The organism is Erythrobacter sp. WG, from assembly GCF_026586795.1.
GTDB lineage: Bacteria > Pseudomonadota > Alphaproteobacteria > Sphingomonadales > Sphingomonadaceae > Erythrobacter.
On record NZ_JAPFGY010000030.1, the window covers coordinates 1 to 42817 of the forward strand.

The 42817-nt window shown below is 68.7% G+C and carries 35 protein-coding genes, 1 tRNA gene and 1 pseudogene; 19 read left to right on the forward strand and 18 right to left on the reverse strand.

Annotation, left to right across the window (positions count from 1 at the left end; all coding sequences use genetic code 11):
• A pseudogene (locus tag OPU67_RS13700) lies at positions 1–417 on the reverse strand (RecX family transcriptional regulator); the annotation flags it as partial.
• Between the two features lie 142 nt (positions 418–559).
• On the opposite strand from OPU67_RS13700, the gene OPU67_RS13705 reads away from it, so the two are divergent.
• The 3 genes from OPU67_RS13705 (at position 560) to OPU67_RS13715 (ending at position 3603) form a co-directional block, all read left to right on the forward strand.
• Positions 560–2293: a fatty acyl-AMP ligase gene (locus tag OPU67_RS13705; RefSeq protein WP_267620570.1), complete on the forward strand. Its 1734-nt coding sequence runs from the start codon at positions 560–562 to the stop codon at positions 2291–2293.
• Positions 2294–2643: 350 nt separating this feature from the next.
• Entirely contained in the window at positions 2644–3327 is a 684-nt protein-coding gene (locus tag OPU67_RS13710) for a hypothetical protein (protein WP_267620572.1), read from the forward strand.
• Positions 3328–3465: 138 nt separating this feature from the next.
• Complete coding sequence (locus OPU67_RS13715; RefSeq protein WP_267620575.1) at positions 3466–3603, forward strand: hypothetical protein; 138 nt, start codon at positions 3466–3468, stop codon at positions 3601–3603.
• Positions 3604–3693: 90 nt separating this feature from the next.
• Here OPU67_RS13715 and OPU67_RS13720 read toward each other — a convergent pair whose 3' ends face one another.
• Positions 3694–5190: a TIGR00341 family protein gene (locus tag OPU67_RS13720; protein WP_267620577.1), complete on the reverse strand. Its 1497-nt coding sequence runs from the start codon at positions 5188–5190 to the stop codon at positions 3694–3696.
• A gap of 72 nt (positions 5191–5262) precedes the next feature.
• Positions 5263–5418 (reverse strand): hypothetical protein, encoded by a 156-nt coding sequence (locus tag OPU67_RS13725; protein ID WP_267620580.1) that lies wholly within the window; start codon positions 5416–5418, stop codon positions 5263–5265.
• A gap of 192 nt (positions 5419–5610) precedes the next feature.
• Between OPU67_RS13725 and OPU67_RS13730 the strand changes: the two genes are divergently transcribed.
• The 5 genes from OPU67_RS13730 to OPU67_RS13750 all read left to right on the forward strand — a co-directional run bounded on the left by OPU67_RS13730 (position 5611) and on the right by OPU67_RS13750 (position 11286).
• Entirely contained in the window at positions 5611–6822 is a 1212-nt protein-coding gene (locus OPU67_RS13730) for a toxic anion resistance protein (RefSeq protein WP_267620582.1), read from the forward strand.
• Complete coding sequence (locus OPU67_RS13735; RefSeq protein ID WP_267620584.1) at positions 6822–7640, forward strand: hypothetical protein; 819 nt, start codon at positions 6822–6824, stop codon at positions 7638–7640. Before OPU67_RS13730 ends, OPU67_RS13735 begins: the two co-directional genes overlap by 1 nt.
• Before the next feature lie 3 nt (positions 7641–7643).
• A complete protein-coding gene (locus OPU67_RS13740; protein ID WP_267620586.1) occupies positions 7644–7943 on the forward strand; it encodes a polyhydroxyalkanoic acid system family protein in 300 nt (99 codons plus the stop codon).
• Positions 7944–8098: 155 nt separating this feature from the next.
• Positions 8099–8737 (forward strand): biliverdin-producing heme oxygenase, encoded by a 639-nt coding sequence (locus OPU67_RS13745; protein ID WP_267620588.1) that lies wholly within the window; start codon positions 8099–8101, stop codon positions 8735–8737.
• On the forward strand, positions 8734–11286 hold the full coding sequence (locus OPU67_RS13750; protein WP_267620590.1) for an HWE histidine kinase domain-containing protein: 2553 nt from the start codon (positions 8734–8736) through the stop codon (positions 11284–11286). Before OPU67_RS13745 ends, OPU67_RS13750 begins: the two co-directional genes overlap by 4 nt.
• A gap of 61 nt (positions 11287–11347) precedes the next feature.
• Here the strand turns inward: OPU67_RS13750 and OPU67_RS13755 are convergent, their stop codons facing one another.
• Complete coding sequence (locus tag OPU67_RS13755; protein ID WP_267620592.1) at positions 11348–12019, reverse strand: TonB family protein; 672 nt, start codon at positions 12017–12019, stop codon at positions 11348–11350.
• A gap of 192 nt (positions 12020–12211) precedes the next feature.
• Between OPU67_RS13755 and OPU67_RS13760 the strand changes: the two genes are divergently transcribed.
• Complete coding sequence (locus tag OPU67_RS13760; RefSeq protein WP_267620594.1) at positions 12212–15565, forward strand: ATP-binding protein; 3354 nt, start codon at positions 12212–12214, stop codon at positions 15563–15565.
• Positions 15566–15723: 158 nt separating this feature from the next.
• On the opposite strand, the gene OPU67_RS13765 is transcribed toward OPU67_RS13760, so the two are convergent.
• The 3 genes from OPU67_RS13765 to OPU67_RS13775 all read right to left on the reverse strand — a co-directional run bounded on the left by OPU67_RS13765 (position 15724) and on the right by OPU67_RS13775 (position 21768).
• On the reverse strand, positions 15724–19056 hold the full coding sequence (locus OPU67_RS13765) for a TonB-dependent receptor (protein ID WP_267620596.1): 3333 nt from the start codon (positions 19054–19056) through the stop codon (positions 15724–15726).
• A gap of 266 nt (positions 19057–19322) precedes the next feature.
• Entirely contained in the window at positions 19323–20252 is a 930-nt protein-coding gene (locus OPU67_RS13770; RefSeq protein ID WP_267620598.1) for an isopenicillin N synthase family dioxygenase, read from the reverse strand.
• A 40-nt stretch (positions 20253–20292) separates the two neighbouring features.
• On the reverse strand, positions 20293–21768 hold the full coding sequence (locus tag OPU67_RS13775) for a NupC/NupG family nucleoside CNT transporter (RefSeq protein ID WP_267620600.1): 1476 nt from the start codon (positions 21766–21768) through the stop codon (positions 20293–20295).
• 212 nt (positions 21769–21980) lie between these two features.
• On the opposite strand from OPU67_RS13775, the gene OPU67_RS13780 reads away from it, so the two are divergent.
• Both OPU67_RS13780 and OPU67_RS13785 read left to right on the forward strand, forming a co-directional pair.
• The gene (locus OPU67_RS13780; protein ID WP_267620602.1) at positions 21981–22688 is read left to right on the forward strand and encodes a queuosine precursor transporter; all 708 of its coding nucleotides are present in this window, start codon (positions 21981–21983) and stop codon (positions 22686–22688) included.
• Positions 22689–22790: 102 nt separating this feature from the next.
• Positions 22791–23237 (forward strand): DUF4126 domain-containing protein, encoded by a 447-nt coding sequence (locus tag OPU67_RS13785; RefSeq protein ID WP_267620604.1) that lies wholly within the window; start codon positions 22791–22793, stop codon positions 23235–23237.
• A 41-nt stretch (positions 23238–23278) separates the two neighbouring features.
• Here the strand turns inward: OPU67_RS13785 and OPU67_RS13790 are convergent, their stop codons facing one another.
• Positions 23279–23839, reverse strand: a complete 561-nt coding sequence (locus OPU67_RS13790) for a PepSY-associated TM helix domain-containing protein (protein WP_267620606.1) — start codon at positions 23837–23839, stop codon at positions 23279–23281.
• 122 nt (positions 23840–23961) lie between these two features.
• On the opposite strand from OPU67_RS13790, the gene OPU67_RS13795 reads away from it, so the two are divergent.
• The 3 genes from OPU67_RS13795 to OPU67_RS13805 all read left to right on the forward strand — a co-directional run bounded on the left by OPU67_RS13795 (position 23962) and on the right by OPU67_RS13805 (position 27008).
• Complete coding sequence (locus OPU67_RS13795; RefSeq protein WP_267620608.1) at positions 23962–24159, forward strand: hypothetical protein; 198 nt, start codon at positions 23962–23964, stop codon at positions 24157–24159.
• 200 nt (positions 24160–24359) lie between these two features.
• Positions 24360–25460 carry an AraC family transcriptional regulator gene (locus OPU67_RS13800; RefSeq protein WP_267620610.1) on the forward strand — a complete coding sequence of 367 codons (1101 nt, stop codon included), beginning with the start codon at positions 24360–24362 and terminating at the stop codon, positions 25458–25460.
• Positions 25461–25523: 63 nt separating this feature from the next.
• The gene (locus OPU67_RS13805; protein ID WP_267620612.1) at positions 25524–27008 is read left to right on the forward strand and encodes a S41 family peptidase; all 1485 of its coding nucleotides are present in this window, start codon (positions 25524–25526) and stop codon (positions 27006–27008) included.
• A gap of 494 nt (positions 27009–27502) precedes the next feature.
• On the opposite strand, the gene OPU67_RS13810 is transcribed toward OPU67_RS13805, so the two are convergent.
• The 4 genes from OPU67_RS13810 to OPU67_RS13825 form a co-directional block, all read right to left on the reverse strand.
• Positions 27503–27578 (reverse strand) — tRNA-Lys (locus OPU67_RS13810).
• A gap of 34 nt (positions 27579–27612) precedes the next feature.
• Positions 27613–28101 carry a 2-amino-4-hydroxy-6-hydroxymethyldihydropteridine diphosphokinase gene (folK, locus tag OPU67_RS13815; RefSeq protein ID WP_267620614.1) on the reverse strand — a complete coding sequence of 163 codons (489 nt, stop codon included), beginning with the start codon at positions 28099–28101 and terminating at the stop codon, positions 27613–27615.
• Between the two features lie 20 nt (positions 28102–28121).
• Entirely contained in the window at positions 28122–29000 is an 879-nt protein-coding gene (gene aguB / locus OPU67_RS13820; protein WP_267620616.1) for an N-carbamoylputrescine amidase, read from the reverse strand.
• A gap of 61 nt (positions 29001–29061) precedes the next feature.
• A complete protein-coding gene (locus OPU67_RS13825; RefSeq protein ID WP_267620618.1) occupies positions 29062–29955 on the reverse strand; it encodes a class I SAM-dependent methyltransferase in 894 nt (297 codons plus the stop codon).
• A gap of 97 nt (positions 29956–30052) precedes the next feature.
• Here OPU67_RS13825 and msrA point away from each other — a divergent pair, with 97 nt between their 5' ends.
• Positions 30053–30604, forward strand: a complete 552-nt coding sequence (gene msrA / locus OPU67_RS13830) for a peptide-methionine (S)-S-oxide reductase MsrA (RefSeq protein WP_267620620.1) — start codon at positions 30053–30055, stop codon at positions 30602–30604.
• Between the two features lie 128 nt (positions 30605–30732).
• Here msrA and OPU67_RS13835 read toward each other — a convergent pair whose 3' ends face one another.
• Together OPU67_RS13835 and OPU67_RS13840 are read right to left on the reverse strand one after the other, a co-directional pair.
• Positions 30733–31203: a DM13 domain-containing protein gene (locus tag OPU67_RS13835; RefSeq protein WP_267620622.1), complete on the reverse strand. Its 471-nt coding sequence runs from the start codon at positions 31201–31203 to the stop codon at positions 30733–30735.
• A 92-nt stretch (positions 31204–31295) separates the two neighbouring features.
• A complete protein-coding gene (locus OPU67_RS13840; protein ID WP_267620624.1) occupies positions 31296–32648 on the reverse strand; it encodes an RsmB/NOP family class I SAM-dependent RNA methyltransferase in 1353 nt (450 codons plus the stop codon).
• Between the two features lie 56 nt (positions 32649–32704).
• Between OPU67_RS13840 and OPU67_RS13845 the strand changes: the two genes are divergently transcribed.
• A complete protein-coding gene (locus OPU67_RS13845) occupies positions 32705–32863 on the forward strand; it encodes a DUF1674 domain-containing protein (protein ID WP_267620626.1) in 159 nt (52 codons plus the stop codon).
• A gap of 209 nt (positions 32864–33072) precedes the next feature.
• On the opposite strand, the gene OPU67_RS13850 is transcribed toward OPU67_RS13845, so the two are convergent.
• The 4 genes from OPU67_RS13850 to OPU67_RS13865 form a co-directional block, all read right to left on the reverse strand.
• Positions 33073–34488, reverse strand: a complete 1416-nt coding sequence (locus OPU67_RS13850) for a cytochrome P450 (RefSeq protein ID WP_267620628.1) — start codon at positions 34486–34488, stop codon at positions 33073–33075.
• 83 nt (positions 34489–34571) lie between these two features.
• Positions 34572–35606: a ferrochelatase gene (hemH, locus tag OPU67_RS13855; RefSeq protein WP_267620630.1), complete on the reverse strand. Its 1035-nt coding sequence runs from the start codon at positions 35604–35606 to the stop codon at positions 34572–34574.
• A gap of 79 nt (positions 35607–35685) precedes the next feature.
• On the reverse strand, positions 35686–37971 hold the full coding sequence (locus tag OPU67_RS13860; RefSeq protein WP_267620632.1) for a molybdopterin cofactor-binding domain-containing protein: 2286 nt from the start codon (positions 37969–37971) through the stop codon (positions 35686–35688).
• Positions 37972–37974: 3 nt separating this feature from the next.
• Positions 37975–38982, reverse strand: coding sequence for an Mrp/NBP35 family ATP-binding protein (locus OPU67_RS13865; protein WP_267620634.1), 1008 nt, complete (start codon positions 38980–38982; stop codon positions 37975–37977).
• A 75-nt stretch (positions 38983–39057) separates the two neighbouring features.
• Between OPU67_RS13865 and hflK the strand changes: the two genes are divergently transcribed.
• The 3 genes from hflK (at position 39058) to OPU67_RS13880 (ending at position 42763) form a co-directional block, all read left to right on the forward strand.
• On the forward strand, positions 39058–40215 hold the full coding sequence (gene hflK / locus OPU67_RS13870; protein ID WP_420709019.1) for a protease modulator HflK: 1158 nt from the start codon (positions 39058–39060) through the stop codon (positions 40213–40215).
• A gap of 4 nt (positions 40216–40219) precedes the next feature.
• The gene (hflC, locus tag OPU67_RS13875) at positions 40220–41065 is read left to right on the forward strand and encodes a protease modulator HflC (protein WP_267620636.1); all 846 of its coding nucleotides are present in this window, start codon (positions 40220–40222) and stop codon (positions 41063–41065) included.
• A 231-nt stretch (positions 41066–41296) separates the two neighbouring features.
• Positions 41297–42763 carry a Do family serine endopeptidase gene (locus tag OPU67_RS13880; RefSeq protein ID WP_267620640.1) on the forward strand — a complete coding sequence of 489 codons (1467 nt, stop codon included), beginning with the start codon at positions 41297–41299 and terminating at the stop codon, positions 42761–42763.
• Positions 42764–42817 lie beyond the last annotated feature (54 nt).

The following is a 42817-nucleotide window of genomic DNA, read 5'->3' on the forward strand; positions in this document are numbered from 1 at the left end:
CTCGCCGGGCGCGTGTTCGCGGCGCAGGGCCTCGCCGACCCCGGCGTGGCGCAGCGTCTCCTCGACGCGGCGCGCGCCGTAGCCCCGCCCGCCCAGGTCGCGGGCACGCATCCGGGCATAGGCATCGTCGTCGACATAGCCCAGTTCCACCAGCCGGGCGACGAGCGCGGGAAGATCGGGTGCGATCATCCGCCCATCGGCGTCCTCGGCGAGGCCACGTTCGCGGATCTTGCGGGCCAGATAGGCTTCGAGCCGCGCCCCGGTCGAGGCAAAGCGGGCGGCGTAATGGAGCGCCAGGTCGCGCAAGTTCGCCTCCGTCAGCGGGGGCTTGGCCCGCTTGCCCCCGCGCCCGGCGGCGCGGCGATCCTCGCCGCCACCAAGGCGGGGGAATGACGAATTCGCTTTACCTGAAACCATTTCGCCTTATTCGTGCCACTTTCCTTATCAAATGCGAATTATTCAACTCGCCGGATGATGTCCGGTGACACGGGGTTATGCCAGAGCGCGAGCCGGGAGCCACCATGAAACGCGCCGCAACTGACGGGTATCGCTGACTATCATGACCGACGCCGCCTTGACGCCGACGCCGAACGATTGCGAGCTGCCGCGGGTCCGCGCGCGCTTTGCCACCTTCAACAAAGCGATCGACTATGCCGCGCAGAGCCGCAAGGGCCTCAACTTCCACGATATGCGCGGTGAGCTCGCGGTGGTCTATCCCTATCGCCAGATGCGCGCCGATGCGCTGGTGATGGCCCGCCGGCTGGTTGCGGCGGGGATCGGGCGTGAGGACCGCGTCGCGCTGATCGCCGAGACCGGCCCGGATTTCGCCGCGCTGTTCTGCGCCTGCGTCTATGTCGGCGCCTGGCCCGTGCCGCTGCCGCTGCCGACCACCTTCGGCGGCAAGGACAACTATATCGACCAATTGGCGATCCAGCTGATGAGCTCGGATCCCAAGCTGCTCCTCTACCCTGAGGAAATCGCCGAGATGGCGAGCGCGGCGGCCGCGCGGCAGGGCTGCGCTTCCGCGAGCTGGCAGGATTTCGCCACCCGCGCCGCGCCCGAATGCGACCTGCCCGAGGCGGACCCCGACGATATCTGCTACCTGCAGTATTCCTCCGGCTCGACGCGCTTCCCCACCGGGGTCGCGGTCACCCACCGCGCGCTGCTCCACAATCTGTTCGGCCATGCCGAGACGATGAATCTCGGCTGGGGCGACCGCTGCGTGAGCTGGCTGCCGTGGTATCACGACATGGGCCTCGTCGGGTGCTTCCTGTCGCTGGTCGCCAACCAGGTCTCGGCCGACTACATCAAGCCCGATGCCTTCGCGCGGCGGCCGCTGGCATGGCTCGACATGATCAGCCGCAACAAGGGCAACTCGCTCTCCTATTCGCCGACCTTCGGCTACGACATCTGCGCGCGCCGCATCTCGAGCCAGTCGAACGTCGCCGAACGCTTCGACCTCTCGCGCTGGCGGATCGCGGGGAACGGCGCGGACATGATCCGGCCGGACGTCATGCAGAACTTCGTCAACGCCTTCGCGCCCGCCGGCTTCAAGGCTTCGGCCTTCACTCCGTCCTATGGCCTCGCCGAGGCGGTGCTGGCGGTGACCGTCATGCCGCCGGGCGAGGGCATCCGGGTCGAACTGGTCGAGGAAGAGCGCCTTTCCGGCGCCCCGCGCGATCTCTCCCGCCCGGCGCGCTACCGCGCGATCGTCAATTGCGGCAAGCCGCTGCCCGACATGGAGGTGCAGATCCGGGGCGAGGACGGCGCGGCCAAGGGCGATCACCAGATCGGCAAGGTGTGGTGCCGGGGCCCGAGCGTCATGCACTCCTATTTCCGCAACGAAGACGCCACCAATGACTGCCTGCAGGACGGCTGGCTCGACACCGGGGACATGGGCTACACGGCCAAGGGCTATCTGTTCATCGTCGGCCGGGCGAAGGACATGATCATCATCAACGGCAAGAACCACTGGCCGCAGGATATCGAGTGGGCGGTGGAGCAGCTGCCCGGCTTCAACCACGGCGACATCGCCGCCTTCGCCATCGAGATGGAGAACGGCGAGGAGGCTCCCGCCGTGCTGGTCCACTGCAAGGTCTCCGACCCCGAGGAGCGCCTGCGCCTGCGCGACCAGATCGCCGACAAGGTCCGCTCGGTCACCGGCATGAGCTGCATCGTCGAGCTCGTCCCGCCCCGTACCCTGCCGCGCACAAGCTCGGGCAAATTGAGCCGCGCAAAGGCGAAGAAGCTGTACCTCGCCGGCGAGATCGTCCCGATCGACCTCGCGGCTTAGACCCACACTCCCGCCCCGGGCTCGACCCGGGGCGCAGCGTCTTCCCGAGACCGATCACCGAGCGCAAGGCAGCGGGCTCCGGGCCGAGCCCGGGGCGGGGTACGTCTTCTCTGCGTGCCCCTTTGCGCCGTCATGCGCCTATCCCGACGCGGGGCAGTGTCCGCTTTCGGGCAGTCGGCGGGTTTGCGTTAGTGGCGGATCGTGGGTGGGAACCGGAATGGCGGGTTTTAACAGCCCACTGTTGGCACAAGCATTCGCAATTCTGTGCTTTACCTCCGATCGTCCCGGCCTGTAGGTTGCGGGCAATGCGCTCTCTTTTGTAGTGGTACGCATCTTGAGAAGGTGGGCGAATGATGGCGCGGCGCGGGGTTCTGGGTGTGCTGGCGGGCGGGGCGACTGCCTTGCTTTCAGGGTGCGGCCTATTCGGGGGCAACAGCTATCGCTTCAGGATGACTGTCGAGGTCGACACCCCCCAAGGATTGAATACCGGATCAAGCGTTTATGCGGTCCGGGGTTTCACGACTAGTGACCTTCTGACTGGTGGCACGTCATCGGACACGCAGTTCAAAGGCGAAGCTACGATGGTGGACCTCGGCAATGGCAGGGTGCTGTTCGCCCTGCTGCGGATGGCAAACGGGACAAGTTCTGACGACAATCTTGCGATCATGTCGATGAAGGCGATGGACCCGGCCTATGCCAACAACAAAAAGGACAGCGCGCAGCGGATCGCGTCTGGCAACGGCATCACTTCGCCTGCCGAGGTGGCACCTAAGGACTATCCGCTGCTCGTGACCTTCGGGGACATGCAGAACCCCACCAGTGTCACCCGCGTCGATCCGACAAACCTTGCCGCAAGCTTCGGGCCGGGCGTGCGGCTGAAGCGGATCGTGGTCGAGGTCACCGATGATGATGTGACGACGGGGATTGAGGAGCGGTTGGGGTGGTTGGATGACATGTGGAACCATGACATCAATCGCGATGGACCATTTTACAAAAGATTCCCGTCAGAAACGCAATTTCTGCAGCGAAAGTAGGCGACCATGAACCGAGATCTCTTTCTCGCTATACTTTCGCTAGATCCATATAATCGCGGCTACGGGGTAAATATTCAGGGGCTGGCTGTACCTGAATTCAATCCCGATGGATAGAAAAGAGCGACTGCCCGGCTTGGGATGGCCGATCTATCGTATGACAGCGTCGCTTTGCTTGGTCCAAATGCAGAAGCTGCCGGCTTCTACGCGATCGCCTATAAACTTCCTCCCGGGTATATCGAGAACCTCTCCGGCACGGTGATTTCCTACCGCGGCTGAGGCGCCCAAAATCAGCTGCGCGAATGGCGGAATTGGGGTCGCCAGCCGAACATCCGTTTTTGTTCCAAGGCCGCGCCAGAGAGGACGCGCCTACTCAGCCTCGCTGACCCAGCTCGCACGAAGGGGCGCGGGGCCAGGGCGGGTCTCGGCCGTCACGTCGCTTTCGCGCAGCACGGCGGCGGCGGCCTCGGCCTCCGCGGCCGGACCGGTCAGCACCACGCCGCGTTCCAGCCGCTGCGCGGCCCAGGCGATGGTGGCGAGCGCGGCCTCGCCCTCAGGGCCGCCGGGGATGGTGGCGGACCCCACCAGCGCCGCAGGGGGCGGGACCAGTTCGATGCGCCATTCGGGCTCGCTCGCCGTGATCCGGCCCTCGAGCGCGCGGTAGGTCGCGAGTTCCGCCCCCTCGAGCCGCCGCGCCCGCACCAGTGCGCGGCGGCGACCCTCGTCGATCAGCACCTCGTTCGGGGTCACCCCCGCCGCCAGCGCGAGCCGCAAGGCCAGCGCATCGAGCCGCCGCGCGGCGCTGCGCTCGTCACGCTCGCGCGCCGAGGCGAGCTGCGCGCGCTCGGCATCGGTCGCGCTGGTGCCGACCTGATACTGCACGAGATCGAGCTTGACCGGCTCGCCCAGCCGTTCGCCGAGCACGCGCTCGACCGCGCCGTTGATCTCGGGGCGCAGCACGGGGGTGAACAGCACGGCGTGGACGGTAACGGGCTCGGCGGCGAAATCGATCTCCAGCGCATCGAGCTGCGCGCGTTCGTCGGCCAGCGCGCGGATCTCGGCGCGCACGATGCGCTGCGCGTTGGCTTCCCAGGCGATCCGCTGGAGGGTGAAACCGAGCGGCACCGCCAGCGCCATCAGCACCACCACCACCATGATGCTCTGCCAGCGCGACTGGCGGCGCGACAGCCTTGCGCGGAAGCCGTAGAGGCGGGCCATGCCGAAGGCGGTGAAGGCGATGGTGATGAAGTTGGTGACGAACAGCAGCAGCGCGCCGGAAAACACCGTCCCGTTCCAGGTGGCAAGGCCGTAGCCGACCACCGCCAGCGGCGGCATCAGCGCGGTGGCGATGGCGACGCCGACGATCGCGCCCTCGCGCCCGCGGATCATCGCATAGGCCCCGGCAAGCGCCGAGAACAGCGCCACGAAGAGGTCGAAGAGGTTGGGCCGGGTGCGCGCGGCGATTTCCGGGGTGACGGCCTGGATCGGCGAGACGAACACCAGCGCGGCGCTCAGCAGCACCGCCAGAGCCGCGCCGATGGCCAGCGTGCGCAGCGAATCCCTGACCCACGCCCAGTCCCCGATGGCGAGCGCGAAGCCCAGTCCGATGATCGGCCCCATCAGCGGCGAGATCAGCATCGCGCCGATCACCACGGCGGGGCTGGAGAGCAGCAGGCCGAGGATGGCGATGGCGCCGCTCATCGCGGTCATGAACAGGTAGTGTTCGGACAGGCGGCCGTCCTCGCGGCGGCGCTCGGTCACCTCGGCCTGGTCGACCGCCTCGCCGATATGCGCGCGCCACCACGCCCGCGCCCGGGCGAGCGGGGTGGGCGGCGCGCCGGCGGCGGCGGCGGTGGTGTCGTTCATCGCGGGCCTCGGAAACTGCCGAACATGGCAACCGGGTTAGCCGCCCTCTGCCATGCTGCCAAGCCGGGGGGGTCAGGCCTCGCCCGCCACCGCACGGCGGCGGCCGGCGAGGCGCATCACCGCCATGTCGGCGGTGACGTTGCCGAGCGTGCGGAACACGTCGGGCAGGGTCTCGATGGCGAGGAGCTCGGGCCCGTAGCCCATGCCGTTTGCCCAGGCGCCCGTCACCAGCCCGCCCGCCACCCCCGGGAGCGGGCCGAAGCGATCCGCCGTCCGTCTGCCGCGCGACGGCGGGCATGGACGCGGGGGGCCATTCGCGCCTACCATGGCGGCGCGCGCTTGAAAGGCGTGTCTTAGATCACTAATACAGCACGAAGCGCGCGCGAAAACTGCGGGCGACAGGGAGCACGAGGCACGACAATGAGCACCGAGACCAAGACCGCGACCGCGACCGAGTTCACCCTCACCCCGCCCGATCCGGTGCCCCAGGTCCAGCCCGAACAGGCCGCGGGCCTCGTGCCCGTCACCACCGAACAGAAGTCGAAGCTCGACACCAAGGTCGATGCCTTCGTTGCCGAACTCGTCTCGGCCGATGCCAATTCGCCCCAGTTCGGCGAGAAGGTCGACCAGATCACCCGCATGGGCCAGGAGCAGATCCGCGCGGCGGCCGCCATGTCGAACCGCTTCCTCGACCGCCCGGTGCGCGCGATGGATGCCGACGGCAACGTGGGCAAGGACCTCGCCGAACTGCGCCGCACGGTCGAGGATCTCGATCCCGGCCGGCAGGGCAAGCTTTCAGGCCCGCGCAAGATTTTGGGGATCATCCCCTTCGGCAACAAGATCAAGAACTACTTCGACAGCTACACATCCGCGCAGGGGCACATCGCGGCGATCCTCCAGCGGCTCGAAAGCGGCAAGAAGGAGCTGCACCTCGATAACGCCGCGATCGACACCGAGCGGCAGAAGCTGTGGGCGGCGATGGGCGAGCTTGAGCAGATGATCCACATCGCCAAGCGGCTCGACGAACGGCTCGAGGCGAAGGCGCTGGAACTCGACAGCTCGGACCCGGCCAAGGCCAAGGCGCTGCGGGAAAGCGCGCTGTTCTACGTCCGCCAGCGGACGCAGGACCTGCTGACCCAGATGGCGGTGAGCGTGCAGGGCTACCTTGCGCTCGACCTCGTCAAGAAGAACAATGTCGAACTGGTGAAGGGCGTCGACCGCGCCAGCACCACCACGGTCGGCGCGCTGCGCACCGCGGTGACCGTGGCGCAGGCGATGACCAACCAGCGCCTCGTGCTCGGCCAGATCACCGCGCTCAACAAGACCACCGCCGACATCATCGATTCGACCAGCACGCTGCTGCGCGAACAGACCGCGCAGATCCACGAGCAGGCTGCCTCCAGCACGATCCCGCTCGAGACGCTCCAGCGCGCCTTCCAGAACATCTACGACACGATGGACGAGGTCGACGCCTTCAAGGTGCGCGCGCTGGATTCGATGAAGCAGACGGTCAACGTGCTGACCAGCGAGGTCGAACGTTCCAAGGGCTACATCGCCCGCGCCGAAGGGCAGGCGCAGGCGCAGGCCAAGGTCGCCTCGCAGACGCCCTCGCTGCTGGCGCTGGATAGCTGATGCCCGACAACGCGCACGAATCCGATCGCATCCTGCGCGAGGCGAAACGCAGCCTCGTCACCCAGCGCGAGGGCGGCACCCACCGCCCCGCGCCCCGGGGGCAGAGCATCGGCAAGGCCTCGGCCGAGGTCAAGACGAAGGCGCTGCTCAAGAAGGCGCGCAACATCGTGCTCGCGCTGCTCGCGCTTTATGTCGGGGCCGGGATCACGGGTGCGATCATCGGCGGGATCGGCTTCTGGGGGGTGATGACGGTGGTCGCGCTGACCGCCTTCATCTTCGCCATGTTCGCGGCGACGGGCAAGGTGAAGGTGCCGCAGCGCGCCGAACTGAAGCAGGGCAACCCCGGCCAGATGGTCGCGCGCACCGAAATCTGGCTCGAGGCGCAGCGCCCCACTCTGCCGCCGCCCGCGCAGGCGCTGGTCGACCAGCTCGGCGTGCAGCTCGATGCGCTCGGGCTGCAACTGAAGGGCCTTGGCGACGACGAGCCGGCGATGGCCGAGGTGCGCGAGCTGGTGGGCGAATACATCCCCGAGACGATCGACAACTACCGCAAGATTCCCGCGCATCTTCGCGGCGAGGAATATGCCGGCAAGACCGCCGACGAGCGCCTCGTCGAGAGCCTCACCAAGCTTTCGGGCGAGGTCGACCGGGTGACGCGGCGGCTCGCGGAAGGCGCGCTCGACGACCTCGCCATCAAGAGCCGCTATCTCGAATACCGCTATGGCGGGGCCGAGGTGCTGGAGGATGCCTCAGGGATGCCGGACACCGGCGTGCCGCTGCCCGATTTCTCCGCCCTTCCCACCAAGCAGGAGCGCTAGGCCATGCGCGTCGCCCTTCCCCACAACCTCGGCAAGGACGAGGTGCGCCGCAGGATGCACAAGCACGCGGACGAGATCGGCGGTTTTTTCCCGGCGGGCCTCGCCAGGGTCAGCACCAACTGGACCAGCGAGGACCGCATGGTCATCAACACCGAGGTGATGGGGCAGACCATCCCCGGCGAGGTGCTGGTGGGCGAGACCGAGGTGGTGATCGCGATGGATCTGCCGCTGCTGCTCAGCGTGATGCGCGGCCCGCTGGAGGCCGCGGTCAAGAAGGAAGCCGGCCGTCTGCTCGCGCCCTGAGGCCCGCCGCGGCGCGGCCCGACGGGCTTACCTGCAATTGCTTTAAGATTTGATCCGTGTCATACCGAGGGACACGACGTTTGCCTTATTTGCCTCTCCCGGGATCGTGAGGCGGATCGGCTTGGAAAGCCGTTCGGGCAGGAAGGACGGGTCCCATGACTCGGATCAAGGACAAGGGGGTAGCGGGCGAAAGCCTGCGGCACCACCTGCGCGCGGCGACGATGGCGGCGCACGATCTGCTCGATCACGCGATGCAGGCGGCGAGCGGCTGGCAGACCCGCAGCGACTATGCGCGCTTCCTCGGCTTGCAGCACGCCGCGCGCGTGCCGGTCGAGGCGTGGCTGGCCGAGCACGCGCCGGCCGATCTGCGCCCCCCGCTCCAGACCCCGCTCATCGCCCGGGATTTGTCGGCGCTCGGGACGGGTTTGCCCCCTGCCAGCCCCCCCTTCGACCCCGGTTACACCCCCTCCAGCCCCCCGCTTGCAGGCGTGTTTCACGTGAAACATTCGGCGCTGGGGGTGGCCTGGGTGCTGGCCGGATCGGCGCTCGGCAATGCGGCGATCGGGCGGCAGGTGAAGCGGATCGGCGACGGCGTCTGGCCGATGGCATTCCTCGGCGACGCGGCGATGATGGCCTTCTGGCAGGGCCTGCGCGCGCGGATCGAAGGCGAGCCCGCCAGCCCCGCCGAAGCGGCCGGCGCGACGCAGGCGGCGGAGGCGGTCTTCGCGCATTTCCTGGGGGTGGCAGACGGGGGTCAAGTGCCTGAAAGACAGGCGGAAAGCACGCAGTCATGAACCTCCACCAGCGCACCGACACGCTCACCGAATGCGACCGCGAGGCGATCCACCACATCGCCGCGGTGCAGAGCTTCGGCGGATTGATCGCCGCCGATGAAGAGGGGCGGATCGTCCATGCCTCGGCCAATGTCGGCGATCTGCTCGGCCTTGCCGCGCAGCCCGAGCCGGGCACCCTCTTGGCGGACATCATCGCCCCCGATGCCCTTTCGGTGCTCACCGCCGCGCTCGCCGAAGCCGCCGGTCCGGACCTGATCGAGCGCCGCTTCGGCGTTGATTTGACAGGACAAAATCAGGTCTTCGACTGCGCCCTGCACATCAGCGGCGGGCTGTCGATCATCGAGTTCGAGCGCCATGCGCTCGGCGAGTTCGCCGATCACGTCAGCCTGATCGTGCCGGTGATCGCCAAGCTCGAACAGGCGACCACCGTCGGCGCCCTGTGCGACACCGCGGCGCGGCTGGTGCGGCAGATGACCGGCTACGACCGGGTGATGATCTACCGCTTCCACCCCGACGAAAGCGGCGAGGTGATCGCCGAGGACGCCCATGCGGATCTCGAGCCTTTCAAGGGACTTAGATACCCCGCCGCCGACATCCCCCAGCAGGCGCGCGAGCTGTTCCGGCGCAACCGCTTCCGCATCATCGCCGACATGAATGCCGACGCGGTGCCGATCCTGCCCGCGCTCGGCCCGGGCGACACGCCGCTCGACCTGTCGATGTCGATGCTGCGCTCGCACTCGGCGATGCATCTTGCCTATATGCGCAACATGGGCGTGGGCGCGAGCCTCGCCATCGCCATCGTCCGGCACGAGCGTCTGTGGGGCATGATCTCCTGCCACCACCGCGAGGCGCGCCTGCCGCCCTACTCGCTGCGCACTGTGGCCGAGCTCCTCAGCCAGACCTTCTCGCTGATGCTCGACCGCATCCTGGTGACCCAGGCCGAGGCGGTGCGCGAACGCGCGCGGCAGTTGAACGACCGGCTGCTGCTGCGGATGGCGGGCGGCGTCAGCCTCGCCGAAAGCCTGCCGATGATCGAGGAGCTGCTGCGCGGCACGATCCCGCACGACGGCATCTCGCTGTTTGCTGACGGCGAGTACCAAGCGAGCGGCGAAGCGCCCGACGATGCCGAGTTCCGCGCCATCGCCCCGCTGCTCGCCAGCACGCTCGGCGGGGCGACCCATGCGACCGCGCGGCTTGCCGACCAGATCCCGGAAGCCGGCGCCTTCGCGCACCGCGCGGCGGGCGCGCTGGTGCTGCCGCTGTCGCGCGGCACGCGGGATTCGCTGGTGCTGTGGCGCCGGCCGCTGGAACGGGTGGTGACCTGGGCCGGCGATCCCGCGAAGGCGACCGCCGCGCCGGGCGAATTGCTCCAGCCGCGCGCCAGCTTCGCCGCGTGGACGGAAACCGTGCGCGGCCAAAGCACCGAGTGGAGCCCCGACGAGTGCGAGATCGCTGCCCGCCTGCGCCGCACGCTGATCGAGGTGATCCTGCGCATGAGCGAGGACCTGACGCGCGAGCGTGCCCGCGCCGCCGAACAGCAGGACCTGCTGATTGCCGAGCTCAATCACCGGGTGCGCAACATCCTCGGCCTGATCCGCGCGCTGGTCTCCCAGTCGCAGGCCGAGGCGCTGAGCGTCTCCGGCTTCGCCGCGATCATCGGCGGCCGCATCGCCGCGCTGGCGATGGCGCACGACAACATCACGGAAAAAAACTGGGGCCCGGCGAGCCTCATCCGCCTGATCGACGCGGAGCTTGCCCCCTATAGCGGCGCCGAGCGCGCCCGCTACCGCATCATCGGCGAGGACGTGATGGTCTCCCCCGAGGCCTACACCATCCTCGCGCTGGTGATCCACGAGCTGGCGACCAATGCGGCGAAGTATGGCAGCCTCTCGGCGCGCGCGGGCTCGGTCGAGGTGACCCTCGCCCACACCGCCTTCGGCGACCTGTCGCTGGCCTGGCGCGAGAGCGGCGGCCCGCCGGTGACCGCGCCGACCCGCCACGGGTTCGGCTCGACGATCATCACCCGCACCATCCCCCACGATCTCAAGGGCGAAGCCGATGTGCGCTACAAGCTCGGCGGGGTGGAGGCCGATTTCCTCATCCCCGCGCGCTGGCTCGCCGTCGCCGATCCGGCGCTCCGCCGCGCCGCGCCTCCCCCGCCGCCGTCGATCGCAGCCGCCGAGCCGCGCCCTGCGGCGGCGGCGCAACCGGGGCGGGTGCTGGTGGTCGAGGACAGCATCATCATCGCCCTCGACACCGAGGAGAACCTGAAGCGCCTCGGCGTCGGCGCGGTGCGGCTGGAAAGCTCGGTCCAGGGCGCGCTGGCGGCGATCGCCGACGATCCGCCGGACTTCGCGATCATCGACTTCAACCTCGGCGGCGAATCCTCCGAACCGATCGCCGCCGCCCTGCGCGCGGCGGGAATCCGCTTCGTGCTGGCGACCGGCTATGCCGAGGGTGCAGGGCAGTTCGAGCGGCTCGGGGCCGACGCGGTGCTGAAGAAGCCCTACGGCATGGCCGAGATCGAAAGTCTGCTCGCCGCAGCCTGAAGCGGTTTCCCTGCGCATCGGCAGCGTGGCCGTGCGCTGCCGTCTTGCGCCCGCCGGCGGGTCAGAACCACTGCTGGCGCCAGTAGAAGGGGGCCGGCACCGGGCGGCCCTCGGCATCGGTGGCGGGGCGGAAGCGCAGCCGGGTCTCGACAAGCTGGCAGGTGATGCGATCGGCCTCGGGATCGGGGCTGGCGCGGTAGACCGCGCAATCGCGCGCGCGCCCGTCGGTGCCGACGGTGACGCGGACGATAACCTGGGTGCCGCGCCGCGCGGCCCGGCCGCCGGAGGGCACGGGGAAGTCCCGCGCATTGTCGATCGTGCCGGAAACCAGCACCGGCCTCGTCGCCGCCGCGCCGCTGCCGCGCCCGTCGCCGCCCGTTCCGCTGCCGGTCCCCTCCCCTTCGCCGCCCGCGCCCGTGCCCTCGCCCGCCGCCGCCGCGCCCGAGAGGCTGGCGATCCCGGTCGACGCCGCGCGCGGTGCCGGCGGATCGCGCCTGACCTCGATCTTCGGCGAGGGCACCGCCACGGGCCTCGCGACAGCCTCCCGGCCCGGATCGCCTGCGGCACCCCGGTCGGGTTCGGACGGGATTTCGGGCGGTGGCGGGGGTGGAGGCGGGGGCGGCTCGGACACGCTGAAGGCCGAGACCACCTGCGCCACCGCCGAGGCCGTGACATCGGGCACCAGCGCGCGGGCGAGGCCGTAGAGCGCGGCGGCATGGGCCAGCACGATCACCGCGATCAGCGGCAGGCTCGGCCGACGACGACGCGCGCCATACCCTCTCCCGGTTCCATGATTCTCCGCTGATCCCACAGGCCCTCGCTCCGCAAACGCTCCGAAACGGATGCGCTTCTCCCCGCAATCCCGTCGACCGCTCTATAACAGACGCGCGGCAACTGGCGATGGAGCGCAGCGATCGAGCGCGCGATGGATCATGACCGGCACGGTGCGGACGACCGCGCCGGTGCCGAAGCGGAGCCCGGCGCAGGGGATGCCCTCGCCGATCCCGCTTTTGCGCCTGCGCCCGAGCACGCGCCCGCGCCCGCGACCGAGGGCGAGACTGCGCAGGACCCCGCCGAAGCCCCGGCCAGCACGCCGGACGCGGCGGCCGGATATGCAGAGGCCGATGCCGAAGCGGCCAAAGGGGCAAGGAGCGCTCCGGACGTCGGGCCCGTCAAGGCGGCAAGGGCAAGCCTCGCCTGGAGCACGCGTCCCGAGGGCAGGGCGCAGACTGCGCTGCAAGGCCTTGCCGGAGCCATCCCGCAGGCGGCCGGTTTGCCGGAGATTTGCGCGCCGTTCGCCGCCGCCTTCGTGAGCCCCGCATCCGCCAAACAGCCAGCAGACGGCATCCGGGGGGCGCTCGGCGCAGGCGGCGGCGGCCCCTTGCCCGCGCTCGGCCGAATGATCGGCGCGGTCCGGATCGCTGCCGGTCCGCTAGACAATGCCAGCCTGCTCGCCGCGCTGGTCGGCGGCTTCGGCTACTGGGTTCTCGCCTGCATCAGCCTCTGGCTCGCCCAAGCCGGAGACAGCGTCAGTCCCGTGTGGCTGCCCAATGCCTGCGTCGTCGCGCTCATGCTGCGATCCCGGATCGGCAACGAGCTGCCGCTGCTCCTCGCTTGCTTTGCCGCGAGCCTCGCGGCCAATGTCGTCCAGAACCTGCCGGACCAGATCGCCCTCGTCTTCTCGCTCGCCAACGTGGTCGAGATCGTGATCGTGCTGGCGCTGACGCGCCTGCCCGGGCGCGGGGAGCCGGACATGAACCGCCTGTCCGATCTCGGCCGGCTGGTCTGGGCCGGAGGGCTTGTCGGCCCGCTGGTCTCGGCGTTGATGATCATCCCGGCGATGGGTCCGGGTTTTGCAGCGCTGCGTGACGGGCTCGTGACGTGGTTCCTGACCGACAGCATGGCGATGGTGCTGATCGTGCCCGCCGCGCTGCTGCTGGTGGACCGCTGGCGCGGCACGCTGCCGCCCGCCCCGGCCGCGCCGGCCGAGCGGATCGCGCTGCTTGCGGGCGGGATGCTGTGCGCCTTCCTGGTGTTCCGGCAGGGGCACTCGCCCCTGCTGTTCCTGATCCAGCCGATCACCCTCCTTCACGCCTTCCGCTTGGGCAGTCTCGGCACCGCGCTCCATGTCGCGGCTGTGGCGCTGGTCGCGGCGGTAATGACGGTGGCGGGATTGGGGCCGATCGCGCACGCCGCCGAGGGGGTCGGCCTCACCCAGCTGCATCTCCTGCAGGCCTTCGTCGCGGCGAACTTCCTCACTGGCCTGCCGGTCGCCGCGATCCTGGCGGGGCGCGACCGGATGATGGCGCGGCTCAAGGCCGGCAAGCAGGAGATCGACCTGCTCGCCGACAATGTCACCGATGCGATCCTGCGCTTCGACCTCGACGGCATCTGCACTTACGCCTCGCCCTCGGTGCGCGAGGTGCTGGGCGCGCCGCCCGAGACCTTCCTCGGCCGGCACGCCACCGCGCGGCTCCACCCCGACACGCACGAGCGGGTGGCCGAGGCGCTCGATCGGCTGGTCGGCGGGACGAGCGAGCGCGAGCGCGTCACCTATCGCCGCTTCGCCGACGGGCCGGACGGCACGCCGGTGTTCATCGAGGCGGATTGCGCGGTCTTCCCCAATCCCGAAACCGGCGCGCGCGAAGGCGTGGTGATCGCCGCGCGTGACGTGACCGAAAGGGTGGAGCTGGAGCTCCTCCTCACCCGCGCGCGGCGCAACGCCGAGAATGCGGCGCGCGCCAAATCGGAATTCCTCGCCAACATGAGCCACGAGATCCGCACGCCGATGAACGGCGTGCTCGGTTTCGCCGAGCTGATGCTCCAGGGCGAGCTGGCCGAGGACCAGCGCCGCTTCGCCGAGTTGATCGTCCAGTCCGGCCGGTCGATGATGATGCTGCTCAACGACGTGCTCGATCTCAGCAAGATCGAGAGCGGGCAGTTCGCGATCGACCGCGCGCCGGTCGATCTGGCGGCCTGCCTCGCCGAATGCGCGGCGCTGCATCGCCCGGCTGCGACACGCAAGGGCCTGACGCTCGACATCGTGCTTCTCGAGGGCGGCAGCGCGGCGCCGCACTGGCTGCTGACCGACGGGCTGCGGCTGCGGCAGATCCTGCTCAACCTGATCGGCAACGCGGTCAAGTTCACCGAGCGCGGTGGCATCCGCATCCTCGCCGTGCTCGCCGGGCATGATCTCCGGGTGACGGTCGCCGACACCGGCATCGGGATCAGCCCGCGCCAGCTCGAGACGATCTTCCACCCCTTCACCCAGGGCGAGAGCCAGACCGCGCGCCGCTATGGCGGGACCGGGCTCGGCCTGTCGATCAGCCGCCAGCTCGCGGGGCTCCTCGGCGGACGGATCGAAGTGGAGAGCGAGGCGGGCGAAGGATCGCGCTTCACGCTGGTGCTGCCAGCGACGCTCGTCGCGCCGCGTCCCGATCCGGCGCTGCGCGACCTCGCGGACGAGCCGGCTTCTGGCCGTGGCGGCATGGAGGCGGACGTGGTGCCCGACCTCCCCGGTTCCTCGCGCATCCTGCTGGTCGAGGATCACGACATCAACCGCATCCTCGTCAGCGAGATGCTCGAGCGGTGCGGCCAGGAGGTGGCGCTGGCGCATGACGGCAACGAGGCGATCGCGATGGTGATCGATTCGGTGATGCGCGGGCGTCCCTACGATCTCGTGCTGATGGACGTGCAGATGCCCGACTGCGACGGCCTTGATGCCACCCGCGCGATCCGGGCCGAGGGGATCGGCCCCGGCGAACTGCCGGTGATCGCGCTCACCGCCAATGCCTTCCCCGAGGATGTCGCCGCCGCGCGCGAGGCGGGGATGCAGGGCCATCTGGCCAAGCCGGTCGATTTCGCCAAGCTCGCCCGGACGCTGCAACGCTGGCTGCCGACCCGCATCGTCGAGGATGCGGAGCAGCCCTCCGGCGCGGCGCTTCCGGCGCGCTCGCGCTCGCCGCATCTGGTCGCGCGCTGGCGGAAGCGGCGCACCGAGACGCTGGCGGCGGTGCGCGAGGCTCTCGCCGAGGGTTGGCTCGCCGAGGCCGCCACACCGCCCGATGCGCGCCGAGGGGAGCTCGCGCGGCTGCTCCACAGGCTCGCCGGCAGCGCCGCGCTGTTCGACGAGACGGCGCTGGGCGAGGCGGCAAGCGTGCTCGAACGTGCGCTGACAGCCATCCCCGCGCCGCGCGATCTCACCCCGCTTGCCGAGGCCCTGCTGGCCGCTGCCGCGACGACGGCTGCTGCATCCGGCAGCGGCGCGGACCGGGCCTGAGGCACCGCCGGACGCAGGCGCTTTCCTGCCGCGAACGGTCCTCATGCTCCAGGTGGAAGCCGCTTCGCCCCCCGGTCAGGCAGGAAAGAGCGGACCACCAAAGCAAAAGGGCGGCCCGTTGCCGGGCCGCCCTTTCATGAGTCTCAGCGAGACCGCGATCAGAACTTGACGCGCACCCCGAAGCGGACGCCCCACAGCGAACCGTTGATCTGGGTGGCTTCCACCGGCGCGACGAAGCGGTTGGCGTTCGCCCCCGTGGTGACGCGGTTTTCATAACGATACTGCGTGCAGGGCTGCGCAACGGTCGCCACCGCACCGCCGGTGGTGAGGCAAGCGACGTTCACGATCGGCGCGGTGTAGGGGAAGCCGACCTGACGGATGGTGCCCCAGTCCTTGTCGATGAAGTTGAGGACGTTCTCCATTTCCATCGACAGTTCGATCTTGCCGCCGAAGGCGAACGGCACTTCCTGACGCACCGCAAGGTCGAGCTTGTGGACCCACGGCGTCTCGCCGATGTTCTTCGGCGCGATCTGGCCCTGATACCTGTTCAGTTCAGAGTTGCGCACGAAGTTCTGGAAGCCCGCGAAGTCGAAGTTCGGCGCGTAGGTCACGCGCGGATCGGCGGTCGGGCTGCTCACGTTCGGCACGTAGATCAGACCACGCTCGTTGCGGCCGGTCACACCGAGGACGGTCGAACGGGCGGTCCCTGCCGCCTGGTCGGCGAAGGTGTAGCTGTAACGCTGGCCCGAACGGACGTTGTAGAAGAACTCGATGCGGGTGTTGTTGTCACCGAACAGCTCGGCATCGTAGCCGGCCACCAGGCGGAACTGGTGGTCACGCTGGTAGTTCGAGATGCCCTGCGCGGCGAAGTTCGAATCGATGCCCACAGCGGTGTTGGTGTAGTTCGAGAACGCCACCGACGAGGTGCCCGGGTTCTGATCCTGCACGTCGCCGAAGGTGTAGGCGCCGTTCAGGAAGAAGCCCGAGGCGAAGCGCTTGTCGAAGCGCGCCACGATGTTCCAGCTGTCGCCGAAACCCGTGTTGGTGAGCAGCACGTCGGTGTTGACCGTGGTGCCCTGCCCGGCGAGCACGTTGTAACGGATGCGGCCGTCGGGCAGCGTGCCGTTCGGCACCGAGCGCAGGTCGGTCCACTCGAGCGCATCGCGCACCTTCGAATAGACCACGTCGACGCCGAGGTTCCAGCCGTCACCCAGGAAGCTGCCGAAGTTCGCCTCGTAGTCGATCGAGCCCGAGAAGCGCCACTGCGAGAGCGGCTCGAAGTTCGGGTCGAGCGCGTTGGTCGGCGAGGCGGCGGTGCCGGTGGTGCGGATCGCGTCGATCAGCGCCTGCGGGATGCCGGTGCCGCCCGAGACGTTGTTGAGCGTGGCCGCGCCAATGGCGTTCTGCTGCGCCTGGCTGAGGCCGGTGACGCCGGCAACGGTGAAGGTGTCCTGGGCAGGGGTCGCGCCGGGCACGCGGCGCACCTGGACGCGGCCGATCGTCGGACCGGGGTTCGAATAATTGTTCGAGATCCACACGTTCGGGTTGCCGCCGCCGAAGATGCCCGCCGAACCGCGCACGGTCAGACGATCGGTCGGCTTCCAGTTCACGCCGAAGCGCGGCTGGAACAGGTCGCGGCCGTTGAGCGTGCCGGTGTTCGGGAAGCCGAAGCGGCCGAGGAAGGCGTCGTTGCGGAACGGCACGCTCGGGGTGTCGAACAGGTCGTAGCGCATCCCGGCAACCACGGTCAGGTTGTCGGTCACGTCGATCGTGTCCATGATGCCGAAGGTCCAGCTGTTGTTCTGGAAATCGGCGGTCACGGTCTCGATCCCGCCACGCAGCGGCACCGCGAAGTCAAGCTCGTTGGCGCGGCGGGCCTGGAGGTCGTTGATCCCGTCGAACAGCCACACGCCCGAGGTGCGCTGCGCGAAGAGGTTGCGGACGTCCTGACGGCGACGCTCGGCAATGAACTTGACGGTGTGGTTGTTGAGGTTGAGCGTCGCGGCGAACTCGATGTTCAGGCTCTGGCTGTCGAGCTCGTTGGCCTGGCGGCTGAGGTCCGGGCCGAAGCGCAGGCGGCGCACGCCGTTCGGGCAGACCAGCGGCGGCGCGGTGGCGACGTTCTCGAGGCAGACGTTGAATTCGCCGAAGCTGGTGTTGCCGCCGATCGGCACCTGCAGGCGCACGTAATCGGCATAGGACACGCGCAGCATGGTCGAGAAGTTGTCCGACCACTGGTTGTTCGACTGGATCATGCCGAAGTGGTTGACCGCACCCTGCGTGTAGTTGTTCGACAGCAGGTTGTAGGTCGGGTTGTTGGCGTTGATCTGGCCGACACCGGTCTGGCCGGCGAGCAGCGAGCTCTCGTTCCAAATGTAGGTCGCGGTCAGGCGGTGGCCGTCGGCGATGTTCCAGTCGAGCTTGGTGACGAGCTTGTCGTCCTTCTCGACGATGTCGTTGGCGACGCCCAGCGTGTTGAAGTTGTAGGTGCCCTGGGAGATCTGGCCGATCTGGTCGATCTGCGCCTGGGTGATGCCGAGCTGGCCCGGATCGACGTCGGCCGGGACGGTGTCACGGGTGCGCTCGTAGGTGACGGCGAAGAACAGCTTGTCCTTGATGATCGGGCCGGTGACCTGCGCGGTGTAGATCTGCGAATCGAACGCACCCACGCGGGTCAGTTCGCGGGCACGGGTGCCGCGCAGATCGTCGTTCTGGTAGTAGGCGCCGCCCAGGAAGGTGAAGCGGTTGCCGCCCGACTTGAGCTGCGCGTTGATCGCGCCGCCCTGGAAGAAGCCCTGCTGGATGTCGACGGGCGCGATTTCGACGGCGAATTCGCCGATCGCATCGAGCGGCACCGGGCCGCGTGCGGAGACGAGACCGCCGGCCTCGAGGCCGAACGGGTCACCGAAGGCGACGCCGTCGATGGTGAAGCGGTTGTAGCGGTTGTTGGCGCCGGCGATGCTGATCGCGCCGCCGTTGGTGGCGTCGAGGTTCACCAGCGGGTTGCGCGCGGCGAGGTTGCGGATGTCGCGGTTGACGTTGGCGACGCCGAGGATGTCGCGGGCGCTCAAAACGCTCGCGGCACCGGTCGAAAGCGTGATCGCCGAACGCGTGCGGGTGCCCGAGACGACGATGGTCTGCCCCTGCGGCGCGAGCGCGACGCTGATGCGCTGGGCCTGGCCGGCAGTGAGGAAGCCGATTTCCTGGCTTGCGGTCTCGAAGCCGTCGGCGACGACGGTGACGTTGAACGGACCGCCCAGACGCAGACCCGCCGCGTTGAAGGAACCGGCAGCGTCGGTCGTCTGCGTCGAGGTCGTGCCCGAGGGGACGTGGGTGACGGTAACGGTCGCACCGGCAAGCGCGTTGCCGTTGTCGTCGGTGACGGTGCCGCGCACCGAGGAGGTGGTTTCCTGCGCGAAGGCCGGGGTGGCGATGGTGGTCGTCGCCGCCAGGCTGACGAGGCTCGCCGCAAGGAGATACTTAAGCTTCATGGTTCAAGGCCCCTGGGTCAGTGGAGAGAGTTGAGAACGAAACTGGTGTGATGCGGCCTTCGCGTTAGGCCGGTACGCTTGCGGCAAAGCGACTGTTCTGTGACAGTTTCATGAAACGCCATGCCCCGACGCGGCGGTTCCTTACTGCCGGACGCGCAGATTTCCAGAGAACTCTCGGAATTGCGCGGCTTCTGAGCGCGTGTGTTGCATCGCAGCAACGCCGCGATTCAATTTTTTCTGGAAGTTCAACGGTGCTCTGGGAGCGATCAGGCGAGGTTGATCTCGCGCAGGCGCTGCATGAGGTAATCATGCGCGGTGATCGGGGGCGCGGGGGGATTCGCACCGGCTGGATCGACGCATTCCGGCAGCGCCTCGATCAGGAAGTCCGGCCGGAAATGGAGGAAGAACGGCATCGAGAAGCGCGCCCGCCGCGCCGCATCCCCGCGCGGGTTGACCACGCGGTGGGTGGTCGAGCGCAGGCGGCCGTTGGTCTGGCGCTGGAGCATATCGCCGACATTGATGACCAGCGCGCCCGGGGGCACGTCGACCGCGTGCCATTCGCCCGCGCGGGTCAGCAGTTCGAGCCCCGCCTCCTCTGCGCCGAGGAGGAGGGTGATGGTGTTGATGTCCTCGTGTCCGGCGGCGCGGATCGCACCCTCGGGCGCGCCCTCGGCGAGCGGGGGATAGTGGAGCAGGCGCATCACCGAGTTGCCGTCCTCGACCGAGGCGGCGAAGAAATCGCGCGGACGGCCGAGATGCAGCGCGATCGCCTCGAGCACCCGGGCGCCTGCCGTCTCGAAGGCGGCGAACAGCGCGGTCATCGTCTCGCGGAAGCCCTCGACCTCGGTGGGCCAGACGTTGGGGTCCATGTAGGCGCCGAGCGGGTGGCCCTCGGGCAGGTCGCGGCCGACGTGCCAGAATTCCTTGAGGTCGAAGACCTCGGCGTCCTTGGCCTTTTCGGTGCCGAACGGGGTGTAGCCGCGTGCGCCGCCCTTGCCCTCGATCTTGTAGGCGCGTTTCACCGCGTCGGGCAGCGCGAAGAAGGCGCGCGAGACGCGCTCCGCCTCGTCGATCAGGTCCTGCGGGATGCCGTGATCGCGCACCACGGCAAAGCCGTATTCGCCGAAGCTGCGGCCGAGTTCGTCGGCGATGGTTTCAAGCGGCTGGGCGAGGCTGACGGAGGCGATATCGATCATGCGCGCGCCCTTACACGCGCGCGGACGGACCGCCAAGGCTTCAGAGCGGCAAAAACAGGCTCGCGAGCGCCGCGCTCATCAGGTTCGCAAGGCTCCCGGCGGCCAGTGCCTTCAATCCGAGCCGCGCGATCACCGGGCGCTGGTTGGGGGCAAGGCCGCCGGTCACCGCCATCTGGATCGCGATCGAGGAGAAATTGGCAAAACCGCACAGCGCGAAGGTGACGATCGCACGGCTGCGCGCGGGCAGGTCCGCATCGGTCATCTGGCCGAGGTCGATGAAGGCGACGAATTCGTTGAGCACGATCTTGGTGCCGAACAATCCGCCAGCGATCTGCGCCTGCTGCCAGTCGGCAATGCCGATCAGGAACATGACGGGCGCGAACAGGTAGCCGAGCAGCTTCTGGAAGCTGAGCGTCTCCAGCCAGCCCGCAAAGGCCGGGTCGAGCGGCGCGCCGGCCCGCTCGGCGATCCCGACGATCCCCGTGCCAACCCCGGCGAGCATCCCGTTGGCGAGCGCCACCAGCGCGACGAACACCATGACCATCGCCCCTACGGCAACCGCCAGCTTCACGCCGGTCTGCGTGCCTTGCGCGGCGGCTTCGATGATGTTGGCGGGGCGCTGGCCTTCCTCGAAGGTTTCCGCAGCGCTGACCTCGTCGGCCTTGGCCCCGCCTTCGAGGATCGAGGCCGGGCCGACGGCGCTGATCCGCGCCTGGGGGAGTTCGACCTCCTCGCCGTTCTCGTCATACATGACCACGCGCGTGCTTTCGGTCATCGCCTGGGTCTTGCGCGCGCGGGCGGCGGCGGCGACCCCGATGGTGTAGTCGCGCTCCTGCCGTTCGGGGACGTCGGGCATGATGATCTTGGCCATCAGGATGCCGCCCGGCGCCGACATGAAGGCCGCCGCGAGCAGGAAGGGCACCGCCTCGGTGCCGATGAAGCTGGCATAGGCGGCAAGGATCGTCCCCGCCACACCCGCCATGCCCACCGTCATCAGCGTGAACAGGCCCGAGGGGCTCAGCGCGGCAAGATAGGGGCGCACCACCAGCGGGCTTTCCGACTGGCCGACAAAGATGTTGGCCGCCGCGCCCAGCGCCTCGACCTTGCTGACGCCGGTGATCCAGCCGATCGCCCCGCCCACCCAGCGCACCAGCCGCTGCATGATGCCGAGGTGGTAGAGGATCGAGACGATCGCCGCGAAGAACACGATGACCGGCAGCGCGGCGATCACGAAGCTGTTGGCGAAGGGATTGGTCTCCATCGGCCCGAACACGCTCGTGATCCCGACCTTGGAGAAATCGAGCAGCGCGATAACGCCCGAGGACAGCCCCCCGATCACCGCCACGCCCGCATCGGTGCGCAGCACGATCAGCGCGGTCACCGCCTGGAGCGCGAAGGCGGAGCCCACCACCCGCAGGTTGATCCGTCGCCGTGCCGAGGACAAGGCCAGCGCGATGCCGAGAATGGCGAGGATGCCGGCAAGGCTCAGCAGGATGGACGTGAGACTTGCGTTCACGGCAGCGGATATCCTCCGGTGGCAGAAAGTTGGCCCGATCCGATGCGCGAGGCCCGTTGATCCCGCGCACGGCACGTCCGGGCGTGGCAGTTTGCAGCGCGCGTGGCAAGACGCTTGCGACGGCGCGCGGGGCTTGTCCCCGCCGCATGGGGCCGGTGACACCGCATCAGGCGGCGCTTTTCTTTTGCCGGCGCGCTGGCTAGCACCCCGTCATGGAAACACCCACGCCTGCCGCGCCCCTTGCTGCCACCGCGCCCTCCGGCGTGTCGATGCCGCTCGGAATGTTCGTCTTTACTCTGCTTTACGGCGGGATGACGGTGCTCGCCGGGGTGCTCGCCTTCAAGCAGGTGCAACTGGGGCCGACGGGCCTCGCGGTGGAGAGCGGGATCTTCCCCTTCCTGCTGCTGGTGGTGATCTCGAGCACGCTGTCGCAGCTCTACGGGCGCGAGGCGGCCAAGCGGATCGTGTGGTGGGGCTTCCTGCCGCTGGGCCTGTCGGCGCTGCTGCTGCAACTGGTGCTGGCCCTGCCCGCTTCGTCCGAGATGATCGCCTTCCGCCCCGAGGACCTCGCCGCCTTCGAGCGGGTCCACGCCTCGACCTGGCGGGTGTGGATGGCGGGACCGGCGAGCTATATCACCTCGCTGCTGCTCAACATCTGGATCTTCGACAGGCTGCGCGGCAGCGGCGACGGCTCCGGCACCGCCGGCCTGATGGTGCGCGGAGCGATCGCCTCGGCCTTGAGCCAGGCGGTGGATTCGGTGATCTTCATCACGCTCGCCTTCTACGGCGAATTCGCGATCCGCGACCTGATGATCGGCCAGGTCCTCGCCAAGGTGTTCCTGAGCCTCGTGCTGGTGCCGTTCCTGATCACCTTCGGGGTGCAGGGTGCGCGGTGGCTGGACGCGCGGCGCACGGCCTGAGTCCCCCCCCCCCCGGCGTTCCGGCGGCACGCCCCGGCGTGGGCGCGGATCATTTTGCCCATCCGCGCATAGCCCCTCCTTCGCGCAAGAGGAGGAACGGCCGTGCTGCAATCGATCATGATGGGCTGCGTCGGCGGCCAGCGCGCGATGACGCCGATCGCGACGGTCGCCGTGGCGGCAGCGCGCGGCGAGTTGCGCCATGACGGCACCGCGGCCCGGTTGCTCGGCCATCCGCTGGTGGCCGCCGGTGCCGTGGCGCTGGCAGCGGCCGAGATGGCGGGCGACAAGATGAAGTCGGCGCCCGACCGCATCGTGCCGATCGGCCTCGCGGCACGCTTCGTCACCTCCGCGATCGCCGGCGCAGCCCTCGCCCCGCCCCGGCAACGCCCCGCCGCCGCGCTGGCGGCCGGGCTGGTGTCGCTCGGCGCCTCATGGCTAGGCTGGCGCGCCCGCATGGCCGCCATGCGCCGCCACGACCGCGTGACGACCGGCGCGCTCGAGGACGCGCTGGTGCTCGGATCGGCAACGGCGGTGATGAGGATGGCGTGACTGCGCTCAAGCAGCGAAGCGGTAGCGCAACAAGCACGCGCTCAAGCAGCGAAGCGGTAGCGCGGCAAAACGCGTTCATCCATCACGCCGCCCTCATGCTCGATCGTGAGTTCGAAATGTCGAAAACGCATAGCAAACATCTCCGTGTGCGTTGGTGATGCTTGCAGCGTAGCGGTGCGACGCAGTCGATGCGGGTGGGCGATGCGCTTGCCGCTGTGGGATCGACACGTCCGGCTGTTTCGCGGCGGCCGGTTGGCAAATGTGCCGGACGGTGCCGACCTGATCGCGATCATCACGCAGCCGCCAAGCCCGCCGAGAAAATGGAGCCAGCGCAGCGGCCAGTGACCGAACTGCATGAAGTGTGCACCCCGCACCCATGCGGACGCCTCGCCGATCGGCGGCTTGGCGAAGTCTTGCAGGACAGCGCCGCTCTGCCCGGCGAAAACCGCCACATGCTTGCTCAGCGCTACCCGGTTCTCAAGGAAGGTGTTGCGGAAATAGACGACCGCGCTCCGGTCGCCATTGTTGAGGATGCGCACGATGCTCGTCTTGACCGGCACGCCCTCGGCCTTCGACCACATCGCTTCGGCACGGTGCTTCATGGCATCGAGCGAGGCGACCTTGCCGGGCTTGCCGGTGCGCTCGCCAGGGTCATCCTCCCCCGAGGTGAACGAGCAGAGCTATGCGATCGGCTGGCGTGCCAATCCCAACACGCGCTTACTCGGTGAGGACAAGCCTGTCTGGGAACGTTCATCACGGCGGCGTCTCCAAGAGCGCCCATAGCTGGCTGGTTATCTATCCCGAACAGCGCCTCGTCGTCGCTCTCAACGCCAACGCCAGGCTCGACGAGTTCGGTGACTTCATCGCGATCGAGCAAGCGATCACGCGAGCCTTCTTGAATCCCAGCGGCGGTGGCCGGTGATGCGGCGCACAGCAGGAGAGCAGTAGCATCGCGGAACGAGCTGAGCGGAATCACATCATCGCGCGACGGGCCTCGACCCTAGGTAATCTGCGCCTGAAGGGCACCCATAACACCCACCAGCCGCCTTCGTCTTCCTCGAAAACTGCGATTTGACGGATCGATGATTGCTCAGCCGCGGTCCTTCCGGCACTTTCGTCGCCATGGAACTGTTCTTCGGCTGGCGCACTGCGGTGCTTTTGTGCGCCGTGCTGGTGACGCTGCCCATCTGTATCGGGCTGCTCCACACCGCCGCAAACCGGACCGCCAGTCGCACCCTCGCGTTCCTGCTGCTGGCGCTTGTCGGCGTGGTGACACCCTGGATGATCGGCTTCGCTGGCTTCTACGACCGATGGCCATGGCTGACCTTCCTGCCCGTCGCAATGCCACTGTTGGTGCCGCCGCTCGCCTGGGCATATGGTCATGCCCTGACCCATGACTGCTGGCCTTCCCGGGCCAAGGTCGCCCTGATGCCTGCGCTGCTCCATTTCGCACTCATGACGGCCGCCTTCTGCCTGCCATTACCGCTCAAGGAGCGGGTCGCCGATGCGCTGGCAGGGTGGCTGGATGCGGTCGTCGCCGGCCTTCTGGTTGCGAGCTTCTGCGTCGCCATCGTGCTGCTGCGCCGCGACTTCGAAAACTACACACGCTGGCTCGTCGAGCAACGCAGTGACGATGCACGCTACGCCACCCGCTGGCTGGCGCGGACCCTGACGATCCTTGCCCTGCTGTTCGCAGGCTGGGCAATCTTCGAGATCACCGATCTTGTCCATCCGCTCGGCTACGAGGGCCTGATGCCGCTCTACTGCGGAATTGCTGCCGCGATGGTGTTCCTCGCCGTCGAGGGCTGGCGCCACGCGGCGCTCCCGTGGCCGGTGATGACGCACGCCGAGCCCGAAGCTGCTCCACCCGGACCAGCTGGACACGATTGGACGGCGCTCGGCCAGGAGTGGCAGCGGCGGCTGCGCGAGGAGGAGCACTACCGCGAGAGCGACCTCTCGCTCGCACGCACGGCCCGGCTGCTCGGCACCAACACCAGCTACCTCTCGCGCGCCTGCAACGAGGGTTTGGGGGTGAGCTTTTCGTCCATGGTCAACCGGATGCGTGCCGAAGCGGTAGCCGAGGCGATCGCCGCCAATCCGACCGCAGGGCTGCTCGATCTTGCGCTTGCGGCGGGCTTCGCCTCGAAGGCGAGCTTCAACCGTGCCTTCGCCGATCGCTTCGGCACCAGTCCGTCGGCGTGGCGGCGACGTCTCAGATCATGAATTTGCGCGCTTTGTGCCCAAGGTGAGGCGACATCCGCAAGCGGCGCGCCCAGCAAGCACAGCATGAACCGCCGCCACTTCATCTCGACGCTTGCCGGAACCTCGCTCGCAGGGCTTCTGGCGCCCCGGCCCACCTTCGCTGCCACGCTGCTCGGGGAGAAGCCGCCGACAGGTGCCGCACTGGACCTCGCCATCCTCCTCGCGGCGATGGACATCCACCCCGGCCTCTACCGCCACCAGAGCCCGCGCGCCGCCGAGCAGGCCCTCGCAGCCTTCTCGACGGGCTATCGCAAGGCGGCCGAGCGCGATGACATGGTGGCCGCCTACCTCGTGCTCTCGCGCTATCTCGCCACCCTGCGCTGTGGGCACAGCTATGCCAACTTCTTCAATCAGGAGGACCCCGACGTCCTCGCCTTGTTCAGCAGGACTACGCGCCTGCCGTTCTGGTTCCGCTGGGTCGGCCCCCGCATGTTTGTCACCCGCGATCCCCAGGGCCTCGGCATAGCTCCGGGGAGCGAGATCGAAAGCATCAATGGCGTCCGCGCTGCCGAACTCCTCGCGCGGCTGATGCCCTACACCCGAGGCGATGGCAGCAATGACGGCAAGCGCCGCGCGCTGCTGAGCGTCGAGGGGCAGGAGGAATACGAGACCTTCGACATCTTCCAGGGCCTCCTCGCCCCGCCGCCTTCCGGCGGGCAGCACCGCGTCGTGCTGCGCACCCGGGAGGGCCGGCGCGAGACGCACATGCTGCCGGCCATCGACCTCGCTGCCCGACGCGCGCAGATGACCCGCGTGCCCGAGGCAAGCAACGCACCGCGATGGACGTGGACCGAGCGGCCCGACGGCGTGCGCGTCCTTAACATGCCGGGATGGGCGATGTGGAACAGCAGCTGGGACTGGCGCGCGTGGCTGGAGGAGCGGCTCGACAGTCTGAGTGACGCGCGCGGGCTCGTCATCGACATCCGCGACAACGAGGGCGGCGATGACTGCGGAGATCCGATCATCGCGCGCCTGATCGATGCACCGCTATCAGGTTGGCCCTTTGTCACTCGCCTGCGCTTCACCCGGATGCCGGACCTGCTCCGCGAACACTCCACCACTTGGGACCGGAGCTTCTACACGCTCGGCGAGGGCGCGAGGCCGCTCGGCAACGGCGAGTGGGAGCCGCGCGAGGACGTGGTGCAGTCGGCTGTGACGCCATCCCCCAAGCGCATCGCTTGCCCGGTCGCGGCGCTGATCTCGCCGACCAACAGCTCGGCGACCTTCGCCTTCATCAACGCCGCCCGCGCGAGCGGCAAGGTGCGGCTGTTCGGCGAGACCACCGGCGGCAATCGGCGCAGCATCAACGGCGGCGCGTTCCTGTTCGTGAAGCTGCCCTTTAGCGGGATCGAGTTCGACCTGCCGCTCAAGGGCTATGTCGCGCCCACGCCGCAGCCGGATCGCGGCATCGACCCTGATGTGGCGATGCCCTTCGATCCGGCTTGGATTGGCTTGGCGCGGGACCCGGTGCTCGAAGCGGCGGCAGCCTGGTGTAGCGCTGGCGGTTGAGGTTGAAGTTCGTCGAGAACCTCCGCGCGCTGGGCGGTGTCGAAGAGCGCCTTCGCGACGTCCTCGTTGGGAGCCACCGCGAGGATCTCCATGCCGCGGCAATCGAGCGAGCGGTAGGGGCTCGATTGGCTCCCTTAGGTTGCCATGCACAACCTGCCCCTGAATGCCAAAACCCGCAGAAAACGGTAGATCTCGCGGTTCCTGCGGAGGCGCTTGGCTTCCTCTCGTCGTCGCTTCTCTCTGATTCCAGTTATCGATCAGCCATTCTCGGCCGCCAAGGAGCTCGTGAGGGCGGCGCGAGCGCCGACCGCCCGAAGCGTGCCGCTGCGCGGGCGAACTGCGCGACCGCCTGCCGCCCTGTCCAGTTGCAGCGGCACCGACTCTAGGTGCGCCCCAAGGTGGGGCGACTCCGGTATCCCGCCGCACCTCGCAGTGCGAGACAACCGTGAGAGACAATCCTCCCCTTTCCCCGGCCACGTCACTGATTTTGAGAATGGTGAGCCCGACAGGATTCGAACCTGTGACCCGCTGATTAAAAGTCAGCTGCTCTACCTACTGAGCTACGGGCCCACGCTGGCCCTGCTCGCGTGGCGGGGCGTGGGGGTCACCTAGGCAGGGGGCGCGGGCGGGTCAAGCGGGCATGGCTGTGCGCGATGCTGCGGCCGCTTACGGGATCGCGCCAGCGCCGGGCGATGGCGCGGGCGGGGCCGAGCACGAAGGCGCGCGCGGCGAAGGCGGGGTGGGGGATGGTGAGCCCGCGGCTCTCCCAGCGGCCCCCGCTCCACAGGATGATGTCGCCGTCGAGCACCCGGTCGCCCCAGCGCTGGCCGCGGCGGCGGCCGAATTCGCGCTCCATGCGCTTCAATGCGGCGAGCAGCGCAGGTGGCGCAAGCGCGCTTTCGAGCACCAGCGCAGCGTTGGCGAAGCGGCGGCGGGCCGCGCCCATCGCCGGGGTCGCGATCACCGGCGAGCGCGCCGTGACCGTGCCGAGCGCGGCGCATTCCTCCATCGCCGCACGCACCACGCCTTCAGGCCGCCCGTGGCGGTGGTGCCGCCGGTTGCTCCCCAGCGCGACGAGGTAGATGCTGCTCACGAGCCCCCGCCGGCAGGCGATCAGATATCTTCGGCGATCCGCCCGTAGAGCTGCGGGCGGCGGTCGCGGAAGAAGCCCATGCCGGCGCGGTGCCTGGCGGCGCGGGCGAGGTCGAGCCGGGCGAGGAGCACGCCGGTCTCCTCCTTGCCGTAGAGCGCGAGATAGTCGCCCCATTCGTCGCAGATAAAGGAGTGGCCGTAGAAGGACTGCGCGCGCTCGGCCGGGCCTTCGTGCCCGATGCGGTTGCTGGCGACCACCGGCATACAGTTCGACACCGCATGGCCGAGCATCGCGCGGCGCCACATCCGGCTGGTGTCGAGGTCCGCGTCATAGGGTTCCGAGCCGATCGCGGTGGGATAGAGCAGCACCTCGGCGCCGAGCAGCGCCATGACGCGCGCGGCCTCGGGATACCACTGATCCCAGCAGATGCCGACGCCGACCTTGACGATTGCGCCACCCTCCCCGGCCACGTCCCACACCTTGAACCCGTCGTTGCCGGGGCGGAAGTAATACTTCTCCTCGTAGCCCGGGCCGTCGGGGATGTGGCTCTTGCGATAGGTGCCCATGATCTGCCCGTTGGGGCCGATCATCGCGAGGGTGTTGTAGTAGTGGTGCCCGTCACGCTCGAAAAAGCTCGTCGGGATCGTCACCTTCAGCCGCGCGGCGAGTTCGCGCATGGCGATGACGCTGGGGTGCTCGGCGGTGGGCCGGGCGAGCGCGAAGAGCGCCTCGTCTTCCTCGCGGCAGAAATATTCGCCGCTGAAGAGCTCGGGCGGGAGGATCAGCTGTGCGCCTTTCGCCGCGGCCTCCTCGACCAGCGCGGCGACGGCGGCGATGTTGGCAGCCTCGTCCTGATGCGACAGGGCGAGCTGGAGGGCGGCGACGGTGATGGCGGTCATGGCGCGCCCCTACAGCAAGACCCGGCGCGGGGGAACCACCCGCCCGCGCCGGATGGGCGCGTCACTTCGCCTTCTTGAACAGCAGCGTCATCCGGTCGCTCTCGCCCAGACCCTTCAGGTCTTCGCGCTTGGTGGCGAGTACCGGGGGCATCTCCCACACGCCTTCCTTGTGGTCGGCGGTGTCCCTGGGGTTGGCGTTGATCTCGCTCTTGCCGACCAGCTCGAAGCCCATCACCCGCATGAAGTCGATCACATCCTTCTCGCGCAGGTAGCCCTTGGTGCCGTTGGCATAGGACCACGGCGCGTCGGCCTTGGCGCGGTGCTGCTCGATGCCGATGAGGCCATCGTCCTTGAGCAGCGCGCGCATCGCGGCAAACTCGCTGTCGGCGGTGCCGCCGCGCAGCATATTGTGCATCGCGCGCATCACCATGATGCGGTCGAAGGTGCCCTTGTGCGCCTCGATCTGGTCCATCGTGATGGCGCTGAACTTCTCGGCCGGAAGGCCCGTCGCGGTCGCCACGTCCTTGGCATAGCCGGCCGCCGTGTCGCGCATCTTCTGCTGGCGCGCGGGGTCGGAGGTGGCGGTGAGCGGGTTGGCGTAGAGGCCGACCAGTTGCCCCTCGCCGCCGAGGTAATGCCCGAGCAGGCGCGAATACCACTCGCCGCCGGGTGCATATTCGCCGACCTTCATCTCGGGGCCGACATGGAAAAAGGCGAGCGTTTCGGCCGGATGGCGGAAAGCGTCGCGGGCCTTGTCGGTGGCGCGGCTCGGGTGGTTGATCGCCGCCGAAAGCTGCGCGCCGTGCTCCTTCATGAAGTGCGCGGTGTCCTTGATGTGCGCCTCGTCCACCGCGCCCGCGCCGGCTTTCGTGGCGTGGCCGGCGTGCTGGGCGGCGAGCGGCGCAGCAAGAGCGAGACCGCTCACGGCGGCGAGCGCAAGGATCGTCCTGTTCATTGTCAAATCTCTCCCTCGAAGTGCGAAATCGGATGCCGACACATGGCAACTGGCCGCTTGCTAGCCTATCTTGGGAGAAAACCAACGGAGAAACATCGTGAGCGATACCAACACGGCGATCATTGCCGGCGGCTGCTTTTGGTGCACCGAGGCGGTGTTCCGCGACGTCGTCGGCGTCTCGAGTGTCGAGAGCGGCTATATCGGCGGCACCAAGGCGAACCCCACCTACAAGGAAGTCTGCACCGGCACGACCGGCCATGCGGAAGGGATCCGCGTGACCTTCGACCCCGCGGTCATCACCTTGCCCGAAATCTACGACGTGTTCCTCGGCACGCACGATCCGACGCAGCTGAACCGGCAGGGCAACGATATCGGGACGCAGTATCGCTCCGCGATCTTCCCCCTCTCCGAAGAGCAGGGCAAGGAGGCAGAAGCCGCGATCGCGCGCTGGAACGCGGAGAATGGCAAGACGGCCGTCACCACGATAGAGGGCCTGTCGGGCGGCCAGCAGACGGCGGAATGGTATCCGGCCGAGGACTACCACCAGGAATACTGGGACGGCGAAGGCCAGCGCAATCCCTACTGCCTTGCGGTGATCCCGCCCAAGCTGATGAAATTGCGCAAGAGCTTCCAGAAGTATGTGAAGTAGCACAAGGGCAGCGCCAACCCGGCCCGTCAACGGACGGGCCGCGGGCGCACGCGCGCGAGCCGCAGGCGATCAGGCCCGCAAGGGCCTGAGACTCGCCGAGGACGTGCCCGCGGAGGCGGGCACGCGCCTTACCTGTACTTGCCCGCCGTGATGAACTTGCCGAAGGCCTCGCACCAGATCACGACCGTGTCATAGTCCTCGATGTTCACGCCGGCGGGCACTTCGGTGATGAAGCCGTTGTAGCTCTTGATCGAGCCCAGCTGCACCGACTGCGCCTTGATCTTGCGGAAATCCGCATCGGTCTCGACGTAGCTGGGCGCGAGGTAGATCTTGTAGTCCGGGCCCGGCGCGAGTTCGCCCTGGTGGACGATCCGCTGCGGGGTGACGCTGATCGTGCCCGTGCCCCAATGGAGCGAGTCGCTCCCCGGCAGATCCTTGCGGAAGGTTGCGGAATGGGTGGCGGATTGGGCGGCGGCGGCGAGCTGCGTGGCATCGGGCGCGCGCTCGGCGACGAGGATCGGGAGGAGATAGACGCCGAGGCCGAAGCCTACGCCAAGCGTGGCGAGGTGGGTAGCGGCAAGGAGGAGGATCTTCTTCATGGGGCGCATCTTTCACGAAAGGTTACGCGGTGCCTTTCGCAGAAACGCCGGGCCTTGTTACAAACTCCGACCAACCTCCCCACCCCGGGGGATCACGGTTTGACCCAACGCCCCACGAAAAACCCGTCGAGCCCGCCCTGCTCTGCCAGCATCCCGGGGTGGGTGCGCAGCCAGCCCTCGGCCGTGGGGGCGAGGCCCGCCGGAAGTTCCTCCGCGACGATCGGCTTGGGCACGAGGCCCAGCGCCGCGTCGATCCACGCCCCCTGCTCCTCGCCCTCCTCGGCCTCGAGCGAGCACACCGCGTAGACCAGCGTGCCGCCCGGGTTCAGCCACGTGGCAGCCCGCGCGATCAGCCCCCGCTGCAATTCGACCATCTCGGCGATCTGGCCTTTGCCGATGCGGTGGAGCACGTCCGGGTGGCGGCGGCAGGTGCCGGTCGCGGTGCAGGGCGCGTCGATCAGGATCGCGTCGAAACGGTGCTTCGGCTCCCACGTGAGCGCATCGGCCCGGACAGGCGAGGCCTTCAATCCGGTGCGCTTCAGGTTGTCCTTGAGCAGGTCGAGCCGCCGCTTCGACAGGTCGAGCGCGGTGACCTTCCAACCGGCGGAGGCGAGCTGCATCGTCTTGCCGCCCGGCGCGGCGCACAGGTCGAGCGCGGAGCGGCCCTCTCCCGTGCCTAGCAGCCGTGCGGGCAGCGAGGCGGCGAGGTCCTGCACCCACCACGCGCCCGCCTTGTAATCGGCAAGGCTCTCCACCTGCGCGCCGCGCGGCAGGCGGATGTGACCGGGGGCGAGGCTGACGCCGCCCATCGCGACGGCGCGGACCTGCGTCTCGGCGGGGTCGCGCAGCGCCAGATCGAGCTCGGGCGGGAAGGCGAGGCCGGGGGCTATCGCGGCGGCCTTGTCCGCGCCCCAGCGCGCGGTGACACGTTCGGGCAGGGTCGGAGCGGGGGGGAGTAGCCCCTCCCGCCGCCCCCGGCCTTCGCCGGGGCTGGTATCGGGGTTGGGGTGGGCCTGTCCAGAGTTCCCAGCCCCTGCCCCTCCCGCAGGCGGGAGCGGGGTATCGGCGCCCTTGATGATGGCCGCAAAAACGCCGTGTGCGAGGCGGCGTGGCCCGCCTTCGAGCAGCGCAAGCCCCGTCGCGATCACCGCGTGGGGAGGCGTGTCGAGCCGGAGCGCCTGCGCCAGCATCAGCCGCAGCACCATGCGGGCCTTGGCGTCTTCGGGGAGGCGCTGTTTGGTCGCCCCGTCGATCAGCGCATCGAGATCGGTCAGCCAGCGCAGGGTCTCCCCGGCGATGGCGCGGGCGAGCGCGCGGTCGGGGGCCTTGCGGATATCGGCGAGCGCCGCACCCTCGGCCTGTTCGAGCGTCTCGCCCCGGCGCAGCACGGCATCGATGAGGCGCAGCGCCGCGCGGCGCACGGGAAGTCCGGGGGGAAGAGCCATCGCAGCGCCCCTAACCTTCCTTGAAACAAAGCGCCAGCATGGGCATTTGGACGGGCATGACCAAGGAAAAGTCCGAAGCCGCCAAGGCCTTCAGGAAGCCCGCCCACTGGAGCAACGACCCCGCTCCTGCGCCCAAGCCGGTCGCGGTGGACGAGAAGCTCAGCCCCACCCGCTACGGCGACTGGGAGAAGGACGGGATCGCCGTCGATTTTTGAGGGTCACGCGTCGTTGCGCGCGTAGCGAAGCAATCCAGAGTGGAACGCGGATCGCCCTGGATTGCCGCGTCGCCTCCGGCTCCTCGCAAAGACGACGCAAGCGGGGCCCAAGTGGCCTCTCGACCCCTGCCAGAGCCAGCCTATACCCCCGCTAGGCCCCTTCTAGACCCCTTCCAGGCCCCCGCCCGCGCGGTGTTTCACGTGAAACATCACAATGGGGTGAAGCGAACCTTGAGCCCGTCCCTGGGTTGCGGGATCGGCCAGTCCTGCCAGCTCGGCCGGTAGCCCGGCTCGGCCTCGATGCGGTAGCGCTGGAGAAGCTGGGCCATGAGGATCTTGACCTGCATATAGGCAAAGTGGAGCCCCAGGCACATATGCGCGCCCCCGCCGAAGGGCACCCAGGCATATTTGTGCCGCTCGCGCACCTTGTCGGGCGTGAACCGCATCGGATCGAAGCGTTCCGGATTTTCCCAATATTCTTCAGAGTGATGCGTCCAGTGGATGTTGATTCCCACCATCGCGCCGGCGGGAATGCGGTAGCCGCCATACTCGAATTCGCGCAGCGCCCGGCGCGGCATCGAGGGCACCGGCGGGATCAGCCGGAGCGATTCCTTGAAGGCCATTTCGGTGAGGTCGAGCTTCGCCAGATCGTCGTAATCGAGCGGGCGCGGGTTGCCGTCGCCGTCCGGGCCGCCCGTGACCGCGAATACCTCCTCGCGCAATTTTTCCTGCCATTCCGGATATTTGGCGAGATAGTAGATAAGCGCGGTCGCCGACGAGGTGATGGTGTCGTGCGCCGCCATCATCAGGAAGTTCATGTGATCGACCACCTCGTCCACGGGGAGTAGGGAACCATCCTCGCGGGTCGCGGTGGCGAACTGGCTGAACATATCCTGCCCGCCCCCTTCAGCGCGGCGACGCAGGGTCTCTTGCGTAAAATAATCAACCAGATAGGCGCGTCCGTCGACGCCCTTCTTCATCTTGGTGAAGGGCAGCGGGCGGCGCACCGGGGCGACCGAGGCCTGCACCATGTCGACGAAAGCCACGTTGATCTTGTCGGCTTCCGGCCCCCACGGCAGGCCGATGAAGCTGTCGGCCGCGAGATCGAGGGTCAACTTCTTGATCGCGGGGTAGAATTGGAGATCGCCCGCCCAGTTCGCCACTTCCCGCGCGATGCCCCGGTTGAGCGCGCCCGAGTAATGCCGCATCGGTTCGGGCTTGAAGGCGATCGACAGCGCCCGGCGGTCGATCCGGTGATGGTCGAAATCCATCAGCATGAGGCCACGCGGAAAAAGCTGATCGAGGATCGGGCCCCACCCCTGCTCGGACGAGAAGATCTTGTCCTTGTTGAACAACAGCAGCTCGTTCGCCTCCGCGCCGATGAGCGCGACCTGCCAGCCGCCGAAGGCGCGGTTCTTGTAGACCTTGCCGTGGGTGCGGATCATCCGCTCGGCAAAGGCATGCGGATCGGCGAGCATCGTGAAGGTATTGCCGACCACCGGCCAACCCGCCTCGCCCGGGATATGGGCCAGATCCGCCTCGCTGAGGCGCAGTTCGCTCCAGTGCCCGGGCGCCTTGGCGGGGGCTTGGGCGGGTGTGCGGGGGGCTTGGGCGAGGGTGGCCATGGGGTCCTGATGCTCCGGTGTCGCGTTCGGATTCGCAACTGACTCTGATGTAAATACGCCGCCCGGTCAATCCGGGGGGAACCTCAGATCCAGCCAGCCAGTTCCCGGCGCAGCATCGTCTCGATCATCGCGAGGCCATCGTGCGAGGTGTTGAGGCACTCGAGCACCGCGTAGTCCTCGCCGCCCGCCTCGATGAACTCGTCGCGCCCCTCGAGCGCCAGCTCCTCAAGCGTCTCGACACAGTCGGCGGCAAAACCCGGCGCGGCCACCACGAGCCGCTTGGTGCCCTTGCCCCCTTCCGCGATCAGCGTCGCGTCGGTCGAAGGCTCGAGCCAGGCCGAGGGGCCGAAACGCGACTGGAAGGTGGTCTCGAAGCGCACTCCGGCAAATTCGGGCCGCTCGGCCAGCATCTCGCGCAGCAGGCGGGCGGTCTTCATGCAGTGGCAGTAGTAGGGATCGCCCTTCTCGAGCGTCTGCTGCGGCATTCCGTGGAAACTCAGCAGCATGACCTCGGGCACGAAAGTGAGCGCGCGCGCCTGCCGGGTCAGGTCCTCGGCAAGTGCGTTCAGGTAATTCGGGTCATCGTGATAGGGCGGCACGAAGCGCAAGGTCGGCTGCCAGCGCAGGCCCGCCATCACCCGGGCGATCTCGTCGAACACCGTCGCGGTCGTCGCCGCGCAATATTGCGGGTACATCGGCGCGACGAGGATGCGGTCGCAGCCTTCCGCGATCAGCGCGGTCATCCGGCTCTCGATCGAGGGGTTGCCATAGCGCATCGCGTAATCGACCAGAACTTGCTCGCCGAACCGATCCGCCATCGCCTCGGCCTGGCGGGCGGTGATATCGGCGAGCGGCGAGCCGCGCTCGGTCCAGATCTTCTGATAGGCCCTGGCGCTTTTCTGGGGCCGCGTGTTGAGGATGATGCCGCGCAGGATCAGCTGCCACACGATCGGCGGGATCTCGACCACCCGCGTGTCGGACAGGAACTGCTTGAGGTAGCGCTTGACCGATTCCGGATCGGGTCCGTCGGGCGTGCCGAGATTGATCAGCAGCACGCCGATGCGCCCGCTCTTGGCGGGAGGATGATCGCCCGGAAGGCGCTGGGTCTGCCAGGTCATAGCCGGTCCAACGTTTGGCAGGACGTTGGTTTCCGCGCATGGCAAAAGGCCCGGCGGCGGGGCGGCGGAATTGTCGGGGTCATATGCCGTCCGAAAGTAGTGGGAGGCGGCGCAGGCGCAAGCCCGTCGCCGAATAGAGGGCGTTGGCGATGGCCGGCGGGGCGACCACCGCGCCCAGTTCCCCCGGGTCGGCGGGCGCGGCTTCGCTGGCGATGAATTCGATGCGCATTTCCGGGCAATCGGCGAGCGTCGGCAGGCCGAGCGCGGCATCGCTGTCCGCCTCGGGCAGGCCGCCGCGCAGGCGCAGGGGGTTGCCGAGCGCGATCCCCATGCCGAACACCAGCCCGCCCTCGATCTGCTGGCGAGCGATGTCGTGGTTGACGATCCGGCCGATGTCGGCGGCGGCGGAGAGGCGGATCACCCGCACCCCGCCCTCGCCCTGGCGTGCGGTGGCGACGCAGGCGATGCGCGCCGCCTCAGGCCCCTCGCCAATGCGGGCGCAGGCGATGCCCTGCCCGCTGCTGTTCACGCCCCCGTCCCACTCCGCGAGCTGCGCGGCGCGCTGGAGGCAGGCGGCAAGACGCACGTCGCTCCCGAGCATCGCCATCCGGTAGGACAAGGGCTCGCGCTTCAGCTTGGCGGCGATTTCGTCGATGAAGCTCTCGATGGCGAAGATCGTCGGCCCGTGGGCATTGCCGCGCACCCGGCCGACGGGCAGGCCGATCTCGGCAGGGATATGCTCCACCAGCAGCGCCGGGATCTGGTAGGGCGGCACCGCGCCCTCGCAGGCGAGCGGATCGGCCATGCCGGCGGTCTCGCGCATCGCGGCGGCGGGGGTGAGGTTGGCGAACAGGCGCTTGCCGAATTCGCGCGCGGCGGGCGGCGTGGCGATCCGCAGACGCATGGCGTCGATGGTGCCGCCATCGCCGTTCGCACCGGCCTTGGCGAGCTGTGCGCCGAGCAGCAGCCAGGCCGGCGCGCGCGGGCGGGCCCGGATCAACTCGTCCCGGCGCGGCCAGGTGAGCTGCACGGGGCGCCCGAGCTCGCGGGCGATCTGGGCGATCTCGATGGCGTGGTCATGCTCGAGCCGCGCATCGAAGCTGCCGCCCGCGGGCATGGGGTAGAGCGCGACATCCTCGGTGGCGATGCCGATCGCCCGCGCCGCAGCGATGCGCGCCTGTTCGGGGGCCTGCGAGGCGATCCACAGGTCGAGCCGCCCATCGGCGAAGCGCGCCGCTGCCGTGGCGGTCTCGAGCGGGGCGGCATAGGCAGGCTCGACCTCGTAGCGCCGCCCGATATCGACGCGCTCCAGTCCCGCACGCCCGTAGCCGGTCTCGGCGATGGTGTGCGCTTTCCCGGCGGTCAGGAGCGTGTCGAGCTTGGCGGCGATGTCGGCGCTGCTGACCGGGGCCGCCGTGGTCCAGCGCGGGCGCATCGCCTCCAGCGCGCGATCGGCGTTCCACCAGGTATCGGCGGCGACCGCGATCCAGCGCTTCGACTGGACGATGCCGGCCAGGCCCCGGAGCCCGTTCAGGCCCTTGCGGTCGAAGCCGGCCAGCTCCGACCCCTCGGCCGGGCCGTGGCGGATCGCGGCGAACACCATTTCCGGCAGTCGCACATCCCCGGCGAAGCGATAGGACCCGTCGACCTTCGAGGGCAGGTCGATACGCGGATAGGCCGGGGCAGCGTCAATCTCGGCACGCAGCGGTGCCTCGCGCGGCGGCTCGGTGCGCAGCGGCGGGGGATCGGGGGGCGTCATGTCGGCGGCCGCCTCGGCAAGCTCGCCGAAGGTCGCACGGTTGGCGCCGTTGGTGACGAAGCCGTTCGCGACCTCGCACTCCTCCCAGGCGACCCCCCAGCGGTCGGCGGCGGCCTCGGCGAGCATCGCCCGCGCGGCGGCAGCGGCCTCGCGGCAGGGCTGCTCATAGGCGGCGAGCGCGGTGCCCTCGGCGGTCGCGTTGAAGCGGCGGGATTGCGCGAAACGGGTCGCGATCAGATCATCGCTCGCTGCGGACAGGCCCGCGAAGGCCGGGTCCCACAGCGCCATCCACTTTCTCGCGAGCGGGATGTTGGCATAGGCACCGGAAATCGGCGCGGGCTCGACCGCGACCTGCCGCCAATCGGCGCCGAGCTCATAGGCGACGATCTGCGGGAGGAGCGTGGTGATGCCCTGCCCCATCTCGAGCTGCGGCACCGCCACGGTCACCACCCCGTCGGCGGCGATCTTGAGCCAGGCGCCGAACACGTGTTCGCCGCGCGCGGCGACCAGCGGCGTGCGGAAGCTGCGCGGCATCAGCCACCAGGCGACGACCAGCCCGCCGCCTGACGCCGCGCCGGCCAGCAATCCGCGCCGGGTCACCTGCATGGTTCAGATCGCCCCGGTGTCGAGCCAGCGGGCCAGCTTCTGGGCGATCGCCGCGAAGGGCGCAGCCTCCTCGCCCTCTCCCGCCGCCGGGGGCTCGCCCCTGTCGCCGGCGATGCGGGTGGCAAGGGTCAGGGGCACGCGGCCGAGGAAGGGGATCTCGAGCGCGGCGGCGAACTTCTCGACCCCGCCCGAGCCGAAGGGGTCGCTGATATGGCCGCATTCGGGGCAGCAATAGCCCGCCATGTTCTCGACGAGGCCGATGATCGGCACCTCGCCCTGCTCGAAGAGCTGTCCGGCGCGCGCGGCGTCGATGAGGGCGAGGTCCTGCGGGGTCGAGACCAGCACCGCGCCGTCGGGCTTGTGCGCCGAAAGCATCGAGAGCTGCACGTCGCCGGTGCCCGGCGGGAGGTCGACGAGGAGCAGGTCGGTCTCGCCCCAGTCGGCATCGACCAGCTGCGACAATGCCTTGCCGGTCATCGGCCCGCGCCAGGCGAGCGCCTTTCCGGGGGCGACGATGTGGCCCATCGACAGCACCTTGACGCCGTGGGGGCTGTCGATCGCGACAAGCTGCTTGCCGTCGGAGGTGGCGGCGGGCTTGACCCCTTCGGTCTTCAGCAGCTTGGGCTGCGAGGGGCCGTAGATGTCGCCGTCGATCACCCCGACGCGGCGACCCAGCTTGGCGAGCGCGACGGCGAGGTTGGTGGTGAGGGTGGACTTGCCGACCCCGCCCTTGCCCGATCCCACCGCGATCAGCCGCCGCCGACGGCGCTCGCCGGTCAGCGCGATGCGCACCTCGGCAATCTCAGGGAGCGGCGTGAGCGCGGCGGTGATCGCCGCCTCGAGCTCGGCGCGGCCCTGATCGCTGAGGTCCCCCGCCTCGGCGACGATCACGGCGCGCCCCGCGACGATCCGCGCCGAGCGCAGACGATCGGCAATCGCGGGCGTGAGAGCGGCACGGATCAGCGCTTCCTCGGCGGCAGGCGAGCGCGACGGTGGGGGCGGGTTGTCCATTGCGCGATGCCTCTAACACCAAATTCACGCAGCGAACCCCTGTTTTTCGCCAGAACCCGTGCCTATAAACACCTCATGCAGAGAGTGGACGGCTGGAAAGAGCGTCTCGGCGCGGGCCTGAAGGGGCTTGCCATGGCCGGGAAGAAGAACCCCTGGGGCGGCGGATCGGGCGGCGACGGGCCGACGAGCGACGACGGCGCTGGAGGGGGCGGCGGCGACAGCGGCGGTCCGCGCAATCCCTGGTTGCCGGGCGGCGGCGCGGAGCCCGGCAAGCGCCGCTCGGCGAGCATCGAGGACATCTTCCGCAATCGCGGCCCCGAAGGCCCCCGCCGCGTCGGCGGCGGCGGACCGGGCGGCCCCGGCTTCCGCCTGCCCGAACGCGGCGACGGCAAGAGCTGGCTGCCGGTCATCATCGGCGGCGTCGCGCTCGTCTGGGTGGCGGTCACCAGCGTCCACTTCGTCCAGCCCGGCGAGCAGGCCGTGGTGACATGGTTCGGCGGCAAGTATTCGCACGAGCTCGATTCCGGCACCAATTTCACCGCGCCCTGGCCGATCCACATGGTCGAGAAGGAGAACGTGACGCAAGTCCGCCTCGAAGAGGTGCCCGGCACCAAGACCGAGAAGCTGATCCTGACCGGCGACCAGAACCTCGTCGACCTCAGCTACCTGATCCGCTGGAACATCTCCGACCTCAAGCTCTACAAGTACCAGCTCAACGACCCGCGCAACGCGCTGCTCGAGATCGGCGAATCCGCGATGCGTGCGGCGGTCGCACGGCAGCAGCTCGACAGCGTCTTCACCGGTGCCGGGCGGGCGGAGATCGAACAGGACGTGCGCGCGGCGATGCAGGCGCGGCTCGATGCCTATCGCTCGGGCATCCAGGTGCAGGGGATCGAGATCAACAAGGTCGATCCGCCCGGCCGCGTCGAGGAAGCCTTCAAGGATGTCTCCTCGGCCCAGCAGGACGCCGACGCCGCGATCAACCGTTCGCGCGCGGTCGCGCAGCAGGTGCTCGCCCGGGCGCAGGGCGACGCGAGCGAGTTCAACGACATCTACGAGGAATATAAGCTCGCCCCCGACGTGACCCGCCGGCGCCTCTATTACGAAACCATGGAGCAGATCCTGTCGAAAACCGACAAGACCATCGTCGAATCCGGCAACGTGACCCCCTACCTGCCGCTGCCCGAACTCCGGCGGCGCGCGCAGGCCGCCCCGCAGCGCGAAGGGGAATGAGGCGATGAACGGCATTCTTCAGAACTACAAGGCCATAGCCATCGCCGCGATCGTGCTGCTGGTCGTGCTGCTGTCGAGCGTGGTGATCGTGCCCGAGACCCATCAAGGCGTGGTCGTCGCCGCCGGTAAGCCGGTACGGGTGTTCAACAAGTTCCGCCCCGACGTGCCCTACGGGTCGACCGGGGCGGGGCTGCAGCTGCGCATCCCCTTCTACGAACAGGTGCGGATGATCGACCGCCGCGTGCTCGATGTCGACATGGAGCGCACCCAGGTGCTGTCCAACGACCAGCAGCGCCTCCAGGTCGATGCCTATGCGCGCTACCGGATCATTGATCCCGTCAAGCTCGTCGAGCGCGCCGGGACCGAGAGCCAGTTCGAAGCGCAGCTGCTGCCGATCCTCACCTCGGTCCTGCGGCAGGAGCTCGGCCGGCGGCCCTTCGCGGCACTGATCAATGCCGAGCGCGGAACCGCGATGGAGAACATCACGAAGTCGCTCGACCAGCAAGCCCGCATCTACGGCGCGCAGGTGCTCGACGTGCGGATCAAGGCGGCCGACCTGCCCGAGGGACGCCCGCTCGACGCTGCCTTCACCCGCATGGAGACCGACCGTCAGGAGGAGGCTGCCCGCATCCGTGCCGCCGGCCAGCGCGACGCGCAGATCATCCAGGCAGAGGCCTCGGCCGAAGCCGCGCGCATCTACGCCGATGCTTACGGGAAAGACCCGCAGTTCTACGACTTCTACCGCGCGATGCAGAGCTACCGCCAGACCTTCCTCGCAGGCGAGGGGCAGAGCAGCATGGTCCTATCGGATGACAGCGAGTATTTCCGCCAGTTCAAGGGGAACCGCTGATCGACCAAGGACCGACCCCGGACGCCGAACGCGCGTGCGCGTTCAATCGGCGTTCAGCGGCGCGGGGCGCATTTGGGGCCGCCGTTCCGGCTTGCCGGACAGGCTCGTACACGGGTTGAGGAACGGCGCGGAACCTTCGCGCATTCCGGCCAGGATAAGGACCAAGAGGACGTGAACAAGGTGCGCTATATTTACGGACTGTCGAGCGCGCTGCTGGTGGGCGGCGCGGCCATGACGCTGATCACCGGCTCGCCGCTGGGTGCGCAGGTGGCGCAGAACGACGATTCGGTGATGAACCGTGTGGTGCCGGTCGAAGGTGCCCCGGCAAGCTTCGCCGACCTGACCGCGCAGCTCGCCCCTTCGGTGGTGCGCATCGCCACCCGCCAGCGGGTCGAGGTCGCCAACAATCCCTTTGCCGGCACGCCCTTTGCCGATCTGTTCGGCGGGCAGGGCGGCCAGCCCCAGACCCGCGAGGCGCAGTCGCTGGGCTCGGGCTTCATCATCGCCGCCGATGGTGTGGTGGTCACCAACAATCACGTCATCAACCCGCCCGACACCCGCGCGAAGCTCGAAGCGATCACCATCACGCTCGCCGACGGGACCGAATACGAGGCCGACGTGATCGGCGCCGACGCGGCGTCCGACCTCGCGGTGCTCAAGATCCGCGCCAACAAGACCTTCCCCTTCGTCAAGTTCGGGGATTCGAGCAAGGCGCGGGTCGGCGACTGGGTGGTGGCGATCGGCAACCCCTTCGGCCTCGGCGGGACGGTGACGGCGGGGATCATCTCGGCGGTCTATCGCTCGACCGGCCAGGGCACCGCCTATGACCGTTACATCCAGACTGACGCGAGCATCAACCGCGGCAATTCGGGCGGTCCGCTGTTCGACATGCGCGGCAACGTGATCGGCATCAACAACGCGATCTTCTCGCCCTCGGGCGGCAGCGTCGGGATCGGCTTCGCGATTCCCGCCGAGACCGCAGCACCGATCGTCGAAAAGCTGCGCGCCGGCCAAGAAATTGAGCGCGGCTACCTTGGCGTGGGCCTTGCCCCGATCGACGAGGACTTCGCCGCCTCGCTCGGCCTGCCGCGGCGCCGCGGCGAGCTGGTGCAGCGGGTCGAGGACAACAGCCCGGCGGCGCGCGCAGGCCTGCGGCCCGGCGATATCGTCACCCAGGTGAACGGCAACGATGTGACGGCCGAGCAGACCGTCTCCTTCACCGTTGCCAATCTCCAGCCCGGCACCAGGGTCCCGGTCGAGGTGCTGCGCGACGGGCAGCGGCTCAACATCACGGTGACGCTCGGCAAGCGGCCCTCCGAGGCGGAACTGCAGCAGCAGGCGCAGACCTTCGATCCCGAAGCCGACCAGCCGATGGCGCCGGGCACGTCCGACAAGACCATCGAAGGCCGTCTCGGACTGCAGGTCATGCCGATGAACGCCGCTGCGGCGCGCGCTCTCGGCGTGCCGGCGGACACGCAGGCGGTGGTTGTCGCGGCGGTCGACCAGAGCTCCGACGCGGCGCGCAAGGGTCTCCAACGCGGCGACCTGATCGTTTCGGCCAACTACCAGCCGACCCCGACCGTCGAGGCGCTGCTGGCGCAGGTCAAGGCCGCGACCGATGCCAAGCGCGAGGCGCTGCTGCTGCGCGTGCAACGCCGCAACAACCCGCCGGTGTTCATCGCCGTCCGGCTGCGCTGACACCGGCGCCGCACATGCACAAGAAAGGGCGCCGGGAGCAATCGCTCCCGGCGC

What these genes read in the sequence shown, in the direction of transcription:
- OPU67_RS13705 (WP_267620570.1), top strand. Translation starts at nt 560, where the DNA reads ATGACCGACGCCGCCTTGACGCCGACGCCGAACGATTGCGAGCTGCCG.
- OPU67_RS13845 (WP_267620626.1), top strand. Translation starts at nt 32,705, where the DNA reads ATGACCAAGGAAAAGTCCGAAGCCGCCAAGGCCTTCAGGAAGCCCGCC.
- OPU67_RS13835 (WP_267620622.1), bottom strand. Translation starts at nt 31,203, where the DNA reads ATGAAGAAGATCCTCCTCCTTGCCGCTACCCACCTCGCCACGCTTGGC.
- OPU67_RS13840 (WP_267620624.1), bottom strand. Translation starts at nt 32,648, where the DNA reads ATGGCTCTTCCCCCCGGACTTCCCGTGCGCCGCGCGGCGCTGCGCCTC.
- hflC (WP_267620636.1), top strand. Translation starts at nt 40,220, where the DNA reads ATGAACGGCATTCTTCAGAACTACAAGGCCATAGCCATCGCCGCGATC.
- OPU67_RS13710 (WP_267620572.1), top strand. Translation starts at nt 2,644, where the DNA reads ATGATGGCGCGGCGCGGGGTTCTGGGTGTGCTGGCGGGCGGGGCGACT.
- OPU67_RS13740 (WP_267620586.1), top strand. Translation starts at nt 7,644, where the DNA reads ATGCGCGTCGCCCTTCCCCACAACCTCGGCAAGGACGAGGTGCGCCGC.
- OPU67_RS13825 (WP_267620618.1), bottom strand. Translation starts at nt 29,955, where the DNA reads ATGAACAGGACGATCCTTGCGCTCGCCGCCGTGAGCGGTCTCGCTCTT.
- OPU67_RS13770 (WP_267620598.1), bottom strand. Translation starts at nt 20,252, where the DNA reads ATGATCGATATCGCCTCCGTCAGCCTCGCCCAGCCGCTTGAAACCATC.
- OPU67_RS13765 (WP_267620596.1), bottom strand. Translation starts at nt 19,056, where the DNA reads ATGAAGCTTAAGTATCTCCTTGCGGCGAGCCTCGTCAGCCTGGCGGCG.
- OPU67_RS13880 (WP_267620640.1), top strand. Translation starts at nt 41,297, where the DNA reads ATGACGCTGATCACCGGCTCGCCGCTGGGTGCGCAGGTGGCGCAGAAC.
- OPU67_RS13865 (WP_267620634.1), bottom strand. Translation starts at nt 38,982, where the DNA reads ATGGACAACCCGCCCCCACCGTCGCGCTCGCCTGCCGCCGAGGAAGCG.
- OPU67_RS13790 (WP_267620606.1), bottom strand. Translation starts at nt 23,839, where the DNA reads ATGAAGCACCGTGCCGAAGCGATGTGGTCGAAGGCCGAGGGCGTGCCG.
- hemH (WP_267620630.1), bottom strand. Translation starts at nt 35,606, where the DNA reads ATGACCTGGCAGACCCAGCGCCTTCCGGGCGATCATCCTCCCGCCAAG.
- OPU67_RS13730 (WP_267620582.1), top strand. Translation starts at nt 5,611, where the DNA reads ATGAGCACCGAGACCAAGACCGCGACCGCGACCGAGTTCACCCTCACC.
- OPU67_RS13735 (WP_267620584.1), top strand. Translation starts at nt 6,822, where the DNA reads ATGCCCGACAACGCGCACGAATCCGATCGCATCCTGCGCGAGGCGAAA.
- hflK (WP_420709019.1), top strand. Translation starts at nt 39,058, where the DNA reads ATGCAGAGAGTGGACGGCTGGAAAGAGCGTCTCGGCGCGGGCCTGAAG.
- aguB (WP_267620616.1), bottom strand. Translation starts at nt 29,000, where the DNA reads ATGACCGCCATCACCGTCGCCGCCCTCCAGCTCGCCCTGTCGCATCAG.
- OPU67_RS13800 (WP_267620610.1), top strand. Translation starts at nt 24,360, where the DNA reads ATGGAACTGTTCTTCGGCTGGCGCACTGCGGTGCTTTTGTGCGCCGTG.
- OPU67_RS13720 (WP_267620577.1), bottom strand. Translation starts at nt 5,190, where the DNA reads ATGAACGACACCACCGCCGCCGCCGCCGGCGCGCCGCCCACCCCGCTC.
- OPU67_RS13860 (WP_267620632.1), bottom strand. Translation starts at nt 37,971, where the DNA reads ATGCAGGTGACCCGGCGCGGATTGCTGGCCGGCGCGGCGTCAGGCGGC.
- OPU67_RS13780 (WP_267620602.1), top strand. Translation starts at nt 21,981, where the DNA reads ATGGAAACACCCACGCCTGCCGCGCCCCTTGCTGCCACCGCGCCCTCC.
- OPU67_RS13715 (WP_267620575.1), top strand. Translation starts at nt 3,466, where the DNA reads ATGGCCGATCTATCGTATGACAGCGTCGCTTTGCTTGGTCCAAATGCA.
- OPU67_RS13745 (WP_267620588.1), top strand. Translation starts at nt 8,099, where the DNA reads ATGACTCGGATCAAGGACAAGGGGGTAGCGGGCGAAAGCCTGCGGCAC.
- OPU67_RS13750 (WP_267620590.1), top strand. Translation starts at nt 8,734, where the DNA reads ATGAACCTCCACCAGCGCACCGACACGCTCACCGAATGCGACCGCGAG.
- OPU67_RS13805 (WP_267620612.1), top strand. Translation starts at nt 25,524, where the DNA reads ATGAACCGCCGCCACTTCATCTCGACGCTTGCCGGAACCTCGCTCGCA.
- OPU67_RS13760 (WP_267620594.1), top strand. Translation starts at nt 12,212, where the DNA reads ATGGATCATGACCGGCACGGTGCGGACGACCGCGCCGGTGCCGAAGCG.
- OPU67_RS13850 (WP_267620628.1), bottom strand. Translation starts at nt 34,488, where the DNA reads ATGGCCACCCTCGCCCAAGCCCCCCGCACACCCGCCCAAGCCCCCGCC.